This window comes from Niastella yeongjuensis (genome assembly GCF_900110245.1).
Taxonomy (GTDB): domain Bacteria; phylum Bacteroidota; class Bacteroidia; order Chitinophagales; family Chitinophagaceae; genus Niastella; species Niastella yeongjuensis.
Genome location: NZ_FOCZ01000011.1, coordinates 115344 through 173014, shown reverse-complemented (window position 1 = coordinate 173014; position 57671 = coordinate 115344). Strand labels below are relative to the sequence as shown.

Genomic DNA, 57671 nt, shown 5'->3' with positions numbered 1-57671 from the left:
CCTGGAACATTGTACAGCAATATTGGTTTAGGCGAAGCGGCTGCCAGCGCTTTGTAGTGCTGGAAGATGCCTTCCTGCGAAGGTTTGTTATAATAAGGGCTGGCGCTTAAAACAGCGGTCGCTTTATCTAAAGGGAAAGTTTCCAGTTCTTTTATTAATTCAGCGGTGTTGTTACCACCGATGCCCACTACCACGGGAACGCGGTTGTTTACTTTCTCATAAGTAAACCGAACAATTGCGATCTTTTCTTCTTTGCTGAGGGTAGGAGTTTCACCAGTGGTGCCGAGTGTTACCACATATTCAGTTCCACCATCGATAACATGGTCAATGACTTTGCTTAACGCATCGAGATCGACTTCTGTATTTGATTTGAACGGGGTGACCAGTGCCACGCCGGTGCCATATAATGATTGACGAAGAGACATAATCTTAAGGTTGGGCCCGATAATGTACCGGGAGCGATTTAAGTTTTGAATGTTGGTATAAGCTGAGTAACGATAAGAATGTACAAGTGAGTGACACAACCGGTGATGACCAGTGATGTTATAGCTGGTTCCGCCTACACCAAAGTTTCGGCGGATAAAGCAAATTCACTCAAAGACAACTAGGCCGGTAATTCGTCCCAGAAGCCCATCTTGCTAAACTTATCGATTCGCTTTCGAACACGCTCTTCAGGATCCATCGCCTTCAGCTCGTTGATGGTGTTAATGAGGTAAGGTTTCAATAAGCCCGCAGCCTCATCGTAATTCCAATGAGCGCCGCCTACAGGCTCGGGAATGATACCATCAATTAATCCAAATTCATGCATATAATCGGCAGTGAGTTTTAACTGTTCGGCTGCTTTTTCTTTCTGGTCCCAGCTGCGCCAAAGAATGGAGCTGCAGCTTTCAGGTGAAATAACTGTATACCAGGTATTTTCAAGCATGAACACTTTGTCGCCAACGCCAATTCCCATAGCACCGCCGGAGGCTCCCTCACCAATGATCACACACACCACCGGTACTTTAAGCCGCATCATTTCATAAATGTTACGGGCAATGGCTTCACCCTGTCCTCTTTCTTCCGCTTCGAGACCTGGGTAGGCACCGGGCGTATCGATGAGGGTTATAATTGGTTTGTCGAACTTCTCAGCCAGTTTCATCAGCCGCAGGGCTTTGCGATATCCTTCCGGATTAGCCATGCCAAAATTGCGCAATTGACGCGCCTTGGTATTGATACCCTTTTGCTGACCAATGATCATTACGGTTTGACCATCGAGGTTGGCGAAACCACCCACCATGGCCTTATCATCTTTAACATTACGGTCGCCAAACAGTTCCACAAAATCGGTGGAAAGTTTGGAGATATATTTCATGGTGTACGGACGGTCGGGGTGGCGGCTCAACTGCACTTTTTGCCAGGGCGTAAGGTTTTGTGTAATAGCCTTACGGGTTTCCAGCACACGCTCTTCGAGTTTCTTAATAGGGTCAGTTAGATCCAGTTTGCTCTTTTCGGCCTTTTGCTTCAAACCTTCTATATCATCAAAAAGATCTTTGATCGGTTTTTCAAAATCCAGGAACTGACGGTTTTTATCTTGCGGCATAGGCAGTGATAATAAGCTGTAAAATTAAGGGATGAAGGATTTTTTATGAAAGTTTTCTACAAACGCCCCATTTCACGTGACTGCCTGCAAAATCGCGGATTTTGACAAACAGCGGCTTACTTCGCTTACGTTTTCAGAACTCATTGTTAATGAGCACTATTTAACGTACACCCGGGGAATTTATGATATACTTTCCGGTTTTTAAAGGTTGCAAATGTAGTGGGAAAACGGGATATTTCGCCCTGTAGCGTCCTGATGGGGAGAAGTTAGGCCTTCTCCCCATAGTTTATTAACTAAATTTTCTATATCAAAAAGTCGCTAATTCTTCAACATATTCAGCAGTAATTGCTGGCCAACAATATTGGCGCTGTTCTTTTGTGAGTTATTGAAGGTGGCCAGGGAGGCATTTTCCCCATCGCCTTCGGCCTTCTTTTCCAGTTTTACATCTTTGATACAAGAGAAGATATCCAGTGCACATACAATGATCTTACCCCGGCCGTGTGGAATAATGCTTAACGCTGAAAATACCTCAGGTTTGTGGTCGCTTACGCAGGCTACTACACAGTCGCCGGTATTCAAACGCAAACCTAAGCGGCTTTTATTATACGTTGCAAAACACTGGTACTCCCAGTTGAAGACACAAGCCTGGGGCAAGCCATTGAACAAGGCATGTTGTTTGGAAAAATAATTACCGCCATACCACGATGTGCCCAGCACTTTTGATCCGCGGTAATCGAATACTTCTTTTTTTGCCAGGTGGTCGGCCCAATGTTCGCTGTTGTTTACAACAATTAAAGTATTGCCATTATTTACCCATTCCAGTATATCGGTTACCAGTGGATTACCGGTTTGCTGTGGTTCAAAGGCGCCAATCACCAGTACTTTGCCTTCGGGTTTGCCTCCGCGGTAGTTTTTGAATGGTTTGAACCCAATGCTGCTAAAATAATTACTCAGCACGCCGCTGGTATCGGCCAATTGCACTTCTTGCGGAATGCCGGTGGTATTCAGTTGAACCGCGTACAGCTCATCCTGCCCGGTGGCAAGGATGGTGCTGCCATTTACCAGTTTCGCTGTAATGGTGGTATAACCAGGAGCAGGCGCTGCGAAGGGATTGCCGGCTGATAATAACTGTCCATAAACCGCACCGCCCTTCACTTCAACCGGAATGGTTTTGTGCCAGCCGGTTTCGCCTTTGGCGTTACGTGCTGATACTTCGAGGTTGTAATTTCCGTTGATGTTCTTTTCATTTACAAGATACAGATCGATGGTAGTGGTATCGCCCACGGCCAGTACTTTGTGATTGAGTTTAACGGCCACATATAAGGGCTGGTTGTATTGGGCAATAAGTTCGGGGTCGCCTTTCAGGTTACGGTAGTTATCTACAATGCCCGAGTGGTTTTCGAGCTTCATACTTTCCCAACCATTTACGGCATACCCATCGGTAATGTTATTGATACGAACATTCTCGATCACCCGGCCCTGATAATAATAAGCCACATTACCCATTTTACGGGTGAGGCTGTCTACATTAGGGAAGTCTTTGCTGAATCCGTTGTTTTTAAGAAATGAATCATATCCATCGTACCATTTCAGGTAGCTGTCGGTTTCCCAGCCAATGTCTTTTCCTCTTTTTAAAATAGCATCACGAATCAATTGCAGGCGGGGTGGGGTACCAATGGCACCTTCTTCGCCCCAGTAGTCGATCTCGTTTTTGTGATCGGTATATTTTGCATAGGAAGTGGGGTTGGAATACAGGTTGTCGTGGTACACCCCGGGACCACCGGCATGGTGCTGATCGAACCAGCCATAGTCATAGAACGTAGTATCGAAGGGCAGCAGGTGCAGTTTGTATTTAGGATCGGGTTCGTTCAGTTTTATATTTCCGTTGCAGGAGTTATAGGTGATAATGCGGGAATCATCCAGGGTATGGCCGGCCATCATTTCAGCGCGGTCGATGGCTGTTGGCTGGGCGCCGCGCTCGTTGTGCATGTTATAAATGATCAGGGCAGGATGGCTTCTGTCGCGGCGTACCATGCGCAGGAATTTTTCGGTACGGGCCGTGAGGTAGAACAAAGTTTGTTTTTTCTCCAGGTCGTTTTTGGGGTTGAAGAGGTTATCAGGGTATGAATTACCACCGGGTTCTTCAAAGTATAACAGACCCAGTTCATCGGCATAATCGAGCACATTACGTTGCCCGATGGTACGGTGAAAATTAAGCATGTTCAAACCAAGGCGTTTGGCATCCATGACCTGTTTTTTGGCCAGCTCATCTGAAGGTGCAATACCATTCTCTGGCCAAAAGCCCCAGGAGATAGAGGTGCGTAATACAATACGTTTGTTGTTTAAATAGAATTGTTGATCGCCAGCAATGTCTTTTATTTCGAACCAGCGGAAACCGAAACGCTGTCCGGTGCTGTCGAGCGTGTTGTTGCTGCCTTCCCAGCGAACGGTGGCTATATACAGGTTCGGACTATCGACGCTCCACAATTTTGCTGCGGGCAGTTTTACGGTGATGTTTTTTGTAGAGGCACCGGGTTCCAGTTGTACACCGGTGATGACCTGTTGAAACACGGATCTTTTTTGTGCGGAGGCTTCGCGGATGTCAACGACGTACTTGCCAGTCGCTGCACTGATGCTGGTATTTTGCGCGGTTACCTGTACATCCACTTCGGTGATGGCGGGTTTGTTCTTTACAAAAATGTCATCGATGAAAACACGGTCCGTTGCTACCAGTTTTACTTTGCCGGTAATGCCGCCAAAACCATGGGTGGGTTGGGTGCGGTATGCGCCCCACATAAAATTCTGGCTGTCGCGCCAGTCGAAGTTGCCATTGGGATCGGTGATGCGGATGGCTATTTCGTTATTGGCGCCAGGTTTTGCGGCTTCGGTTATATCTACATCGAATGGAGTTCCGGGCACTACATCGTAACCGCAAAGTTTTCTGTTTACAAAAACTTCGGCACGAAAGCGGGCGCTTTCAAAATGCAGCACCAGGCGTTTGCCTTTCATGGCTGGCGGAACTGCTATATTGGTTGTGAACCACGATACGCCCAAATAATTTCCGGCCAGTCCAAAATTGTTGCCATTGCGGGCCCAGTAATATTCTTCAACAGTAGTGGGGAGATGAACCAGGCGGCCACTGGCTGTTTGTAAAGTTTGCCAGCCACCGGTAGGTTCGTGAACAGGGAGTTTACTAATGTCGACCGGTGGGGTATATAGCGAATCGTTTTCCCAGGTGGCGGCGGTGTCGAGCCATAGTTTCCAGTTGTTTTGAGACAGGTCTTTTTCCTGCCGGCCTTTTTGTTGTGCTATTCCTTTCAGGGTGGTTAATAGAAGAACACCCATTATCCATAGTGGCACCAGTCGTTTGATCAGCATGTATGTACGTTGTTTATTTCAAAACTATATTATCCTCATTATGTGAAGGTTCGTTTTTATTCCAAATAGGTATAAATTCTGGTATGGGGAAGGGTTGAGCAGTTAACAGATTGACGAGTTGACAAGGAAAGCAGCATGGGCGACGTGAAATCCTGGGATGTCATAAGATTTTCCCAGGATTTTGGTCCGTATCCCGGGGTTTTACCCTGTTTTCCCAGGAAAACAGGGTAAAACCCCGGGAAAATCTATGTTTTTCCCGGGAAAATGGTGTGAAATCCTGGGAAAACATATGATTTCTCCGGGAAAATAGGGTGAAACCCCGGGAAAATAGATCATTTTCCCGGGATAAAAAGCAAAATCCCGGTGTAGTGTAACCTGGGTAACTATTCTGACTCAAGGAGATGCTGCAGGGCGGCAATTGCTTTCTTCATATCAATGCCTTTGCCAAGCACCGGCTTAAAGATATCGCCCTGTTCTTTGAGGCGGGCAGGCATAATTTTTTTGCAGGTAGGGTATGCCTTCGTCGGTGGTAGCCCATATGCATTATTTCCCCGAATCAGCTATCCTGCGGATCACCTACACCTCCGGGGCAATATATGATTATTTAAAAGTGCCCGCAGCCATTTATGAGGCGATGAAGAAAGCTACCTCTAAGGGATCTTACCTGAATACCGTTATTAAAAGACGATTTGCCTGTAAGAAAATAACCTGATTAATTTTTCTCGGCAACCAGTTTTTCCCTGATCTTGTATTCTTCCATATCAATGAGCGACATATACTTTCTGATCAGTTCTTCATCGTATTCCTGCAGGTGATTTACCTGGTTCAGGGCAGCGCGTTGTTTTTCCAACAACTCCAGGTAAATGAGTTGAAAATTCCTGAGCCCTGTTTCAGGATTACTGGCCGATGAGTTTAATTGTTCGGTCAATAATTTCAGATCGATCTTCAGTCGCTCATGCAGGTTCTTCAGGTGTTCGCTTACATTCTTTCCTTCGTGGGCTTTTTCTTCCAGGAATTCAATAGAACATTTGGCAATCTTTTTTTGAATGTTCAATTCCTGAATATTTTCCGGTATGGTATTACGAACTGGTACGGGTTTTAATTTCCTGATGAGCCAGGGAAGTGTAAGCCCCTGAAATACCAGCGTTACCAATATTACAATAAACGTTATGAAAAGGATGAGGTTGCGATAGGGAAAGGCCTGGTTGTTGTCCATAAGCAATGGAACCGATAAGGCCGCTGCAAGCGACACCACGCCGCGCATGCCGGCCCAGCCTATGATAAGCGGGTTACGCCAACCCGGACTGTTATCAGCTACTGTAATATACCGGCTCATAAATACAGTAAACACAGATGCACCCAGGGTGCAAAGAATGCGGCAAATGATCAGGGCCAGGGAAATGGTTAATCCGTACCCAATGGCGCTGCCCAAACTGATATTACCCAACTGATTTACGATAGAAGGCAATTGTAAGCCAATCAGCATAAACACCAGTCCGTTCAATACAAATACCAGGTTGGCCCATACGTTCACGCCTTCAATACGGCTGCGATAACTTAACATGCGGTGCCGGTGAGCTGATAATAACAAACCGCCGCTTACTACAGATAGTACACCTGAAAAATGATAATGTTCTGCGGTGTAGTACATGCAATAGGGCACTACCAGGGTGAGAATGATCTCGATGCTGGGTGTAGTGGGCAGCCACTTGTGAATGGCAAAGAAAATAAAACCAATGGCCAGTCCGATGAGCGTGCCCATTATGATTACCAGGAAAAAGCTGCCAACAGCTTCCGACATATGAAACTGTCCGGTGATCACGGCCGCAATGGCAAACCGGAAAACAATAAGCGAAGAAGCGTCATTGAGCAGGCTTTCGCCTTCAACAATACTCATCAATCCTTTGGGGGCTTTAACCTGCCTCATAATAGTGCTGGCTGAAATAGCATCGGGCGGGGACACAATACCACCCAGTAAAAATCCCAATGCCAGCGTAAACCCGGGTATACAGGCCCAGGAAACAATGGCTATTACGGAGGAAGTAAGAATTACAATGGGAAAGGCAAAACTCGTTATGACCCGCCGCCATTTCCAGAATTCTTTCCACGACACCTGCCAGGCAGAATCAAACAGCAGGGGTGGCAGAAAAATAAAGAAAACCAGTTCGGGGTCTATGGTGATGTTCGAAAAAGTAGTCGTAAAACTGAATGCCAGTCCGCCCACAACCAATACGATGGGATAAGCCAGTCGCAGCCGGTTGGCAACCATAACCAGCGCCAGAATAATTAAGATGAGATAAACATATTGGATAAAAAGGTGCTGCATGAGTCGGGTGTTAGGTATAAAAATAATAAAACGCACCCACATTGTATCAATCCAGTGAGTGCGTTTTTATTTGTATGCGCTATTTCCGAACAGGAAAAAAACAGGCCACCAACAAGGGTACGGTGACTAACAGCAATAAATACCATTTTGAATTATCAACAAATCCCTGCTCGCATGCAATGGCGCTTGCCAATATCAAAATAATGGCCATAGATCTTCCTGCAGAAACAGATTGTTGCTTCCGGCACATGACAATAGTTTACAGGTTAATTACTGAAAATAATTAATTATTGATCAATGATGTTCCCAAGCCCTGAACAATCAGGCCTGGGCAAACCTGTTGAAGTCTTTATAAGTGGAGAAGTAATACAGGTGCGGACAAAAAGGAACAAACTCAGGGAATGACCAGGTCACACTATTACTGATGTCAAGTATAATGTACCTGACGATGGTAGTAATATAAGTATGTAAATAAGTTCCGGTCATTTAATCAAACATACAAAAAAAATAGTGATTGCTTCGTTAAAACATCGGCTTGTTTATTAAACACCCTTTCGCTTGTATTTGCGCATATATTAGGCTACATTTGTCGCGTGAGGTATTTATTTACGATATTGATATTATTTGTTCAACTGGTAAGGTGTTTTACTGCTGAGGCAGGTACACCGTTGCCTGAAAATAATATAGCTCACCAAAAAAGTGCTTCATTACTGGCAGATGATCTTTTACCCGATCATTTTGCTGAAGTAGCGCATGCTATTCAGTTTACCTGCGTTGCGTCTACCATCAGGGACCATCGCGACTCCGATGGCTCTATTACCTTGGTACGGCTGAGTAATTATAATGCCGGCGATCTGCACAAGCGCATCAAAGCTTTCTCAGTACCACATTCATCTTCGTTTATACGGCTACTCTTGTTTCCCAATCACTACTTCTGGTAAGCGCTGTTTTACTTTTTTGAACAGCACCCTAAAGGTTAATGGTCTGAAGGATCATTAACGGCATTGTATTACCTAAACTTATTTAACTATGTCAGACGTAGTGATTGTACTATTGCTATTAGTACCTATAATAGTTGTTGTTATTATATTGAATAACGCCAATAAAAGACGTATAAAGAAAGCGCAGAAACGAATAAATACTTACATCACAGAAGCCACCCGGCAAACCGGCATCACCAATTACTATCGTAAACAGTTGGTGCATCAAACCCTGATCATCGATGAAAAAGGCGGCAAACTTTTGATCGTTGAGCACAATGGCATTTTTTCATTTGAGGTTTTTCAGCTCGATGCAGTCAGCGGGAATATAGTTGTGAATATTAAGCAGCCATTTATAATAGAAGGGAAGGAACAGAAAAAAGAGCACATTACTACCAGGATTGGTGTAGAACTCAAATTCAGAAAAGTGGAGGGGGCCAGATTCCTTAAGTTGTACGATCACCTCGAGCACAATGTATATATGATAGCTGATTTTGAAAAGGAAGCGCATCAGATACGTGAAAAGATTGAGCACGCGAGAGTTGGAAATTAGTTTCTATGAAAAACCGGAGGCGCTGCAAAAATAATTAGTAATCCGTACGCTCATTGTTTTTCATATGTCATGGTGTGTACCGCTTTCTGACGAAAGGGATCCGGTGCAGCGGGTCCCCTTTATTTTGCCTGTGTTTGAAATATTACGTGCTTAACTATAAGATAATATTGCGCCGGTACCTTTACCAGCATGGAGTACATCATTGCATTAGGCGCATTTCAGGCTTTGATCGCCCTGTCGCTGTTTATAGGCAACAGAAAAAGAAAACCTGCAGACTCACTGCTGAACTGGTTATTGATCTGTTTGTTTTCGCATTTGACCATCAAGTTCATCATTTATGCAGTTTCTGAAAATGCAATGATCCAGAACGCGTTCAATACATTTATTGATCTGGCTTATGGCCCCTTGTTGTGGATGTATACCAATAAAGTGTTGAACGATCGCTATCGCCCACAGCGATATTTTTACCTGTTGTTGCCTACCCTGGCTGCAGCCTGTGTGTTCTTCACCATTGCGGTAAAAATAATTTACCATCCGGCAAAGGCCGAAAGTTTACTGGCTTATTATAATAACATAACCGGTTATCTCATACTGGCTTCCGGCATTATTTACCCGGTAATGACGCTGATGCTTTGCTATCGCATGCCTGCGTTTTGGCGAAGTGAGCAACAATTGATCCGCAGAATGTCAACCTGTTTCCTGGTGGGGCCCGCTCTTTGGTTAATTGTCAATATTATTCAGCCATTTCAATTACTCAATACCCACGACCTGCATATTATTATTCGCATTGTTGCCTACTCTAATTTACTGCTGATGAGTGTATTCATCATCCGGTATCGGATGGTTATGCAGGCGATCAATAACGAAACAGGTGATGATGTTGAATTACCGGTTCCACCCGATATGCCCGAACCGGTTATGCTGGTACAGGAAAAAGAGAATTTATCAGTGACGGTTCAACCGGTATCGATGACGCGAAAGGCGGTTTTGTCGGAAACCCAGCAAGCCCTGATCGCCGAACGGCTGGCACTTTTGATGGAAGAAAAGAAAGTGTATAGTGATCCTGATCTCACCCTCGAAAAACTGGCGTCGCTGATGAAAACGCCCCGGCATCATTTATCGGAAGTGTTGAATCAATACCTGCACCGGTCGTTTTATCAGTTCATCAATGATTACCGCATGCAGAAAGTATTGAACCTGCTCGATCAATGCCGCCGCCAGGAAGTGACCCCTAATATTCTGTCAATTGCCTATGAAGCCGGTTTCAACTCCAAATCGGCCTTTAACCAGTACTTCAAAAAGACCACCGGCTTTACGCCTACCGAATACCTGAAACAGTCGGGTGACAGCGTTTCGGTGAGTATAAAAGAAGCATTATCGGCGTTACAGCGGTCTGTACAAACCCATTGACGGGAAAAGATATTGGGGCTTTGATTCACCCGATGGTGTTGGCGGAGATGCGCTGTATTTTGACCTTGGGTTAAAGAATGCCACCGAAGTGATGGATGACACCAAATTGACGCATAGACGCCACTGAGAAATTGAAAATAGTTGCTGGCGTTCGTAATGAATATACCCGCATGGAGCTGAATGGCGCCAAGGCCACTACCGCCACAAAATATGGCTCCGTTGAAAGATTCATGGAACAGGAACTGGGATTGGGTAAAAAAGAACTGGAGCAATAGAGAAAGAAGTATACGATTTAAAGGTTTTGTGTAACATGAAATAGAAAGGCCATCCGCAGTTAACGGATGGCCTTTCTATTTCAAATGCATTTTAACACAAAAAGAGCCTTATCTATGATAAGTCTCTCCTGTGCGAACTAAACGGAATTTCGAGTCAAATCAGCTGCTTGTATACTTCAAAGGCGCTTCTTTCTACCCAGTTATGCGCCAGCTTATTGTCTCTGATCTCCCAGATAGCTGTCCCGGTTAGTTCTATCGGTTTTCCATTGGGTGTAATGCCGAACATACCGTTATGATAACCCGTAAATTTCCAACGCGATACTACTCTTGTTCCATCCTTGCTTTCAAATATTTCCAGGTTCTCCAGTTTGCTGTCGGTGACGGTTTTTAAAAAACCTGCCACCCAGGCTTTAAAGTTATCACGGCCAATAATGTCTTTGCCTGAATTGGTAATAATGAAATCTTCTACCATTAATTCGTCAATCAGGTCCAGGTTGTACGGTGGGCTCCATACATTGTTCCAGAAATGAAGCACTTTTTCTACGGGTGATAAATTATCCAGTTCTCTTTTATTGCTCATGGCATTATTTTTAGGTATTAATATTCAGCCTGACCTATTTCCAGTTTGTATATTTTGCTATTGGCATCGAGGTGAAATTTGAAATAGGTTTTGAAATTGCCCCAGGTGTCGCTGTGGAAGTGACCAAAGATGGAACGGCCGCTGTCCTTTACAATGTCTACACTGGTAAACCGTTCGTGCCCAATGGCTTTTGTAGAGAAGTTTTGAAAATTCCGGGGATGGCCATCATCCAGCAACTGGGCGTCGGCGGTGAAAAAAGAAAGCCACAATTTTGAATCACCTGCCTGCCAGGCTTCAAAGGCTGCTTTTACTGTTGGGTTCGACAATTTGCTGGTATCCATACTTATATTTTTTGATTGGTTATTGATTTTTTCCTTTTGTGCTTCGGCACCCATACAACCTGTGAGCAAAGCAAAGGCTATCAAAATTGTTGGGATGTACATGGTTGAAAGTTTATGGTGGGTTATTAAGCCATAGCGCCATTTACACCAATGGTTTGTCCGCTGATCCATTTGGCATCATCACTGGCCAGGAAAACGATCACCGGAGCAATATCACCTACTTCAGCCAACCGGTTAAAGGCATTCAATGCAGCCTGACGGGCGATCATCTCAGGGCTTTTACCTTCCATGTATAATTCGGTATTGGTAGGGCCAGGCAATACAGCGTTCACTGTAATCCCTCTTGAACCCATTTCTTTGGCAAATACGCGGGTCAATTGTTCAACGGCGCCTTTGGAAGCAACGTAGGTTCCGTAAGTAGGCACCATGGCGCGGGTTAAAGTGGAAGAAGTATTGATAATAGTACCACCGTCGGCCAATCGGGTAGCGGCTTCGCGCATGGTGTTGAAGGTACCGCGTACGTTTGTATTGAACTGGCGGTCGAAATCTTCATCAGTGGTATCTTTCAGCAACTTCATGATCATTACACCGGCGTTGTTGATAAGCACGTCAATTTTGCCATAGTGCGCAATAGCGGTATCGAATAAGGCAGTTACCTCAGCTGCTTTGCTAACATCGGCTTTAACGGCAATAGCATCGCCACCTTTATCTTTTATTTCCTGTACTGTTTTCTCCGCAGCAGCCTGGCTACCGGCATAATTGATGATCACTTTGGCGCCTTCGGCAGCGATCAGTTGGGCAGTGGCAGCGCCTATTCCTTTTGAAGCACCGGTAATCAATACTACTTTGTTATTTAACCTGTTCATAATTCTTTGTTTTATTGTTTGATTTGATAACACAAAGATGGTGTATGAACAGCCCCGGAAACGTACAAAGATTACAGCAAGAGTTGCAAAATTCTAAGAATGGGTGTTAAACCAGCTGTTTGCGGTAGTCGGCCGGACTTTGAGTGGTGTGTTTCTTGAAATAATTACTGAAATGGGAGGCTTCCAGAAAACCTAATCTGCCGGCGATCTCCTTAATATTCATTTGTTTGTCGTGCAGCATTACCTTGGCTTCGGCAATGGTTTTATCGGCAATCCAGGCGCTGATGGATTTGCCGGTTTTACTTGTAATTACGCTGGACAGGTAATTTACATGCAGGAATTGTTTATCGGCATAATCCTGAACCCGCAGCTGAGCGTCGGTTTTGCCGTTGGCGAGATCCCGGAAATGCTGTTCCAGGTTTTGTTTGAATGTTTTTACGATCTGGGAGCTGCGGTTACCTTCATAAATGGGGTTGTAAGCCTGAAAGAAATACTCCTTGATCTTTAATAAAAGCGTAACCACCGCACTGCCGATGATCTTGTTTTTATAAGGCGAATCGCCGTGGTGTTCGCGGTAAATGAATTTGTACAATTCTTCAATGATCGCGAATTGATCGGGTGTCAATACCCGCGGTTCTACTGTTTCGGTAAGCAGGAAGGAGAATTCCCGGTAAATGTCAGGATGTACCTGTTCTTTTAAATAAGATTCAGTAAAAACAACCAGACAGGTATCGGTAACGCTGTTCCAGATGAACTTGCGGAAGTTACCGGGGTTGGTAAAATAAACAGTGCCAGGCACCATGGGAAAACTCAGGTCGTCGATGGTATAATTTCCAAAGGCGTCTTTGATAAAAAGAAAGCTGAAGAAATTGGGCCGGAAGGGGATGGAAGAAACCGGATAATCTTTGAACAGGTCTTGCAGGTAAAGAATAGAGAATCCCGAGGTTTGGTCGACAATGTCGTGCGAAAGCCCCATGAGTTCATACAATTCGTTAAGGGTTTTAACTACAAGGTTTTTTGATGGCATGGTTCGAAAGTAGGAAATATATTGATTGTAAGTTAACCGGTTGACAAGTTAACATGTTGATAAGGATCTCTGCCTTCTGCCCGCTGCCTTCTGCCTTTTCTCTATTCCGTCCGCAAACTTTTTACCGGATTTGCCAGTGCCGCTTTAATAGCCTGAAAACTTACGGTGATCAACGTAATGACCAGCGCACCTCCGGCAGATAAAGCAAATACCCACCATGAGATATCTGTTCTGAAATCATATTTCTGTAACCAGGTATGCATGTAATAAGAGGCGATGGGAATGGCTATCAGGCACGACAGGCACACCAGCAGAATAAAGTCTTTAGAAAGCAATTGCCAGATGCTCATCATCGATGCGCCCAGCACATTGCGGATACCGATCTCCTTTACCCGTTGTTCGGCCATGAACGAGGTTAAGCCAAACAAACCCAGGCAGGATATAAACACCGCGAGGATCGCAAAGAAAGTGGATAGTTGACCAATCCGCTTCTCGTTATCGAATTTTTCAGCAAACTGTTCATCGGCAAATTGGGCTTTAAAGGGGGAAGCCGGATCGTATTTTTTGAAGATGCTTTCAATTTTGGCCAGCGCTCTGTTAACACTCCAGGTAGGGTTCATTTTCATAATGAACAAATTTTCCGGGTCTGTTGAAATATGCCAGAGCGCAGCGCGTACCGGTTTATAAGGCGATTGTACCAGCATGTCTTCTACCACGCCAATAATGTGATACGGTTTTTTGTTCCAGTGTATGATCTTACCAATCGGATCTTTTAACCCCATAAAGGCTACAGCCGATTCGTTTAAGATAAAGGCGGTAGAATCGGAAGCAAACTCGCGGGAAAAGTCGCGGCCCTGTTTTATTTTCCAGCCTATTGTTTTGCCGTACTCCCAGGTATTGGCATTATTAGGGAAGTCAACCGCAAAGTTGGGGTCTTTGCCTTCCCAATCGAAACCGCCATTGGTATTCCATACACCCGTGGTTGGGCTGCCAGATTCGGCCATCTCCACCACGGCGCCGGAGTTTTTCAGTTCTGAACGCAACGCTTCAAAGTGTTTATGCTTTACTTCAGAAATGTCATGGGAGATCAATCCATCGCGTACATATCCTATAGGCCGTTGCATGCCCAGGTTGATCTGTTTGTATACTATAATGGTCCCAATGATCAGTACTATGGAAATAGTGAACTGGGCTACTACCAATACTTTTCTTGGTAGCGAAGCAAAACGGCCGACACGGTAGGTTCCCTTCAATACTTTTACCGGTTGAAAAGAAGAAAGGAACAAAGCAGGGTATACCCCGGCCAGCAAACCGGTGAGTATGCTGAGGCAAATACCGATCAGCCAGAACAGGGGATTAAGCCAGGGGATGGCCATTTTTTTATCAGCAACGGAATTGAAGAACGGCATAATAAGGCTTACCAGTAAAATGGAAAATACAAAAGCGATCACCGCCGTTAATACAGATTCACTAAAGAATTGTACAACCAGTTGTTTTCTGTTTGAACCGATGGTTTTTCTAACGCCTACTTCTTTGGCCCTTTTTTCAGACCGGGCGGTACTCAGGTTCATAAAGTTGATGCAGGCCAGCAGTAATACAAATATGCCAATGATACCGAACAGCCAAACCGTTTCAATGCGCCCGCCGGTATTGATCCCTTCCTTCCATTGTTCATACAGGTGCCATTTTCGCATGGGGTGCAGGAAAACGATAGGCTTATACTGCTTATCCTCCGCAGCTGTTTTGTTCAGCTTCACATCGCGGATGCGTTTCGACAATGTTTCTATATCCACATTGTCGGCTACCTGGGCATAAGTTTGGGTAAAGTTGCTTCCCCAGGGAGTTTCCATTTGTTTTATCCATTGGTTCTGGCTCAAATATAGTTGCCAGGGCAGCACAAAAGTAAGTTGGCGAAAGCTGGTATTGTCCGGCAGGTCTTCATATACCGCGGTAACCTTCACGTTCGACTTATTATCGACGCGTACCATTTTCCCAATGGGATCTTCCTTGCCAAAAATAGCCGTGGCAACGGATTGCGAAAGGATGATGGAATTCATTTCCCTTAACCCGTCTTTTGAGCCGGCGAGTATTTTCAGACTCAACATATCAACCATTTCCGGCTCCATGAAACTGCCTGCTTGTAAAATTATTTTATCGCCGTAAACGAGACCATGGTCATAGTTCCAGGAAGACTGTATCACATATTTAAACCCATTGCCGTACGTTCGCCTGATCTCTTCTGCCATTACATACGGATTAGACATCTGCGTTTCATATTTACCATTGAAAAGCTGGTGTTGCATTACCTGTACAATGCGATCATAGTTTTTATGATACGTATCATAGCTTACTTCATCGTACACCCAGAGTGCAATGAGAATGGCTACAGCCATACCCACAGCCAGGCCGCTGATATTAATAATAGAAGAGACCTTGCTCTTAAAAAGATTACGCCAGGCGGTTTTTAAATAATTGGTGAACATAGCTTTGGTTTCGGTATAGTTGACGCAATTACGAAATAAATGCCAGTTTGTAACCGCGTAAAAATAAGTAGGTTACAAGGTTGCCGGTGTATTGGGCGTCCGGTTTTGATACAATGAAATGAACGGTTTCAATACAGCAGTCATCAGGGGAAGAAAATATAGGGATGCTTGATAAGTTGAGCCTTTACTTAATGTATAACCGAAACAGAATTAATGAGTGTTATATGGAGAAAACAACTACTTTGATAAATTGTTCACATTTAACCCGGTAGGGGTTTATTTATTTAATTTCGACGCGCTAATTAGACATTTGTTTAACTAAAAAATCGTGCCCTCATGAAGATTTACAAGCTACGAAAGCAGCTAGTGCTTTCTATGTCCATTCTCATGCTATTACTGTCAACAGTATTTAGCGCGACCGCTCAAACGCCCAAGTTTAAGGTAGTAGCCTTTTACAATGGCACCTGGGATGCAGCCCACATTAATTTTGTAAAAGAAGCCAACCCCTGGTTCACCAACCTGGCGGCTCAATATGGCTTTTCTTACACTGCCACCAACAACTGGGACAACCTGAATGCAAACTTCCTGAAGAACTACCAGGTAGTGCTCTTTTTGGATGATGCCCCTACAGGAGCTGCCCAACGCGCCGCATTCCAGCAATACATGGAAAACGGCGGTCGCTGGATGGGCTTTCACGTTAGTGCCTGGACAGATAATGCCGGCTCCTGGAGCTGGTATTACAACACCTTCCTGGGTTCCGGTAACTTCCGCGACAATACCTGGGAACCAACCAAGGCTACTTTGAAATGTGAAGACCGCACACATCCCAGCACGCTGCGCCTGCCAACCACTTTTACTTCATCAGTAAGTGAATGGTACAGCTGGACCAATGACCTGCGCAACAACAGCAACATTAAAGTACTTTGCTCTGTTGATCCTTCCAGCTTTCCTTTAGGCACTACTCAAAAATGGACCAGTGGTTATTACCCCATCGTTTGGACGAACAAGAATTATAAAATGGTGTATGCCAACTTCGGGCACAACGCTATGAACTATTCTACCAACGTTGGGCTGTCATCTACATTTGGCAGCGAAACCCAGAACAAGTTCATCATCGATGCCATTATGTGGTTGGGCGGACAACCTTCAGGTCCTGCTCCTGCCGTGTCAATTCCCGGTACGGTACAGGCTGAGAACTATACCAATATGAGTGGTATTCAAACCGAAACTACTACCGATGCAGGTGGTGGTTCAAATGTGGGTTATATCGATGCAGGCGACTGGATGGATTATAAAGTGAATGTACAAACTGCCGGTACGTATACCGTTCAATACCGTGTGGCCAGCGAAGCCGGAGGCGGCAGCATTCAATTGAAAAAAGATTCAACTGTAATACTGGCTACTACTGTAGTACCAGCTACAGGCGCCTGGCAAACCTGGACAACCATCACCGATAGTGTGGTGCTGGCTGCCGGTGAACAAACATTGAGAATACAGGCTCCGGTTGGTGGTTATAACCTCAACTGGTTCTCTCTTGCTACTTCAACACCAAATAACCCGGGCAACACCGCGCCAATTGGCCAGGTTATTACCCTGAGAGGAAACAATGGTTTTTATGTAAGTGGTGAAAATGGCACCAAAGCCATGACCTGTACAAGAACCGCCCCACAAACCTGGGAGCAGTTTACTGTGCTGGATGCCGGTAACGGAAAAGTGAACCTGCGCAGCATGGGTCAGTATGTGTCATCAGAAAACGGTACCAAAGCCATGACCGCCAATCGCCCTGCACCACAAGGCTGGGAAGCTTTCGACTGGATCGTGAATGCTGATGGTTCTATTTCACTGCGTGGCAACAATGGTTTCTTTGTAAGCTCAGAAAATGGTGAAGAGGCCATGACCTGCACCCGCCCAACTGCCGACGCCTGGGAGAAATTCAACTTCTCCATCGTGAGCACGGCAAGAATGGCCGCGGTACAAAACCTCGTGACCGGCATGTCACCTTCGGTGAAAGATGCCTATCCAAACCCATTCACTACACAATTGCATTACACCGTGCCTGAAAAATATGCTTCACATACAGTAACTGTATATGATTTCTCAGGTAAACAAATACTGCACTACAATGTAAATAACCGTCAGGGTAACTATACACTCGATGGAAGCACGCTTCCTACCGGCATGTATATCCTGGATATTTCAAGCGGTGATTTCCATAAAAGAGTAAAAGTGCAGAAGAAGAAATAAATGGTAATTGGTTCTAATAAGTGTGGGCTTCCCGGTTTTACCGGGAGGCCCTTTTTTATGAAATTAATGAAAACGGTTACAATTTAATTTGACTGTTGGAAGCGGGAGTAATCGGAATAATTTAAATTTAATAATGAAATCGGTTGCATTATTAATTACCATTATTCATTAACGATTAAACCACGCTTGCTATGAAAAGAATTTTAGCTGCTTCGCAGGTAAGGATCACTATTGCCTGCCTTTTCCTGCTCTTTATTGGCCTGGGCTCAGGCGCCCAGCTTCCGCTTGTTTATCCTGTAGAAAATACCGGTGCCGGTTATCCACTACCGCCGCTGCCTACCCTTGATCAGCTGTCTGCCATAGAACCCTTGCCCGATCCGTTTATGTGGTCGAACGGCAGTGGGCGCTCTACTAATTTCACCGACTGGGCGCGCCGCCGCAGTGAAATAAAGGCAGAAATTGAAAATTATGAGATCGGTCCCAAACCCAACCGGCCCGATACCATTTCCGCAACCTGGATACCCGGCGCTACACCTACCACCGGTACCCTGCAGGTTATTGTTACCGTAAACGGACAAACGCTTACACTGAGTTCAGCCATTTCACTCCCTGCAGGTACTGGCCCATTTCCCGCCGTAATAGGGATGAACAGTTTGAATGGCAGTTTACCAGCCGATATTTTTACCAGCCGCAACATTGCGCGCATCACCTTCACGCATAACCAGGTTACTACGTATCCTACACCGCAGGCAACAGATCCTTATTTCCGATTGTACCCCAATTTTAACCGGGATAATATTGGCCAGTACAGTGCCTGGGCCTGGGGTGTAAGCCGTATTATTGATGGGTTGGAACTGGTGAAGTCCAGTTTGCCGATAGACCTGAAACACCTCGGGGTAACCGGTTGCTCCTACGCTGGTAAAATGGCCTTGTTTGCCGGCGCTTTTGATGAACGCATTGCGTTGACCATTGCCCAGGAGTCGGGTGGGGGCGGTGCACCGGCCTGGCGTGTTTCAGAAACCCTCGGGGATGTAGAAAAATTAGGTTCTACCAGTCATGAATGGTTTAAAGAAAGCATGTTCCAGTTTGCAGGAACAAATGTGTCGAAGCTGCCACACGATCATCATGAACTAATGGCTATGGTAGCGCCCAGGGCTTTGCTGGTTACCGGTAATACCGATTTTACCTGGCTGGCTAACCCTTCCTGTTATGTGTCGGCCCGTGCAGCGCAGGAGGTTTGGAAAACCTTTGGCATTGGCGACCGCTTTGGGTTTTACATCGATGGCGGACATAATCATTGCGCCATCCCCGATGCGCAGAAGCCGGCGATTGAAGCATTTGTAGAAAAATTTCTGCTGGGCAATACAAACGCCAATACCGCCATTGCAGTAAACCCCTATCCCGATATGGATTATCAACGCTGATACAAATGGTGGGGAACGGGAAATCCTGTATTGCCATCAGAACCCGTTGGTGTCAGAATTTGGATGGAACCGGAATGCGCTACTATTGGTTCCGACTGGCAGGTAGTGACCGATACGGCTGCTTCGAATGGAAAATATGTAGTGGTAAATGGGTTGAACAGTACCACCACTGCGCCCGCCGGTGCAACCGGTTCCGTCGTATTGCCGTTTACGATAGACAGCGCCGCTGCGTATAATGTAATGGCGCGGCTCAACTGCCCCAGCGCGAATGATGATAGCTACTGGATACAATTCGATAGTGGCACTTTTGTAACCGTAAACAACCTGACGACCTCAGGCTGGATGTGGATGCGACTGGCAAATGCTAACTTAACAGTGGGACAGCACACGCTTACCATTGCCTACCGGGAAGATGGCGCCAGGCTGGATAAAATATTATTGACCACCTCAAACGCTACTGTTACGGGCAAAGGAACAGAGGGAAGCAATTGCGGGCTGCCGCCAGTAATTACCGCCGGTCAGGCATTGGCTGTTAGCGAAAAATCGAATCGAGATGCAGTTGTTGGTCCCGTAGGGGCCACTGATCCCGATGCAGGGACCGAGTTTCAAAACTGGAATGTAACGGGTGGAACCGGCGCTGCAGTATTTGGCATTGATGCAATTACCGGCAATGTGATCGTAAAAGATAGTACGCTGTCTGACTTCGAGTCACCCATACGGTCTTATACGCTTATTGTAAACGTAACGGATGGATATAATAAAAGTGCGAGTGAAACCATTACGATTAATCTTATCAATGCAAATGACAATGCGCCCGTAATTCCGGCGGGCATCAGCTTTGCGCTGGATGGCGGTGCCTGTAATGAACCAGGGCGTATCACAGCGACAGATGCCGACGATACCAATGATCCTGGTTTTACTACCTGGCATTGGCAGTTGGTGGGTGGAACCGGCGCCGGCATCTTTGCAGTTAATGAAGCCACTGGTAAAATAACAATTGCAGATCTCGGTCTGGCAGACCTGACGCGTAAAAGCTATACCCTGTTAACAACAGTAGGCGATGGGGTGTTCACCAGTCAGCCCCAAACAGTAACGGTCACCATCCCGGACAAGCTAAAGATCTGCCACAACGGAAATGGGATAACAACCTCGAAGCTGGCAGCCCTTGCACACATCAGACACGGGGATTGTATTGGCGCCTGTGCACCCGGGCCCGATTATCCGGCGTTGAATGTAACCGGCAATCCCAATCCTTCTTACAGCAACTTTTTGATCACCATTAAAAATGGTAATCCCAACCAGCCGGTAAGTATGAAAGTGTACAATGCCTTGGGCGGGTTTGTGGAACAGCGGCAGGACCTGCAGGTTGCACAATCATTCCGCATGGGGCAGAACTACCGGTTAGGCCTGTATTATTTTGAATTCACCCAGGGACTGGATAAGGAAGTGTTATTGCTGTTGAAATTATGATGTAGTATAAAACAGTACGTGTAAAACTAAGCCGCCTCAAAATTACTTTCGAGACGGCTTTCCTTATTTAAGCGATAGCTTTAAGATTAAAATGTTAACTGCCACATTTCATTGGGGTATACAGTCCACGCTGATGCTCCTAAACCTATATACGCGTTGTTGTTAATTGTAAATGCGCTGGCACCTTCTGCATTGCCGCCAGAATAAGTGGTGGATTTGCGCCAGGTATCTGCAGCGGGATCATACTCCCAAAATTTATTTCCCATGTTACTTAAACCTACATAGCCCTTATTGTTTACAGTAAACGCTACAGATCCCATTGTGGATTGGGGAAGGTCTGCTTTTCGGGTCCAGGTGTCTGATGTAGGATCGTATTGCCACAATTCCTTACTTGTTCCAGTGGCCCGGTTTCCACCCGCTATATAACCTTTACCATCTATGGAGAAACCCGTTGCGTCATCCATCCCGATTCCAGGAAAATCATTCTTTCGGGTCCACTTATCTGACTGAGGGTCATATTCCCAAAGCCATTTTTGTAAAACGGTACCATACATACCAGTGGCTACGTATGCTTTATCGTTAATCACAAAAGTGGCAGCATAATAAAGATCTTTTACCGGGAAGTCAGCCTTGCGCGTCCAGGATTCTTTAACAAGACTAAATTCCCAGAAATCATTACAATCGCAAATGCCATTCACAACATAGCCCTTATTCCCAATGCCGAAACCAGCAGGTGCCAGGCGTGGTGTTCCGGGAAAATCAACTTTTCGGCCCCAGGAATCATTGGCAGGATCGTATTCCCATAAGTCATTATAAGGAGAATTGCCATCTCCATTTCCTAAACCCATGTATCCTTTTTGACCAATAGTAAAAGTGACCGCATTCTGCCGACCGATACCGGGAAAATTAGCAATTGATTTCCACTCCGGGTCACTGACCTGTGGATCATTATCCTTGTCTTTATTGCAGGAAAAGAGTGCGACAATTAATAAATAAGTAAAAGTTTGAAATTTCATGACCGATCATTTATAGTTAAGCGATGCACCAAACTATCAAAAACAATGTGAAGGAAAATTAAAATTAGATATTCGTGCAGTTTAAAGGGATAACTGCGCATTTTTAGCCAATAAGTGTGTTGCAATTAACGGGCAGATAAATTAATATCAAGCGGATAAGCCGTTTCTGATTTCCCTTCCGACAACACAAAATAGGTTTGTACCGAGCCTATATTCGGAAGGGTAGAAAGTTTATTCATCAGGAAATCGTTGTATTCCCTCATATCCCGGATGGCAATTTTAAGCAGAAAGTCGAAGTTGCCGGTAAGCCGGTAACACTCCATCACTTCTTTGATCTTCACGCTTTTTTGTTCAAAGGCCTTGAGTGCAGATTGCGTATGTTCCCGTAATTGAACACTGGTAAAAGCGATCAACGCTTTTCCTACTTTATCCCTGTCCAGAATAGCCACATACCGCTTTATATAACCCGCCTCTTCCAGTTTTTTAATGCGAACCGAAACGGGCGTAATGGTGAGGCCTAATTTATCGGCCAGTTCCTTGGTAGTAACTCTTGCATCGTGCTGTAAAAGATCCAGAATCTGGGTGTCTATCTGGTCAAGTCCTTCCATAATAGTTTTTTTTACTTCTCAGGGGCGAATTAAAGGGTTGTAACTATATAAAGTCTGTCTAACTGTAGTAAAATTAGTTGTTTTTACTAAAAAGGAGGATAGTATTGTTATTTAATTCTATTATAACCACCTTTGTGTAGATTTTACTCGCATGTTAAGAGAAAGTAACAGATTGTGTGTTGCTTTTCATGGGCCCTGGCAAAGAGGTAATCAGACGAGTTTGTCAATGAATTTGAAGAATTTCTGCAATACAATCATGAGCAGTATAGCCATTCTTAAAAACAAAGGATCATCCGCCAACCGGCGGATGATTTTTTTTATATGGGTTCAGGATAAGTCAGGATGGTTGCTAGTGATGTGATCGATAGCTTTAATGATTCACAATAACGATTACAAAAGCTTGTGTATGCTTTATTTCTTAATGATTGCCTTTGCCCTACAGGTAAATAATCCCAAAGACACCCTGCCAGCTACAGTTATTATTCCAGCGTCCGACTTTCTTGACGATCAGCCAAAAGGCAATATTATAGTTAATGCCGAGGCCCAGCATGTTGACTGGTTATTCAATAATACCGGTCTCGTTTTAAATTCCGAAACCAATTTATTAAAGCGGATAACAATACCGGAAGATGGCCAGTACCATCTTTATGTTCGCAGTATCGGACAGAGAGGAAGCAGCTTCCGGGTTTCGGTAAATAATACAGTAACAAAGGAGGAGTTTGGCGATACGGTTTTGTCGTGGAAGAAGGGGGGCGATTTTAATTTGAAAAAAGGCGCTGCAGATTTCAAGATCACCCGTATAGATCCCGGGGCGGTAGTTGATGTGTTGGTGCTTTCAAGAAACGCCTCTCTGAAGGCAGAAGACCTTGTTCCGTTTCAACTGGCTAAAGAAGTACAGTTACTAAAGGAATACAAAATACCGCCCTCCAGCGACGTTAAATTTGGCGATGTGGATGGCGACGGAAAAACAGATTTCATGGTGCTGGAGCGCGATTTCTCTGCCCATGTATTCGATAACAGCGGCCGGCAATTGTGGGAGTGGAAGGCACCTGAAGAATATACCAAAGAAAGATCGGAGTTTGAAGCGCCCGGCGTATTATGGGATTTTGACCACGATGGCAAGGCCGAGGTGGTACATTGGCGGTATTTCGATAATAAGGAGTGGCTGGTAATAGCAGATGGCGCGAGCGGTAAAATAAAAAAACAGATTCCCTGGCCAACACGGCCGTTGCCACATGTATACAATAATTTCCGGCTGGCCATTGCCAAATTAACACCAGGAGCGCCGAATGAACTGGTTGTTTTTACTGATATGGGTGGAACAATAAATATCAATGCCTATAACAACAACCTCGAAGAACTGTGGATGCATACGGAGAACAGGAAGAAAGATCATTTCGGACATTACATTTACCCCATTGACCTGAACAAAGATGGCATCGATGAAGTGCTGGTGGGGCATCTGTTGCTGGATGCAAAAGGAAAAGAGATCTGGAATCACTTCGATCAGTTGTTCGATAACCACGATCATGCCGATAGTTATAAATTCAGTGATCTGAATGGTGATGGCAAAACTGATATAGTAACGGCGAATAGCGAAACCGGCGTTTACACCTACGAGGCTATGACTGGTAAATTGATGTGGCAGCAGGTGGCTGAGCATAGTCAGCAGATCCAGGTAGGTAATTTTTTAAAAAATACCAGTGGCCCACAGGTGGTGGTAGGCGGCAGAACGTATGGTAACCGCAAGATCAACGAGCCTTATTTATTCAGCCAGTTATTCTGGTTCGATAACAAAGGGAATATGCTGTTCAAATGGCCCGGAGCCCCTCTTAATGGCAACCCTGATTTTGTAAAAGGAAATTGGAGTGGAACGAATAAGGAACAATTGTTCTGGTACAAGTTTAAGATCAACGACCAGGGTAAGGGCGAGTTGTATTTTCCTGACCCGGTATTTCATATGTTCGATTTTATGGGAAAGGGCGCCGAAGAGGTAATTACACTCAGTCAGGGGTATCTGCGGGTATACGGAGCTAAACAGGCGCATTACACCAATAAGGATTCAAAGAAGGACCTCATGTATTTAAAGAACAATGTAGTTAATCATACGCACTATTAAAGCCAAATGCAAAAAGGACCGTCATCAACGATGGTCCTTTTGTCATCAGAACGGATTATTTAAGTGCGTTCTTCAATTCAGCCGCAGCTTGTAACATGGAAGATCTGGTTGCAGGTAATTTGGCGAGTGGGTTCAATAAGCCCCAGTCGTGAATGACGCCATTGTAACGGGTAAGGGTTACTGCAACACCGGCTTCATCCAGTTTGTGTGCATAGGCTTCCCCTTCATCACGTAATACATCATGCTCAGCTGTTTGAACCAATGCTGGTGGAAGACCTTTCAATTGTTCAAGAGACGCACGCAGCGGCGAAGCATAGATCTGGTTACGGGCAGCTGCATCAGTAGTATAGTTATCCCAAAACCAGATCATCATATTTTTTGTTAAAAACCGGCCATTGGCTTTTTCATTGTAAGAACTGGTTTCAAAACTGGCGTCAGTTACAGGCCACAGCAGGATCTGTTGTTTAATTTCAGGGCCTTTTTTGTCTTTGGCCATCAAAGCAACCACCGCGGCCATATTACCACCTACACTGTTACCGGCAACTGCCAGTTTTTTTCCATTCACTCCTATTTCATCCCCATGCAGCGAAACCCATTTGGTAGCCGCATAAGCCTGGTTGATAGCTACCGGGAAATGCGCTTCGGGTGAAGGCGTATAGTCGGGGAATACGGCTACAAGGCCACTTTCTACAACCAGGTCGCGTACCAGGCGACGGTGAGTGGGATAGTCGCCTAAAACCCAGCCACCACCATGGAAGAACATGAATACCGGAAGGTCTTTCTTAGCGCCAACGGGTTTAACGATATGGATCTTTATAGAAATGCCATCCTGGGTAATTGTTTTTTCAGATTCTTCGATGCCCGAGTAATCAACGGTTACTGATTTTTGAGCGCCAATTAAAACCTGTCTGGCGTCGGCAGGGGATAGTTGTTCAAGCGGCTTGCCGTTGCCGGAATTTAAAGCCTGCAGGAATAAGCGAACGTCTTTTAAGATTAACGGATCGTTTTCTGGTTTGGTTGAATTGGTTGTTTGAGACATAATATTAAATGCGTTTACTGTTATAAAAAGCAATGCAATAGAAAGTGATTTGATAAGCGTCGTATTTTTCATGTTTGTTGTTTTGATGAATTTGATAACACAAAGCTATACCGCAGCGGCGCGCGGGTCAATGTGTAAAAGGGCCAAAAAATTGTACTTTTTTCCCTTACCATTTTTTTAACAGATGAGCAATAAAAAACCATCCGCCAGCTGACGGATGGTTCAATGATCTATAAAAAGAGTGCGGTTACAATTCCTGTTGATATTGTTTTCGAAAACTTGCCGGTGTTGCTTTCGCCTTATTTGTAAACAGCCTGTTGAAATAAGCCGGGTCATCATACCCGAGGTGATATGCGATTTCTTTTATGCTCATGGTGGAGAAGGAGAGCAGGCGTTTTGCTTCCAGGATTATCCTGTTTTTAATAATATCATTGGGGTTTTTTACATGCAGCTTCGATAGTTTTTTATTCAGTGTTTTGGGCGTTACCATTAAAAGGTCTGCATAGTCTGCCAGTCCATGTTTTTCCTTAAAATGAACTTCCACCAGCCGGCTGAAGTTTCTGAAAAAGTCGGCGTCATAGGAAGTTGACAGGTTATTTTGATCTGCATGCTGTTGTTTCCAAAGCCTGGTTGCTTTAATAATGATCTGTTTTAAATAGGTGCGGATCATTTCTTCCCGGGAGGATTGGTCACCATTGAACTCTTCTTTTATATTGTCGATGGTGGCTGAAATAAACGGCTGCAGGTTATCCGGAATTTCAACAACAGGGATTTCAAAAATATTATTGAACAGGAGGCCATCACAGGAAACCTCATTGTCGTGGATCTGCACGCAATAGAAATCGCGGTTATAAAAAAGCATTACTCCTGAGTCTTCGGTTATGCTATGGATTTGAAAATGCTGGTTACTGTTTATAAAGAATAAGCTGTTGGTTGAAGTAGTAAACTTTTTATAATCTATGGTGAGGGACGCATTTTTAGTCAGGTACAGGATTTTAATGAAGCTTTTATATTTATCACTATTCAACTGCGTAAGCGATTTGTCGGTGATAAATTCTAGTCCGATCTTCTTATGGTTCGATTCTAAAACGTAGGGTGTCATAAGAGCGCATAGTTATAATAAATATTTGAGATTCAGTAACGGTTATCTTTTGGCAGGTGTTTTTATAATGTTTGGGATAGTCTTGCGGAGGCTTATGCAAAGGCCGGTAAAAAAGACCTGGCTATTCAGTACTATGAAAAATCGGTTCAAATAAATCCGCTTGGTGAAAGTGGTAAAAAGGCGTTGGGAGAGTTGCGGAAACAATAATAGATCGTTTCAGTTTTCGGAGGTCAAAAACCGGTAGGTCAGGGTTCATTTGAATATTTTTAGGTTGGGGCTATAAACAATCAAAATGAATTGTCAGAGAATTTGAATTTTTCAAACTCAATTCCTTAATTTCGCGGCAGCAAACCGGTTGTAGGTAGTATAACTTGCAAACGGTGAGCAACTAGGTTCTTTGTAAATGCGCGAGGTAGAAATTTAATTTTCTTTAAAAAACATGAAAATATTTTTTGGAGATATCTTAAAACTCCTATCTTTGCACTCCCAAAAACGATGAGCCATCCGGCGAAAACGTTGAAAAGGAAAAGGATCGGTAGTTCAGTTGGTTAGAATGCCGCCCTGTCACGGCGGAGGTCGCGGGTTCGAGTCCCGTCCGGTCCGCAAAAAAGGTTCTCCGAAAATCGGAGGACCTTTTTGCTTTTTATTCCGCTTTCCTTTTAGCCGGTTGATTTTTCGGATTTCAAAGTGGGATTTTGCCTGCATATTTCTTGAGCCATTGCGCAAAGTTCATGAGGTCGGGGTTTAGTTGTTTTGATCTGTCCACATCCCTGGTATTATTCAATTCTTTTTCGAACTCATCATAAAACTGGTACATATTGCCAAGGTCATCGGCGCCGGGAAAACCAAAGCCTCTGTAAACATCAGCAGGAATTTTATTGTAAACGACCTGCTCACCCAATGCCTTGCTCAATTCATCGGCCATCTGGTTCCCGGTTAATTGTTCGCCTGCAATGCCAATTCTTTTTCCCACCATTTCTGTTCCCCTTTTGAAAATGCCATAGGCGCATTTGCCAATGTCTTCGGCTGCAATACCTGCCATTTTTGAATTGCCAATCGGAAGTGTAAGCGCTAACTTACCGTCTTCGCCTCGTTTAGGCCCGGCGCCAAAGTAGATGAAATTGTCCCAGTAAAAAGACGCGAGCATAAATGTGGTGGGTATTCCGGCGGCTGTAAATAATTTGTCAGATTCTCCTTTGCCATCGAAATGTGGCACCTTATACCGGGCATGAAGGGTAGGCATTCGTTGATCAGTAAGCGGAACGTAGTCGCGTGTATCTTCCAGCGTAGACCAGATAACATGTTTCAGCTCTGCCCGCCTGGCGGCCTCGACAAAGATGGCCGCTTCTGCCTTTTCTTTCTCTGCTGAAAAATGTGCCCAGAAAAAGGTAACGAAAAAAGCGCCATAAGCGCCGCGAAGCGCATTCTCTACAGACTGAGGTACATCGATATCGGCGGCGACAACCTCTGCACCGAGCTGGCCTAATGCCTTTGCTTTATCGGAATTGATGTCGCGTGTAACCGCTCTGACCGCAAAGGAACTGTTTTTATCCTGGAGAATTGCGTGGGCAAGTCCACCGCCCTGGGCGCCCGTAGCGCCGAAAATGGTGATTATCTTTTTGGGGTCCATATAATATATTTTCTATCTGAATTTAGCGTAAAAACACTAATTGTGAAAAAATATTATATGAATGCCGGTGTCGTGAGGTCAAAAGGTAAGAGACGGGGCGCCAATCCTTATTGATCTGCGCTTTTATTTTTTGTGAGGGAACGGTTGTTTACAACTCCCGAATTGGTCAGATAGCTTATTAATTTTTCTGTACGTTGGGTCCGTGTATCACAGGTTAGATGATAACCTTCATCAAAGAAAACAGAATCGGGGTACACATTGTCAACTACGTTATCTACCAAAATGGATCTTTGATTTACCAGGGCCTTTTCAATTTGTGCAAAGTAATTCTTATGTTCCTGGTAAACACGCGTTTGAGTAGGTGGAAAAAAGTAAACCGTTTTATTTGTTGATAAAAATGGAAAGTAGTTCGCGAATGAATTAAGCTGCATAGGGTCTTCATACACGCTATAATACTTGGGCCCTTTAGGTTTTAACCCGCAATGCGAAATAATATCGCCATTTGCATTATAACAATGGTAGCGGTATATGATCTCATTTCCATCATGCACATACTGCGAAAAGCGAATGCTGGCGAAATACGATTCAACTATATAATTAGGATTTCCGATCAGCCTTCCATATTCCGGATTATGCCGAATAAGGTTATCGATGGAGGCGGCATCAACAAAATCGGGATGCGCATAAATATGCCACTCCGGTGAAAATACAATGATATCGTCTTTTGTGAGATTCTTTTCAATGAACGATTGAAAATCTACCAGGCCAAGGGTTGCATTGTGACCGAGGTTGATTGTGGTAATGCCCAGTTTTTGTTCCATCAGTTCTGCCGATAACCCAAAGCCAACCGACGATCCGCCTATTAAAACGATCTTTTTTTTATTCTTGTTTGCCTGTAGAATTTTCAGTTTATCGACAAACGCGCTGTTAAACGACTTGGGTTCGCGATTGATGAAAATGTATTTCAATACAAAAAATAGCGTGAAGCTGAGCAGCAAAAAAAACGATACTTTTTTAAGTAAATTTTTCATTAGAATTCGAAATAAATAAAACTGCTGGGTTGTTTGTCCAGGTACGTAAAGAAGGTGTTGATAATGAAAATGGCCATCACTATGGCTATAGCCCAATTCAATATTCTGTATGGGGTTGGCCTTATTACTCTTTCATTTCTTCTGATCCACCAGTCGGCCAAAATAAGTGGGATTATATAATACAGCACCATTAAACCACCGGGCTTATGCACGAATTGAAGCGGATCGTGAAAAGCATTTACGATGATCCGTTTGCAGAAATCTATAGCCACTTTTATGTCGTGTATTCGAAAAAAGATCCAGGCAAACGTTACGAATGCAAAAGTGCCCAACATTTGCATAAGCTCTTTCATATTGGGCAGTTTTCTGTCAAAAGCAACTATTTCTTTGGTGTGCTGTCTGTTTCTGTTTAACAATAACAAGGGCAAAAAACCGGCGGCATGAATTGCACCCCATGTAATGAAGTTCCAACTGGCGCCATGCCAAAAGCCACTTACCAGGAAAATGATAAACGTGTTACGTACCGCTTTTGCCTTTCCTAATTTAGAACCACCTAATGGTATGTATAAGTAGTCTTTAAACCACGAAGACAGTGATACATGCCATCTTCTCCAGAATTCAGCGATATCGCGCGAAAAATAGGGAAACTTAAAATTGCTGAGTAGTTCAAATCCAAACAGTTTGGCAGTGCCCAGGGCAATTTCAGAATATCCGCTGAAGTCGCAATAGATCTGAAAGCTGAAACCAATAGCCCCCATGATTAATGTACCCGCACTTAATGTAGAGTAATTATTGAATATATCGTTTACCGTAATGGCCAATCCATCTGCAATGATCACTTTCTTGAACATGCCCCATAACATCAGCCTAAGTCCTTCGGATGCCTGGCTATAACTAAAAACCCTTTTATTCTGTATCTGCGGTAATAAGTGATTTGCCCTTTCAATTGGGCCGGCAACCAGTAACGGAAAAAAGCAAACAAAAACGGCGTATTCAACAAAATTTGTAATAGGCCGTCGCTCTCCTCTGAAGATGTCGAACACATACGACATTCCATGAAACGTGTAGAATGAAATACCAACCGGCAGAGCTATCTGAAGTATGATTGGATGCGTGTGTATACCAATAGCCTCAAATGCCGTTTGAAATTGCTCCGCAAAAAAGTTGTAGTATTTGAATACTCCTAAAATGCCCAGGTTGTTGGCAATGCTTAGCCAAAGAAAAAACCTGGCTTTTTTTCTGCTTTTTGAGCCTACTCCAAAGCCATACAAATAATCCAGTAAAGTGGAGAGTGCCAGCAAAATGAGGAATTTCCAGCTCCACCAGCCATAAAAGACGTAACTGGCTATTAAAAGCAATAAGTTTTGATACTTGAGCTTTTTATTGGAAAGATACCAATATAGAATAAATACAACTGGTAGGAATACGAGAAATGGGATTGAATTAAATAACATTTGGACTTAGGGTTGACGCTACAATACGGGTGAAAGGTAAAACTTTTATAGATAACGTTTGTTGCGAATGTATTATTTCGGTCAATGTGGTCATTAACAGAATCTGACCAGACACGACTTAAGTAGCTGAATTTCCATAAGATATAACGATCCGACATGTCCCGTCCAGTCCGCAAAAAAGGATCCTCAGCAACGGTGGTCCTTTTTTTTGTTCTTTTCCCCCTTTTTTTTATATAATTTTAGTAAAGTTGATTTGCTGAGTTGTTTTTATATAAAACAAGCTCCGGCTTAGTATAAAAAAAGATACCGGGGAACCCGTCTCCGAAACCTGGCTTATAGCGATACATTTCGTCTTTGTTGTTGATTATTTCCATGACTATTTTTATAAACCGGGCATTTGCTCGCAAGGCCCGTAGGTTACCCTAAAAGCTGAAAACCCGGATTTTGTTATTATTCTACCCTAAAGTATACACACCTTAATTTCTAACCTTAAAGTATAATAAATGAGTGTAGATAAACTTAGTAAAATACTGGCCGTTATTGGAGAAAATGAATCTCTGCGAGCTCAATTTGTTGAGTGGTGTAAAAAAGTAGAAAATGAGCTGGGCTATAATGGAAGCACAAGAGATGATTTAACCAGGTATTTAGTAGATGCTGTTTATGCAAATGTACCATTGGAAAAAAAGAGCCTGGCTAATGGACTGACCTTTGAATTTATCCCAAATATTCATTCAAAAGTGGCCAGGGAATTTATAATGTCCACCCCCGGGATCCCCGATTTTGTTTGGGAACCTCAAACAACTAAGCTTTTGCTATACTTATCTAAAAATGCAAAAAATGTTGTTATTGGTGGTGCTTATTTTGGTGATCAGGCTGTTTTGGTAGCTGATCTTATTAAGAAAAATAATGGGTTGCTACATGCTTTTGATTTGAATGAAAGACAGTTGCAGGTTTTAACCAGAAATGCGGCGCTTAACAAACTAAGCAATATTAAAGTGATCTATAAAGGATTATGGAACGATAGTAATACCTACCTGAATTTATCTGATGATGATGATTTAGCTTTTGCTTCCGTAGCTAATGTAGAAGGAAGGGCCGCTAATACGATAACTGTAGATGAATATGTGAAAGCGAATAAGGTACCCGGCGTTGATCTGATTATGTTGGATATTGAAGGTTCGGAATTTAACGTTTTGAAGGGTGCCGTTGAACAACTTAGGCAACCAGCCGGTACCGCACCAAACATTGTATTTGAAATTCACAGATCATATGTAGATTGGTCTGATGGGTTGCATAATACAGAGATTGCTCAATTTCTTAAATCATTCGGGTATACTTTATTTTCTTTACGCGATTTTCAGGCTAATTATGACTTAAAAGATAAAGTCATTGAGTTGATACAGCCTGAAGACACTTATTTGGAAGGTCCACCACATGGATTTAATATGTTAGCAATTAAGGATATCTCGTTAATTCAAAACGAACATTTCCGCATTGTTAAAAATGTGAGCCCTAAGTATCTTGTACATAAGGACCCTGCTTTACATCATCCTGTTGACGGATTAAAGTAACACACATAATAACTGTTTTAGGCGCCACTAAGTTTGTTTGGTCTCAACCCATCCCGAAAACGTATGCGCAACAATTCTTCAATATACATCTGAAGAATGCGTAATTTTTTATTTCCTATTAATGAATGCGTATGTACACACCATTAGTAAGTGTTTGTGTTCCTACCTATAACCGGCCAAAGACGCTTGAAAGAACCATAAACTGCTTGCTGAATCAAACGTATAAGAATCTTGAAATTATAATTTCTGATAATTGTTCAACGAATGAAGAAGTAGAAAGGGTAATAAATAAATATTTAACTGACACACGCATTACTTATATCCGGCAGTCGGTTAATAAAGGTGCAATCTTTAATTTCAATTATGTTATAGAACAGGCGAAAGGTGATTATTTCATGCGACTGGCAGATGATGATTGGTTAGATGAAAACTACATTGAGAGTTGTTTGAATTTTTTATTGAATAATACAGAATATTCTGCTGCTTATGGCCGTGCTAAAATTTATTCTCCTGAGGAAAAGTTTATTCGTTTTGACGCTGAGATAGATATTACAGATGACTTGCCTGGTGATAGAACAGCTCATTTTTTCCGGAAGATTGAAAATAATGGACTGTTTTATGGATTGTTTAAAAGGGAGTACATTTCTGAAATGTTATTTCAAAACGAATTGGCAATTGATTGGCTTGTTGTAGGAAGAATAGCATTTTTGGGTAAATATAAAATGGTAGAAGGTACGCATTGCTACATTTCCGCGGGAGGAGCATCGCAATCTACGGATCATCTTACTCAAAGTTTCAATATGCCTCCCTTCACCAGAGCTTTTCCTTTTTTAAAAGTGGGGCTGAATATTATTTCAGATATAATGTGGAACTCCAGGGTATATAAAACCATGAATATCCTGAAGAGGGGTAAGCTGGGGTTGAAATGTGCTTTAATTATTTACAGGCGCTTCAATTTGAAATCTGAATTAAGAGCTGGGGTAAAAAAATACATAAAATTAAAGCTTCAAAAAAAGCAAGGGCCGGGTAGTGGAACAGTGAACAATTATGTTACGAACTATGATCCAAAAAATTAAAAGATTGCTTAATGAGCGCATATAGATCATCTTTGTTGGTCAGGTTCTGTTGAATGATCCATTGGATGTTAGTATATGGTGTACCCTCCATGCTATATGAACTTTCTTTTAATTTTTTAAATAGTGTTTTTTATTACTATATTCTTTCCTTGCTTTGTCCACAAAGAAAAAACATTGTGAATTACGTTGTTGTTGTAAAGATCATAGGTTGGATAGGATCTATTGCTTACGTGATCGCTTACCTACTTTTAAGCCTGAATAAGATCAGTTCAGGTAAAAAACTATATCATATCCTGAATATTATCGGGGCGATAGGCCTGATCTTCAATGCCTGCTATTTAAATGATTATCCCAATCTGGCCATCAATATTATTTGGGGCATCATTGCTTTTATTGCCATGTATGGCATCAGAAAAACTAGATCTTCTTAGGGTTAATATGCAGCAGTTCAATTGCTTTGTTTTTATATTCCAGCAACTTGTTATTGTATTCCTCTTTATTGTCGGTAAGGCTTAAATAATAATAAGCGCCATCTACCAGCACAAATGTAATATCAGCTACAGGTACCGGGTCCTTTATATTGATACTGCCATCTTCAATGCAGGGTGCTATCAGCCCTGCCAGGTGTTCGCGCAGGGTATCCAGTAATAATTTATATTTCTGTCTGATGATCCTATCCTGGAAGGTAAGCGAGTAACAACTATACGAAACCCCGTCATCGAAAAGGGTGTTCCATTTCTTCGAAAATATATTGTCAATCACTTTTAGCAATACCTGCAAAGGCGTATCGGTTACATTTACCGGTACATTAAATATGAGCAGGTATTTATCGAGTATATACTCCACAAGACTGTACACCATGTGTTCTTTGGTGCGAAAATAATGGATGACCAGGCTTGGATTTATGTTTATTGATTCTGCAGTTTTGGCGATTGAAGCATTCTCCAGTCCTTCTTTTTTTGCCAGTTTATAAAACGCTTTTATAATTTCTTTTTGCCTGGGCTCTTTTAAACTCTTTCGGCCCACTTTACCTAAAGAAGGGGTGCTCATGTTTATAAAAGATAATACGTATTAATGATGAGGTGTCGGTTTCCGTTGCAAAATAAATATTAAGTGCGAAATAAATTCACGATCGCAAACATATTCATTAATGAGCTTTTAATTAATTGATTGAATGTTCATTCAATTTATTTAATAATTCCTTAATCGGTCGGTAAACTCAATAAAACACGTTTCCCCGACTTTTGTTTCCGCTAAATAACCCTGAAGACGCTACTCGCTTTTACTTTAAAAAGCTCCTTTAAACTTTAGTTTATGATATCAAAACTGACTCTCTTTATTTTACTACTCTTTGGTTGCACGGTTGTATTCAGCCAGGATGCAACCGGAGGAAAATCAGGAACCGTAACTGATGCTTCAGGGAAGCCATTACCCGATGTGCTCGTCAGAGACATAAAAACAGGCAATTACGTAAACTCTGACAGCCTTGGAAATTTTACCTTGTCTTCCTATAAAAGCGGTGCAATAGAATTGAGTTATGTAGGTTTCCAAACCCTCAGATTACCTGCCTTTCAGGATGGAATAGTAATCAAATTAACGCCCGTGAGTTCATTGAACGACGTGGTAGTAGTTGGTTACGGAAAAACAAAGAAAATTGATGCTACCGGTGCCATAGACCAGGTTTCCGGTGCACAAATTGCCAAACGCCCCGTAGCGAATGTGTTTCAGGGGTTGCAGGGAGCCAGTCCCGGACTGAACATCACTTACGCAGGTGGACAACCGGGTGCAACGCCCAAGATCAACGTACGTGGCTTTGCTTCCGTTAACGATAATGATGGATCGCCCCTGATCGTTATCGATGGTATTGCTTCCGCTACCGACGATCTGATGCGGATCAATCCGGCAGACATTGCATCGGTAACCGTATTGCGTGATGCCTCTTCTGCAGCTATTTATGGTGCACGTGCAGCTTTTGGTGTAATACTGATCACCACCAAACAAGGCGCCGGCGGTCGGCAGGTGATCAGTTACAACAACTACTTTGCTATCTCAAAAAGAACCGTGCTGCCCCAACCGGTTACTGACCCGTATATATACATGAAGGTGTTGGAAACCTCTACCAACAATACACCCTGGGATTATGTGAACTATACTTCCTGGCAGTATGACTGGGCAAAGCAGCGTTCCGACGATCCCAATTCGGCTCCCGATACCAAGGTGAATCCCGATGACCCTTCTTTATGGGCCTACATGGGAAACAACAACTGGAATGATTACTTTTTCAGTAAAACGAATTCATCACAATACCATACGATCAGTTTAAGCGGCTCTGCACAAACGCCCAACAAAAAAACGATCAACTATTTATTTTCCGGCGATTTTACAGACGAAAACGGATTGAACAAACTGAGTAAAGACGACTGGAAAAGATATGGTTTAAGAGGCAAGATCAACTTCAATCCTTTGCCCTGGCTGAATATCGATAACAATTTCAACGCCTACCAGTTGGAGCGCAACCAGCCATCGTATAACATTACGGATGTTTATACCACGCATCCTACCGATGTGGTAAAAAATCCTGATGGAACATGGGCGAATACGTCGGCAGGCACGCTGGCGGCCCAGCTGGTGGACGGCGGAAGGGATGTTCAAACGAGGTTTGGTTTTCAGGATATCGTCCGCGGCGTTGCCACCCTCTTACATGGCGACCTCCAAATAACAGGTGATGCCAGTTTTAAACGGGAATTATGGAAATATGATACCACATTTTTGCCCTATAATATTGGTTACGGACCCAATGATGTGCGTCAGTTGGGAACGCCAAGTTCCATCACTGAAACCAATGCCACCCTCAAACAATATGTATTCGACCTGTATGCTAACTACAATAAGACATTCGGAAAACATGCCATTAAGCTTACGGCAGGTTATAACCAGGAAGAATACGAATGGAGCCCGGTTTCAGTAAGTAAATCGAATCTCATCTCTTCATCCGTTCCTTATTTAGGACTTGCTACAGGAGATGTTACTTTAAAAACAACTGACCAGAACGGGTATTACTCGTATGCGATCAGAAGTTTCTTTGGAAGAATTAATTATACTTTCAACGACCGGTATATCCTGGAGGGTAATGGCCGCTTAGATGGTTCTTCGCGTTTCCCCAGTAATAACAGGTGGGGTTTTTTCCCTTCCATTTCAGGCGCCTGGGTAGTGAGCAAGGAACCATTCTGGGATCGCATCTCCAATGTTCTTTCCACATTTAAACTGCGCACCTCTTATGGCTGGCTGGGTAACCAGTCTGTATCATATTATGGGTACATACAAAGCCTTAAAATATCACAGTCCAATTATCTGGTCAATGGCTCCCTGCCAACCGTATTAGGGCAGGCGCCCTCCTTATCCGTTGACCCGAATAATTATACCTGGGAAAAAGCAGCTACAAGCAATTTCGGGTTCGACTTCGGCGCATTGAATAACAAGATCACGGGTAGCTTTGATTATTATATCCGCAATACAACCGGTATGCTGGCTCCCAGTCAGGAGTTGCCAGGTGTGCTGGGAACAACGGCACCTTATCAAAATTCAGCCGACCTGCAAACCAAAGGATGGGAAGTTTCATTGGGCTACAGAAATACATTCCGGGTTGCCGGCAAACCTTTTGACTTTGGCGTAAGAGGAATGCTTTCCGATAACCAAAGCCATATCACTAACTATAACAATGCTGCCAAAACCTTCTCTGCAAAATATTATCCTGGTGAAACAATTGGCGAAATATGGGGCCTCACGAACGATGGCATATTTAAAAACGCGGGTGAAGTGGCCAAACTGGATGAATCATCGATCATTCCCTGGGGCGCTTTGCAAATTGTAGACGGATGGCCTAAGTATAAAGATATGGACGGCAACGGGAAAATAGAATCGGGTACATCAGCAACAGACCCTAAAGATTTGAAGGTTATTGGGAACAGCACGCCCCGTTACCGGGTAGGGTTTAACCTGGATATGAGCTGGAACAATATAGATTTCTCACTGTTTTTGCAGGGTGTATTGAAGCAGGATTACTACCCGCACAGTTATCTGTACTGGGGACCTTACCAACAACCTTACGCGAACATCTATCCCTGGAACCTTGATTTCTACCGCGCCAATGCCGAGACCGATGCAGAAAAAGCAACTAATTCAAAATCATATAACGCTGCCGGTCTGGCCGACGCCAATCTCAATGCCCGCTTCCCGGTATTGCAATCATGGCTGGCAGACCATAACTATGGTTCCGGGCTCGATATTCCGCAAACAAATTATTTGCTGAATGCGGCCTACCTGCGGGTGAAAAACCTTACCATTGGTTATACACTTCCTGGTTCTATAATAAATAGGCTGAACATTAGCCGCCTGCGGGTATTTTTCACCGGCGAGAACCTGTATGAGTTTTCCGCTATCAAAAAATATGTAGACCCCGAAGCGGTTTCTGATGACAGGTCATGGGAATATCCCTACCAGCGTAAATTCTCATTCGGCATTAACCTCGACTTCTAATGTTTGGTTTATTTCCATTGCACATTAAAAAAACAGTAATGAAAAAATATCTTATAGCTGTTTCATTTGCTTCTACTATACTGCTGAGCCAGGCTTGCAAAAAAAGCTTCCTGGACAAATATCCGCAAACGACCATTTCACCTGAGCTTTTCTTTAATACTGAAGCTGACTTAAGTCAATATATAAACGGCCTGCTCAATATGCCAGGAACAGGGCAGTACACGGCTGACCAAAACAGCGATAACCTGGCTACCACTTCCGGAAGTATCGATATAAAAAATATAATGATCGGAAGCAATCCCTCTTCCAAAACGGTGTCTGCCGACTTATGGGATTTTACAAGGATCCGAAACATTAATTATTTTCTCGAAAATTATAACAAGGCCAAGGTTAGCCAGGATGTGAAAGACCATTATGCAGGGCTGGCAAGGTATTACCGCGCAGATTTTTATCTGGAAATGGTTAAACTTTTCTCTGATGTTCCCTGGTATTCAACAACCATCAATCCGAACGATTCTGCTGCCTTATATATGGCCCGTACGCCAAGAGCGCAGGTGATAGACAGCCTCATGGCTGATCTGTTATTTGCAAGCACCCACGTTAAAGAACAGGTGCCGGCTGGTACCCCCGGTAAATGGGCTGTAGCAGCAAAATATGCAGGCGCCGCCTTGTTTGAGGGAACATTTAGAAGATATCATCCCGAACTGAATCTTCAGCAAACAGCCGGTGCTTTTCTGGATACTGCAAAAACCGTAGCCGCAAGAATTATGGCTTCAGGTAAATACCGGTTGTACAGCACTGGTAATCCACAGGGTGATTATGCCTCTTTATTTAAAAGCGCCGATCTCTCGGCCAATCCTGAAATTATATTGAACAGGCCATACGACCTGTCAGTAAAGGGAGCGCCAAGCGGTAACAACAATACCGGTATCTGGGGCGACTATGAACAATCCCCTTCAAGAGATCTTGTTCAAACCTATTTAATGAAAGATGGCTCCCGTTTTATCGATGTGAGCGGTTACCAGCAATTCACTTTTGTGCAGGAGTTTCAAAACAGGGACCCGCGGCTGGCGCAAACTTTGGCATTTCCTGGTTTTACCAGAGCGCAGGATGCAGCTCCTTATATACAACGGCTCAATAAAAACTTTTCAGGTTACCATCAACTGAAAGGATATATCAACTCAACCGATAATAATGTGATCGGAAGCGCCGACTTCCCCGTTACCCGGTATGCAGAAATATTACTCACCTATGCTGAAGCGGTGGCTGAACAGGGAACCATTACCCAGGCCGATCTGGATAATACCGTTAATCTTATAAGAACAAGAGTCGGCATGCCTGCTTTATCATTAGCAGTTGCCAATGGGAACCCTGATGCTGTATTGGCAACAAAATACCCTGCCGTAACAGGAGGCAATAAAGGTGTTGTTCTTGAGATCAGAAGAGAGCGCAGGGTTGAGCTGGCTTTGGAAGGCTACCGGTATGATGATCTGTTGAGATGGCATGGCGGTAATTTGCTGTCCAAAATACCAGAGGGTATGTATTTTCCCGGTCTGGGCCAGTTCGATATGTCGGGCGATGGCGTGGCTGATATCATGCTGATCGGTAAAGATGATGCCATCCCGGATGATGCACATAAAGTAAGGAACACATTGGGTGTAACACTGGTTTATTATAAGGCCGGAAGCTTTGGAGAAGATGTAACGGTGTATTTAAAGAATGGGGCACAAGGCGGCAACCTGGTAACGGAAACCACACCCAGACAATTTATAGAGCCTCAATATTACTACCGGCCGGTTCCATACCTGCAAACACAATTGAACCACAACCTGACACAAATTTTCGGTTGGCAATAATCGCACGAATATGAAGAACATTCCATTTCTTTTTGTTTGCCTTTTACTTGCATCGGCCGTACAAAACCTTCAAGCCCAGGAAGTATCCCCAAGCGTGGATACTGTTTCCTGGAACAAACTGTTGGCTGGAGACAAACTGCTTGTAAATAGTCAGTTGTTCAACCCCGCAGGACAAAGCCTTAATTTAACCAAAGGAACCAGGGTAATGAACCTGGACCTGGCGCAGCAGCGGAATTTCCTTATTGCAAAAAACAATAAAGACCTTTCCATCATCGATGCCAATGGCTTTAAAGTGATCAGTCGTTTCGAATACGAAAAAAAAGAAGCGGGTTCAATGAATGGCCTTGCTGTAGATGCCAATGATTCCACCATATATTTTACAGGGGCACAGAAAAACCTATACGTAGGGAATGTTAGTAAGTCGGGCCAGTTTACGCTCACAAAAAAGATCGACTTATCAGTTGGGGCTAAAAATACAACGCCACTTGGAATAGGATTATACAATAACACGGCGTTTGTGGCCCTTGCCGTAACAAATGAACTAGGTGTTGTTGATATTGCCAATGGCAAATTGGTAAGCAGGATTCCGGTAGGTGTTTGTCCGTATGCGGTAGTTATCAGCAAAGACAAAAAACTGGCTTTTGTAAGCAACTTCGGTGGACCGCATGCGCAAAAAGGAGACAGAACGGAAAAGTCAGCGGGAACTGAAGTAGCGGTGGATGACCGTTCGGTAGCCCTGCGCGGCTCCGTTTCAGTAATTGATATCAATACAAAAAAGCCAGTTGCTGAAATTAAAACCCGCATCCACCCGGAATCGATGGTTTTGTCGCCTGATGGCAAGTTGCTGTATATAAGCGATGACAGCGGTGATGGTATCAGTGTGGTTGATGTTCATACTTTCAAGGTTGTACAAACGATCAATACCAAACCTGATCCTTCGCTGCCTTATGGAAGTCTTACTACTGCACTGACATGCAGTGCCGATGGAAAAATATTGTTTGCAGCCAATGCCGGCAATAATTCCATTGCCCTCATTGACCCAAAACAACCACAGCATGGGCCGTATGGTTTTATTGCCGCAGGTGGTTTTCCCGGAACGGTGGCTGTTAGCGGGAATAATTTATTTATCGGGAATGTGACACCGTTAAAAGGTGCTATTCAAAAAGTGTCCCTGCCTCATAATAAAACTGAGTTGAATGAATATACCGCCACTGCAAAGAAGGGGTTTCATTTTATTGAAATGCTGCGGGCACAGGCGGCGGCCAATGCGAAAGCTGCTCCTAAACCCATACCTGATAATCCCGGCGAACCATCTTCTATAAAACATGTGGTGTACATCATCCGGGAAAATAAAAAGTTCGATCAGGAACTGGGTGATATCGGGAAGGGCAACTGTGATCCCAAACTGGTTGAATTCTCTAATGAGGTAACGCCTAACACGCACCAGCTTGCCAAACAATTTGTGTTGTTGGATAATTACTATTGTAACGGCGTAAACTCAAGCGATGGTCATCAATGGGCCATACAGGGGATCACGTCACCGTATCATGAAAAAGATTTCTCTGCCGGCCGCTGCGCGTATGATTTTGGCACCGACCCCTTGTCTTATGCAGGCTGTGGTTTTATTTGGGACCACTTATTGCGTAAGGGAATTTCCTTTAGGAATTATGGGGAAACAGATCTGGCCGAAATAACAAAAGGAAAAACCTGGACCGACGTGTATAGTTCCTGGAAAAATAAAAATGATTCTGCCCAATATAAATGTTCTTATCAAATGGGCACTTTGGAAAAATACAGTGACCTGCGTTTTCCCGGTTGGAACCTGAATATTCCCGACCAGATCAGGGCCGATGTATTTATCAAAGCTTTGCAGGAGTATGAAGCTGCAGGCAGTTTACCAGAGTTCATTGTTATATACCTGCCTAATGACCATACAAGTGGTTACAGTGAAACCGTTCCCACGCCCCGCGCTTATGTAACGGATAATGACTGGGCAACCGGCAGGGTAGTGGAAGCGTTGTCAAAAAGTTCGTTCTGGAAAGATATGGCTGTGTTTATTAATGAAGATGATCCGCAAAGTGGCACGGACCATGTTGACGGACATCGGTCTTTATGTTTGGTGGCTGGGCCTTATGTAAAACGCGATACGTTGATCAGTAATTTTTATAACCAGTCATCGGTACTGCATACCATTTGCCAGATCTTTGGTGTACAGCCAATGAACCAGCTGGTAGCCATGGCGCCACTGATGACAGCCTGTTTCCATGAAACGACTGATTATACGGCTTACAATTGTCTTACCCCATCAATACCCATCAATGAGATGAACCCGCCGAAGGAAAAGATGTCCAGTAAAACTACTGCAAAGCTGGCGCCTTTAACCCAGAAGATGGATTTTTCATTGCCCGACCTTATTGATAAAGACGCTTTATTGTTCAGTAAGTATGTCTGGTCTACCATTCATGGCGACCTGCCCTTTCCAAAAGAATACTTTGGCGCGCATGGCAAAGGTTTGAAAGCATTAGGGTTGAAAATAGATGCTGCGTTCGAAGACGACGATGATTAATATGATAAAAGTGTAGCGTATAAATAAAAATGCCGGACTGAAACAGTCTGGCATTTTTTATAATGGACTTTTATTACCAGCAGGTTTAATATAAAACTTAATCTTTATGATGTTATTTTCCGTAATACCCGTAAAAATACGGTCCTAAAAACCGTAATATTATTGGCCCGGCTCTATTACAAAGGAGTTAAATTGAGACGTAGAAATTTGACCTATGAGCACTATTCATAACAGTATTGAAGAACAACGCTGGGCCTTATTAGAGATGCGTATCTTACTCAACCAGGTACAAAGTACATATGGCCCCAATCCTCCTGCAGACATTCTACTCGCAATAGCTCAAATAGCCCAGGCTAATCGAACAAGATCAACTCCGCATGTTCGTAAACTGAACCATACCATAGGGCTGGATGAGTTTTGCGAAAAAAATAATCTGGACTAATGCTTCTATAAATAATTCCCGGTTTAATTTTTACCTCCTCTTTCTCTTGCTTATCTGCGTTTCTATTCTGGCAGATGACCAGCATCATTTTTGCTTTACGCCCGCCCAAAAACAGGTGTTTGAGTTGTCAGGATTTATAAATCATGGCCATCCTGCAGGCCATTTATTTGGCTATGGAAGGAAAAAGGTAAAACTTCATGTAAAGGAGTATCAATCATGAAAAATAAATCTTTAATGCTACTGGCAGCTATGTTCTCCATAGCAGGAGAGACATTTGCCCAGGGACAGGCAGAAGTAAAAGAAACTGTTGCCATCATAAAAAACAAACTGGTTGAAAGCAAAGAGAAATTAAAGAAATACGAATGGTTGGAAACTACCACCACTTATGTTAAGGGAGATCAGAAGTCCAAAAAACAGAATCACTGCTATTATAGTGTTGATGGGAAACTGACTAAGGTGGAAACAGGGGGATCAACAAAGGACAAATCCAAAGGCGGGCTTAGGGGAAAAATAGGCGCAAACAAAAAGGAAGATATGGCAGACTATATAAAGAAATCAATTGAAAAAGTTCAAACCTATCTTCCCCCGGATGCAGAAAAAGTACAAAAGATATATGCTGCCGGTAAAACAACCCTTCATATTCTTGAGCCAAACAAAAAGATCAAGATCGATTTTATGGATTATAATCAGGCAGGTGATGCGCTCAGTGTAACAGTTGATAAAGTGCGGCAAATAATACTTGCAATAGATGTCAACACCTATATAGATGATCCTGAGGATAAGGTAATATTCAACATAAAATACAATACCCTGCCCGATAAAACGCAGTACGCAGAAATGACAACGCTTCAGGCGGATGCTAAAAAGGTGAAGATCGATATAGAAAATTCGGGTTATAAAAAAGCTGCACCCCAAATGTAAGGGGCAGGCTTCCATAAATTAAAAAGGCCCACCGTAAATGGATGGACCTTTTTTATTTATGGAAGTCAGTGATTACTCGGTTCCTGTCCTATAGGGCTCTCCAGGCAATCCGGCTTTATTGAACAAATTCGGTTGAGAATCTTCTTTCCAGGCAAAACGCAGCGTCACCGGGTCTGCAACGGCTGGTGAGCTAACTACCACATATTTCTTCTTCTTTACGATTCCTGTAGCTGGATAAAATTTTCCATCAGCCCCGGCCAGTTCAAAACCGGCAATTTGAGCGCTGTCATGCGCTACCAATCCAGACTTGGGATTCACGAAATTTACCCGAGCCTGATGGTTGTTAAAGTTTACTGCAGCAACGCGTGGTCCTTCAGAAACCTGCTTTACCTGGTAAGTGTGGTCAAGTGCCAGCCACGCCAGTCGCTTTCCAATTTCCCATTTATAGGTGGGATGGATATCTTCCAGATTGTCTGCCAGATCGGTGGTAATAATGCGGGCGGTATTCCGGGTAATACCCAACACTTTATCCTGGGCCTCGTGGAAGAAGGCCAGGCTGCGGTCGTTCAGTTGTACCTTGGTTTTGGATCCACTGTATTTGAAGGGCGCAATCTGTACATAATAAAACGGAAGACTGTCATTATTCCAAAGACCGCGCCAGCTCGAAATGAGCAATTTCATATTCTTTGTATACTCTTCGCGCTGGTCAAGCATGCAATTGGTTTCACCCTGGTACCAGAGAAAACCTTTTATTGTATAAGGCGCCAGCGGCTGAATAAGTCCGCTGAAAAATTTACCGGCAGGTTCTAAGGTGTCTGTAACCTTGCGGGCCGGCAGCCAGGGCTCAATGGCCGATCCCGGAACAGACGACGCTATCATGCCTACAGGTACCTTCAACCGCGCTTGTAATTCCCGGGCATAATAATAACCGGCTGCAGAAAACTGGCCTATCCAGGGATACTCCGCTTTTTGCCAGCCTTTATTCCGGTCGGATGGTTTGTTCAGATCGCGATGCACCAAAAAGAGCCGGATGGCCGGATTGTTTTCCTGGCTCACCTGTACCGAATCCAGTCCCTGAGAGCGTTTGGCTTTATACCAGTGCGCGCTTCTGTTCATGGTGTATTCCATATTGCTTTGGCCGGAACAAAGCCATACCTCGCCAACCAACACATCTTTGAATTCAACCGTATCGCCACTGATCACGTAGAGTGATTGCCCATTGCTGTTCGCGGGCATGGCATCGAGCCAGAACTGGAAGGTACCATCTGCGCCGGCAACGCCTTCTTTCACTTGTTTACCAAAGATCACTTTCACCGGAGCGCTTGCGGTTGCTTTACCATAAACAGGTACCGGTTTATCGCGTTGCAGCACCATATGATCGCCAAAGACCAGGGGTAACTCGGGTTTGGCAGCTGCGTTCAATGCCACCAGGCATGACAGACAGAAAAATAAGTATTTCAGAATTGTACTATTTTAATTGTAAGTGAGACGCTAATTTACATTGAAAAGTTGCGATGGGCCGGATCTTTCTTACACGTGGTCCAGCACTTTGTACCGTAACCACACAACCTCGTGCTCTATCTGCTTTACTTCCAGCAATTGCAGCAGGGTGGCATCAAATTTTCTGTCTTTCTCTTCAATCTCAAAAACGGAAGTGGTTTCAAGGCGGCCATCGGCAAGGGGTAATATCAATTGGTTATATTCATCTATCAATCCTTCGTTCAGGAAACTGCCGTTCAGGTGACCGCCACCTTCTATCATCAGCGTTTCAATACCGAATAAGGCGGTTAATTTTTCTAATATCACCTTCAAATCAACGGAGTTTTTACCGGCAAAAATATACGATAAGCCAATCTCCTGCAGGTGTGCCAGGTAGCTGTCTTTTACCGATTCTGTTAATACAGCGATCACATGCTGGCCCAGCATATCGCTGCTGTTCCAACCCAGTTTAGCCTGTCCGTCTATAACTACGGCAAAAGAGTCTGCGTTCCGGTTCGCTACAAAATCTTCGCGGCTAATGGTATGGTCTACCTCTTTGTATACCGGTTTTGCGTAATGGGTAAAGTCTTTTTCCATGGTAGTCCTTCCTACGATCCAGTTCTTGTTGCCAATGATTTCATGTACTTTCTCAAAACTTTCTGCGAGGGTTTTCACCTGTTTGTTATTACCCCATTTCTCACTCAGTATTTTACCATCAACAGAAGTCATCATTAAACAGATAACATGCGGCCGTTTGATCATGCGTTGTGTATTTATAATTGAAGAAGTTGAAACAATCTGCGCCCGAAGTTAGTTCATTCCGCAAATACGAGCGGGTTATCCGTTTGTCAAAAAAACAAAAAGGCCTCCCGGTAAAACGGGAAAGCCTCCTTGTATTTCATGGCTATTTCTTTACTATACGTTTTCCAGCGCACCAAAAGCATGGTCAATAACAATTTTCCAGGTGCCATCTGCTTGTTGCTGCATAACTTCGATACCTTTCGATTGGATCTTTACTTCATCACCATCGGTAATGCTCCATTCCGATCTGCCAACCGCCAGGTTACCGGTTTGCAAACAATACACTGTTTTGATCTCCATCTTTCCTTTGATCGATAAGATGGCTTTTATGGCTTCTTCAAATTTTGCTTTACCTGAAACCGGTTTGCCGGGTTCCGGCACAATGATGCCGTTATAATCATACATACTTAAAACGGTGGCTACATCGCCGGTGTTGAAGGCGGCGGCTAAGGTGGCATGGGCATCCTGTGCCCTGGTTGGTAAATTCATGTTGTTGGTTTTTTTATGATAAATGATTATGCAAACAAGGGGGAAAAATTATTGATAGCAGTAATGGCCTGCGTGAGGGGCGTTAAGCTGTCATATAACTTGTTAAATAAAAACGGCCCCATACTTACCCGCTTTACACCCAGCGTTTGTAAGGTCTCGAAATCCGGCAAGCCGGGTATACACATCACATTGATGGGCAGGGTAGTGTGGCTGACTGCCTCGCCAATGTCTGCTTCGGCACTGATGCATGGTAAAAAGACACCATCGGCGCCGGCTGCTTCATACAATTGAATGCGCGCAATGGTTTCGGTTTGTTTGTTGGCTACATTCAACAGGTAGGTATCACAGCGAACGTTGATAAACAGATCCACTTTATTTTTTACATAGGCAATTGTTTCGGCGAATGTGTTGGCGTCCTTCAACTTTCTATTGCCTGATTGCAGGGTTGAATCCTCGATGTTGATGCCGGCAACACCCAGGGTGGCAAGTTGTTGAACGTTGGCGTAAATGGCTTCATTCGTTTTGCCATATCCCATTTCTATATCTACTGTAACGGGAATTTGTACCGTGGCCATTATTCTGCGAACGATCAACAGGTACTCTTCAAAAGGCATGGCTTCGCCATCTTCATACCCTAAACTGTTAGCCACCGCCGCACTGGACGTGGCTACTGCCGGAAAGTTTGCCTGCTGAAATTGCAGGGCGCTTTTGGGGTTCCAGGCATTGGGTAAAATAAACAGGGATTGATGTAATTGTTTAAAGCGGGCTATCATAGCTGATCTTTTTTCTGTTTTTAATTTCGTTTACAGAACAAAGTTATCAGCTGTTGAAAAGAAGAAATTGTATAAAACGGAAGAAACTAAATTAAACCAGGGCGGGTGAAACGTCGGTTTGTGGTTGTGCAGTAACCAGTGTAACCGGTGAATTATTGATGGAGTAACCCGAAGGGGTAGTGCCGGTAAATGCTTTGAATTCTTTTATAAAATGTGACTGGTCGGCATAACCGCATTCATAGGCAATATCTGTTAAGGAGGTGTTCCGGGTAGTAACCAGGCGCAGACTGTGTTGAAACCGGTTGATCTGGCTGTATAATTTGGGCGTAAGGCCGGTGTATTGTAAAAACAACTGTTGCATATACCGGGCTGAAATGCCATAGCGCGCCGCAATGGTTTCCATGGTCTCGTACACATCCTGGTGGCGCAATTCATACATCAGATCTTTCACCATAGCTAACTTACCTAATCTTTTACCGGCTTGTTCTAATTGTTGTATTAACCAGGTTTCCAGTAAAGCGACCCGCTTGTTCCAGGTTCTGGTTTCCAGTAATTGAGCCTGTAGCGTATGTATTGATTTATCGGCGATGTCGGTATAATCCATAACCTGGTTGTTAAACAGGCTGGCTTTATCGGGTAGCATGCTTGCCGCTGCATGCGGGTAAAAACGAACGCCCAGCATGGTATTACGGCCTATAGACCGTACGGGCAGGGGGCGGTTGAGTTGTCCCCATAATTCGATAGGGGAGTGGGTTACAAATTGTTCTCCGGGTTGGGTTTGCCAGTTACCGGTGCCCAGGTTGAAGATGATCTCCATACAACCACTGGGAAATACCGTGTCCTCAAATGTTACTGAGCTCGATGATTCGTACACATAGTAACATTTTACATACTGTTGTAACAGTTGGCCGGGCTTTATTTCAAAATAGGTCATGGTAATGCGTTCTAAAGATACACGAAAATACCAACTGCCTCCTGGGTGAAATTGTAAAAATCGGAACTACCGGGTCACCAGTCCAACCAGGTTCCCCTCGGGATCGGTAAACCACGCAAACTGTTTATTGTTAGGCAGTATCACCGGGCCAACCTGTTTTCTGCCACCGGCTTCTATGATCTTAGACAGTGCATCGTGGATGTCGTCGACCTGGATATAAAACAGCACATAATTGTGGGGATTGTGACCCAGTGAAGTGATCTGTCCCTGAATGCCTTCTTCCGTATTGGTATTGATGAGAGAGGCCATGGGAATGCCGGTGGGCGTCCAGCCAAAAAGATCCGAGTAAAATGTAGCCGTTTTGGATAGGTCTTTACAACCGATCTCAAAAAAGACAACCGGATTGCTAGTTAGAGCTGTCATATTATGTAAGTTTTTTTTATAGTTGGGCTTGTAGCGGAAGGCAACCGATGTTTGTGCGCAGGATAATGGAAAAATTGTCTACTATAATTTACTGAATTTTACGCTATTGGCCAATAGCTTTATAGCTATGGACTCGTTAACATTTCCGCACTGGTTAACTTGAGCAAAAAAGACCAATTTAACCTACTGCGAATGAGGGTATTATTTATAGGTGTAAACATTATGAATGACCCTTATGTAAGGATTTCTTTACTTTGCGGTATGTTAGTACGGTTTCCCACCTCATCCCCCGACAAAGAAGACCTCGACGTACTCCAGCTGGGGAATACGCCGCTGGCCAGATACAGAAAGGCAACTGCCGCCGGTAAAAGAACCAGTTTTATCACCGAGCATACGCTCATTTTTGTGCTGCATGGCCATAAGTTCCTGCACCTGGAAGAGCAAACCCATACGGCTACAGCCGGTCACCTGGTTTTGTTAAAACGCGGTATTTATGCCCTGTCCGAGTTTGTGCCGGATGGCCTGAACTATGAAGCCCTGCTGTTATTCTTTACTGATGACTTTGTAAAGAAATTCCTGCATACGCATCAGTTAACCACCACGCAATCGCCTGCTACTGCGGCGCACCTGGTTATTCCCGCCAATGAATTGCTGAATGGTTTTAAAACGCAGTTCATGGGTTATTTCGGGAAACAACTGCCGGCACTGGAAAGTATCTTACAATTGAAGTTGCAGGAATTGATGTTGTTGTTGCTGGCCGGTCCGCAGGGCCAACAGGTAAAAGCATTCTTTCAAAGCATTGCCTTCGGATTACCTCTAGATATTGACTATATCGTTCGTAAACATTTATTTCAACCGCTGTCGCTGGAAGAACTGGCGAAGCTCTCCGGCCGCAGCCTGGCTTCTTTTAAGCGCGATTTTCAGCACCAATATAATAGTGCACCCAAAAAATGGATCAACGAACAACGATTGGAACATGCCCGCCTGTTACTGCTGCACTCCGGTAAAAATGTATCGGAAGTAGCCCTGGAATGCGGTTTCGAAAACAGCCCACACTTTATTAAGATCTTCAAACAGAAGTTTGGGGTTACGCCTAATAGTCTTCGCGGTAAAGAACCTGCTGCGTTGGCTTAAATGAAGGGCAGAGGGCAGAAGGCAAAGGGCAGAAATTTAATACACGTTTGCTTCGTTTTAAGAGATCCTCCCGCTTTGCGGGAGGCAGGGGGGTGGGTTTATACTGTTAATATTATTCCTTGTGTTGTATCCCAGGCTAATCAAATGACATTGATTGCTTCGCCTGCCGAAGCCTTGGCGGTGGAGGGCCTTCGGCTGTTCCCCATTGCCTACTGCCCACTGCCCACTGCCCACTGCCTTTCACCTCTGCCCTCTGCCCTTTGCCTTCTGCCCTCTGCCCTTTGCCTTCTGCCCTAAATAGGCAATAAAATGAGCTTTTCCCGTTATTATAGGCAGGTCCGTATAAAATATCTTAGCGGTCTTAAATAAAATCAGATGAAATCATTAATCACATTATTGACAGGCATGGTGTTGGTTATTAACACCATGGCGCAGGATAGCCTGGCTTTGTCGCACCCCGAAAGCGTAATCTCCGATGGTAAATTTCTATATGTAACCAATATTGGTAAAGCCATGGATCCGGGAGCAAAGGATGGGGATGGTTATATCAGTAAATTATCGCTCGATGGTAAAGTGATCGAACACAAATTAAATATCTCTAAACTGAATGCCCCTAAAGGAACGGCTATTATCATGGGTATGTTGTATGTAGCCGATATCGATCGCATCATTGGTATAGAAATGGCTACGGGTAAACAACTGGCGGAGATCAACCTGTCGCCTGTTACCGGCTCTAATTTTGTGAACGACCTCACTACAAGAGATGATTTCACTTTGTATGCTTCGTGTACCGATGTAGGCAAGATCGCAGAAGTAAATATAAGAACCGGCAATGTGCGCGTTGTTGCTGATTTAAAAGGCGCCAATGGCATCACTTATGATCAGGCAACCAAACGCCTGTATACCTGCAGTTTTGATTTTCAGAATATGAAAGGCGGTGAGCTCGGCGTGATCTCCTGGAAAACCAAAGTGCCTGTGTATGAAAAATTATGCGACGTGCAAGGCGCTTTTGACGGACTGGCCCTGCTCGATGATCATACCCTTGTTGTATCCGACTGGGGCGCTATGGACCATCCCGCAGGTTTTGTAGAAAAGGTTGATCTTAAAACCAAACAAGCTACCAAACTCGACTGGCCCGTAATCAATGGCCCCGCCGATTTTTACCTGAACGCCAGTGAGAAGAAGATCTATATTCCTGTGTTGGTAGAAGGGAAGTTGGTGATTCAACAACTCTAAGGGCAGAAGGCAGAGGGCAGAGGGCAGAGATGAACAGCCGAATACAGCTTAAAGCTATAAGCCATAAGCTGTAAGCAAATACATAGCTGAGCGGCAACGCCACTAACGCTATAACATATTATAAAGGAAAAGCCTTGAGGTTAGTGACCTTAAGGCTTTTCCTTTATATAGTAAGAAGCTCTAAACTTATCCCTCTATCAACTCTGTCAACATCATCAACCATCTCTATCCTCTGCCTTTCCCATTGCCCATTGCCTACTGCCTACTGCCTTTCTTCTCTGCCCTCTGCCCTCTGCCCTTTGCCCTTTGCCCTCTGCCCTTTGCCCTCTGCCCTTTCCTTAAAACAACGTTAAACCCACTCACCCAAAAAGTTAAATATTTCTGGCAAGCTTTTTTCCATAACAAAGACAATACCAAACATTATATTTTCTTTACAAAGTGCACACGCTCAAATCCATTACTTTTAGTTCGCATAATAACCGTGTAAAAACAGGGAATCCCATGAAGAAAAAATCAGGAGATTTTTTTGCGGCCCTCAAATCAATAATACTACCGGAAAGCAATGACCATCGTCCCGCCAATGGTCCGGTTACCAACAACGTTATCTTAAAGGAATTGCTGGATTGTTTTGATAATTCGTGTAAACGCGAATCGGTTGGCAAAAGCTTGTTGTTTAACATGCACTACCTCATCATCCTGCACCCTGAAGTGTACGAAGAACGGTTACCCTCCCTCCCCATCATAGTCAAAGAAGCACTGAAAGCATTCTATAATAATCTGAAACGCTATAGAAAGAATTACGATGAACTGTCGCCGGTGTCGTTTCACTGGCATTTCCGGTTTGCACCCGGTACCGATTTCAACCAGGAAAAGATCTCGATAGAAGATGTGCGCGTGATCGGTATGCTCACGGGGTTAAAACCAGCTGGCAGCGGTAGCAACGATCGCCACAATACGGCGAAAGTGACCATGAAATCAAAAGCTACCAATGTGTTCGACAAAATGGACATCAACCTCGATGTGTTGCGTCATTTACATTTTGCCGAGAATGGCACCTTCACCGTGAAGTTTAATCCCGAACTGAATGTAAGCAATGTAGCGGTTACGAATAATACGGTGCAGAAAACAGCCCGCAATGCCGATGCCGGACTGGCACGCATTGAATGTTACATGGCCGATACAAGTAAAGAAGTAGTGTACATTATGAAGGATACGGAGATTGTAATTGCCCGCAAGGAGCCTGAGAACCTGGGCTACAGCAATTACATGCTTATTGAATCGGCGTTTGTGTCGAACCCGCATGCCCGCATCCGATGGAATGAAGCGCAGCAGTCGTTCCAGATCGCTTCTTTCAGCAACAATGAAACGCGGGTAAATGAAACGGTGATCGCAAAAAGTGAAGCCGGTGAGCCACGCTGGTTCGATTTGAACGACAAAAACCAGGTGCTGTTAAACGGCATGGTAACGCTTACGCTTAAACAGCTTTAAACCATCTATGATCAACACCATCTCATCCATAGCATTATTTGTGTTTGTGCTTATTTTATTGTTACGGCATTTTAAAAACCTGCCACGATAATATGAAAACTATTACGCTTAGTGGCAATACGCATCCCGGCATGCGGCGAACGGACAACGAAGATACCTTCACCTGCCGCCAGTTATGGTCGCCCGATAAGGCCTTGCTGGTAGTGGTGGATGGAGTAGGAGGGTATGCAGGTGGAAAACGCGCGGCGGCTATTGCCAGGGATTCTATTGATCAATACATGACTACGCCCAAGGGCGATACGCTCACCATGTTGCGCGAGGCCGTGATCTTCGCCAACAACCGCATTACCGAAGAGCGGATGCTAAACCTCAAATACGGGGAAATGTGTTGTGTACTAACGGCGGCCGTGGCCGATGCTGCTGCCGGGGTGGTATACTTTGTGCATGTGGGCGATACCCGCCTGTACCGCTATCGCAAGGACGAACTGCAGAAGCTTACAAAAGATCATTCTTTTGTAGGCCTGCGCGAAGACGCGGGTGAGATCACCGAGCGCGAAGCGATGAGCCACCCGCAACGCAATCAGATCCTGCGCGAAGTGGGGTCTGCCATTCACCGCATCGATGATGAGGACTTTATGCAGTACGGCAAAGAAGAACTGTTGCCGGGCGATGGCCTGCTGTTATGCAGCGACGGACTGACCGATATGGTAACCGCCAAACAAATAGCCGAAGTGCTGGCAACTTCGGCCGCCTTAAATACCAAGGTCAATAATATCATTGCGCTGGCCAATGAAATGGGCGGCCACGATAACATCACCGTAGTACTGTTAAAGAACAATAAAGCCAAACAAACAACACAACCAGTCAATGGAGCAAAAGCAAAAAAGATTGTTAAAACAAAGGCTGATACAAAAGAGACTACACCGCCTGTTCCTTCAGCCAAACTGGAAGATAAACCAGCACCTGTTAAAAAACCGGGTAGCAGTAACAAATGGTTGAAGTGGAACGTACCGGTCATGGTGCTGCTGGCAGTAAGCAGCTGGTTCTTTTTTTCGCGGAACAATGAAACAACGGCCACCACACCCGATCAGCCTGCCAATGTGCAACAGATAAACTCGGTAGAGGATAGTATGAAGAAAATGCCAGCTACTATCTTCAGTGGGCAGCATGCCGCGCCCTCCGGCCCGGGTGCTGTGCAAATACCGGATACCCTCCGGTTGTCGGCCACTGCCAATCTTGTAGCGGTTCAGCGTTATGCCGATAGTGTTGGCAATACCATCCTGTTGTTACCGGCTAAAGAAAAAGTTAATCATTTCGCAGCAGTGGAAATTAACAAAGCTACAGCTAAACCAGGTGATACCTTAGTAATAAGAAACCTGCGCATGAAAGGGTTTGAAGTTGGCATCAAAGTAAGTATTCCCGTGCATGTAAAGCTCGAGAATACATTTTTTGAAAACGTTAAGTATCCTGTGAGTAACCAGGTTAAACCTGATACTACAAATAAAAGTCTCTCTGTACAGGTAGTCAGCACAGAGATGCAATAAACTATGGCAACTTCAATTTTTAAAGAATACTTCAAAGGATACGAGATCCTGGGTGAGATCGGCAGGGGCAATGCCCGCGTGCTGAAAGCAAGGCACCTGGGTTCGGGTGCCCTGGTTGCCATCAAGCACTTTGCCTTTAATACCGATGCCGATACACTGCGCCGTTTTCAACGCGAATCGGAGATCATGAAGTCCATTCAGCATGACCACATCGTAAAAATAGTAGACGTTCACCTCGATGCCGAATTGCCCTATATCGTTATGCAATTGATAGAGGGCGGCGATGTGCGCCGGTTATTAAAAGACCGCGGCACGCTGGAGGTAGATACGGTAATACAACTGGCGCAACACATGACCGATGCCCTCGACGCCATTCACGCCAAAGGCGTCGTACACCGCGACATCAAACCCGAGAACATCATGTACCGCCGCCTGCCCAATGGCGAGCTGCATTTTCTATTAACCGATTTTGGCATCGCCAAACTCAGGGAACAAACCAATACCGTTACCGGTTCTTCCATGCTTACCTATGAGTATGCATCGCCTGAGCAGTTCAGTCATGCCCGCACGGTTTCCACACCTACCGATTATTATTCCCTGGGCGTGGTGTTGTATGAATGTTTAACAGGTGCTGTACCGTTCGATTATAATGATGAAGATCTTTTGTGGCACATCAACCGGGTAATTGAATGCCCCATTCCCGAAGTGGTGTTGCCCGATAACCGGTTTCCGCCTCCAAGCCTGTTGCAATTGTTACATGGCCTGCTGGCCAAACAGGCCGTTCATCGCCTCAGCAATACCGAACATGTACGGCAGTTGTTACAGAAAGCTGCGTTGGAAAATGCACAGTCGCGGTACGTAAAACCAGTCAGCGTTGGCAAAACAAAAAAGGTAACGCAGGTATTGGCCAATACCAAAGTGCCTGCGGCCGTTGCCGGTAATAAGAAAGAGATCGTGTTCACCATCCTGGGTGTATTGTTGTTCAGCGCGTTTATGATGGGTATGTGGGCCGTATTTCCGCATAAAGAAGACCCTCAGCCGGGCGATGACAACGCCGCCGCAGTGCTGCCTGTTGATTCCGTGGCAGTAGCCAGTGTGAACCGCAAATCGCTTCCTGCCCATAATAATAAATCCCTGATCACACCGGCCGTTCATGAAACACCAGCGGAGATCAGTTCCGTGGCCAATGCCGGCACGCCGCAAACCGATGCAGGCGTGTCATTACAGAACGGTATGTACTACGACGACTTCAGCGATGATGTGGACAGCATTTGGGAGATCGGGAAAGATGAGAACAGTGTTTTTAAATTCTCGCATGGTAAATACATCATCAAGGGGCTCACGGATAGTTTAACCTATCACGCCACCGTAAAATTCGATCTGAATATAGAACGCAACTTCAGTGTGTCGGCCAGCGCTACCCAATGGGGCAATGAACCAGATGAAGCCTATGGTATTAACTTTTGCGGCAATACCGACACCGACGCCTATTATGTATATTACATCACTTCCAATGGTTACTATTCTGTTGGGTCAATGACCAATGGCGACTGGCAGCCGATCATTAACTGGACACACACTGCCAACATTCATCCCAACAGTGAAATGAATACCCTCAGTATTGAAAAAAGAAATAACTCGATCTTCTTTTATATAAATGATAAAGTAGAAAATGTGTTGCCCTTTACCGGCGGCTATGGCAATTGTTTCGGCATGCGGGTGGATGGTGCACAAACGGTAGCTTTTGATCAGTTGATTGTAAAGGGATCGAGGCAATAGTCAATGGGCAATAGGCAATGGCCGTTTTTATCCCCCTCCTGGGAGGCTAGGGGTGGGTTCATAATGTTAATATTGCGAGGCAACATAACCTAACAAACTAAATGGACATTCCAAAAGATTCATATAGTAAGCGTAAAACAGAGGGTTGGGTCCTGCTGGCCAGTTCGGCTGTTTTGATGCTCGTGCTGTTTGTAAAACTGTTCTTTACATTATCACCCGCATTGACCCGTGCCGATGAAGCATTGCGATCTGGCCGGGCCATTAAACTCGAAGCGGGTTTAAATAAAGACACCTTACGAAAGATCCTTACCAACGGAAACTTCTTTGCCGATGACCGCGATGTTGATTTACTCGTTGATTCATTATCCATGCGTTTGATCACCGTAGGCCCGGTTGATAACCTGGGTAGCATTAATAAAGGGGCCTTTAGTTTAGTGGCGCCCGTTGAATGGAAAGCCCCCGATGGCGGGGTAGATTTTCAGGGCCGGTTGGAAGCTTCGCGCCAACGCCTCGGTTTTGACTCGGTGTTATACCGGCAGGAATTAAAAAATCCGACGGCGTATCCCCCGGCAGTCAATGTATCAACAGGAACACATGAAATAAAGGGAAAAATCCTGTACCAGGATCAACCCATGCCCGGCACGCTGGTGCAATTGCGCGAACACATTGCCACACTCGATGAAGATTCTCTTTACGATCATGTAATTTATGCCCGTACCGATAACAATGGTGAATTTCATTTTACTGGTCTGGTTACAGATTCTGGTTATAGTGTGCTGCCGCTGAAACCCGGTTTTGAATTTGGCGCCCGCCAGGGAAGCGCCCGCTTATCGAAGGACAGGTCCTTTATCTTCACCGGTAAACCTCATAAGGTAAGGTTGATAGGCCCCATTGCTTATGCACAAATGAAAGAAGACGGCGTGCTGCTGGTAAGAACGCCGGAGGAATTCATTACCTCTTATTGGTTAATTGTCGGAGGCTGTATCCTGGCTTTCTTCCTGGCACATATTATTTTATGGCTCCGCAAAAAAGAGCCCGACGTTTTTATCTTGCCCTTGCTGCTGTTGTTGTGCAGCATCTCTATCCTGCTATTATTTAGTATCCAAAACCCGCTGACTGATACGTTACACGCTGCACAGGCGTTGCAGGGAGTTATTATCGGGTTGGCGGGTTTTGTTGTTTTTGCGTTGATCGACATCCGTAAATTATATACCCGCTGGTGGTTCGATGCCCTGTTCAATTTCAAACAAAAGAATGTATATGGCCTCCGGGGCTGGACCTGGCTCGTACTCGCCATCGGCATGGCATTGCTGACCTTGTTGATAGGAACGGGACCCGAAGGGAGTGGGGTGAAAGTAAATATCCAGCTCGGCGGTTTTACTTTTCAGCCCAGTGAGATCACCAAGTATTTGTTACTCTTGTTCCTGGCCGGCTTCTTTGCCGCCAATGAAGAGAACATTAGAAACCTGTCAGATATCCGCTGGCGCTTCCTGGTTAGTATTGGCGTGCTGCTGGGCGTGGGTGTTGTGCTGGCGCTGTATCTGCTGATGGGTGATATGGGCCCTGCCATGGTAGTTTGTTTTACCTTTTTGTTCTTCTATAGCATTGCACGCGGCAATCTGTTGTTGACGGTTTTGGCGGGTGTGGTGTATTGCCTGTTGTTGAACTATGTACCGGGCTGGCTG

Annotated in this window: 47 protein-coding genes, 1 tRNA gene and 1 pseudogene (2 of these 49 cut by a window edge); 25 read left to right on the top strand and 24 right to left on the bottom strand. The window is 44.3% G+C overall.

What is annotated here, in order from left to right:
• The 3 genes from dapA to BMX95_RS25710 all read right to left on the bottom strand — a co-directional run.
• Positions 1–425, bottom strand: partial view of a 4-hydroxy-tetrahydrodipicolinate synthase gene (gene dapA / locus BMX95_RS25720; protein WP_081197566.1) — the 5' end (the start) only. It extends 460 nt beyond the left edge of the window; the window shows 425 of its 885 coding nt (coding positions 1–425); its start codon is at positions 423–425; the stop codon falls past the left edge of the window.
• Positions 426–604: 179 nt separating this feature from the next.
• Positions 605–1582, bottom strand: a complete 978-nt coding sequence (locus BMX95_RS25715; RefSeq protein WP_081197567.1) for an acetyl-CoA carboxylase carboxyltransferase subunit alpha — start codon at positions 1580–1582, stop codon at positions 605–607.
• A 318-nt stretch (positions 1583–1900) separates the two neighbouring features.
• Entirely contained in the window at positions 1901–4960 is a 3060-nt protein-coding gene (locus tag BMX95_RS25710; protein WP_081197568.1) for a glycoside hydrolase family 2 protein, read from the bottom strand.
• 514 nt (positions 4961–5474) lie between these two features.
• Between BMX95_RS25710 and BMX95_RS25705 the strand changes: the two genes are divergently transcribed.
• Entirely contained in the window at positions 5475–5672 is a 198-nt protein-coding gene (locus tag BMX95_RS25705; protein WP_081197569.1) for a KTSC domain-containing protein, read from the top strand.
• Here BMX95_RS25705 and BMX95_RS25700 read toward each other — a convergent pair whose 3' ends face one another.
• On the bottom strand, positions 5673–7286 hold the full coding sequence (locus BMX95_RS25700; RefSeq protein WP_081197672.1) for a Na+/H+ antiporter: 1614 nt from the start codon (positions 7284–7286) through the stop codon (positions 5673–5675).
• 321 nt (positions 7287–7607) lie between these two features.
• The gene (locus BMX95_RS35095; protein WP_165758806.1) at positions 7608–7772 is read right to left on the bottom strand and encodes a hypothetical protein; all 165 of its coding nucleotides are present in this window, start codon (positions 7770–7772) and stop codon (positions 7608–7610) included.
• A gap of 107 nt (positions 7773–7879) precedes the next feature.
• Here BMX95_RS35095 and BMX95_RS25695 point away from each other — a divergent pair, with 107 nt between their 5' ends.
• The 4 genes from BMX95_RS25695 to BMX95_RS34655 all read left to right on the top strand — a co-directional run bounded on the left by BMX95_RS25695 (position 7880) and on the right by BMX95_RS34655 (position 10504).
• Positions 7880–8227: a hypothetical protein gene (locus BMX95_RS25695; protein ID WP_133053838.1), complete on the top strand. Its 348-nt coding sequence runs from the start codon at positions 7880–7882 to the stop codon at positions 8225–8227.
• Between the two features lie 88 nt (positions 8228–8315).
• Positions 8316–8819, top strand: a complete 504-nt coding sequence (locus tag BMX95_RS25690) for a hypothetical protein (RefSeq protein ID WP_081197571.1) — start codon at positions 8316–8318, stop codon at positions 8817–8819.
• 189 nt (positions 8820–9008) lie between these two features.
• Positions 9009–10229 (top strand): helix-turn-helix domain-containing protein, encoded by a 1221-nt coding sequence (locus BMX95_RS25685; RefSeq protein ID WP_081197572.1) that lies wholly within the window; start codon positions 9009–9011, stop codon positions 10227–10229.
• Between the two features lie 131 nt (positions 10230–10360).
• Complete coding sequence (locus BMX95_RS34655) at positions 10361–10504, top strand: tyrosine-protein phosphatase (protein ID WP_143067619.1); 144 nt, start codon at positions 10361–10363, stop codon at positions 10502–10504.
• Positions 10505–10658: 154 nt separating this feature from the next.
• Here the strand turns inward: BMX95_RS34655 and BMX95_RS25680 are convergent, their stop codons facing one another.
• From BMX95_RS25680 to BMX95_RS25660, 5 genes are all read right to left on the bottom strand, one after another.
• Positions 10659–11084, bottom strand: coding sequence for an ester cyclase (locus tag BMX95_RS25680; RefSeq protein WP_081197573.1), 426 nt, complete (start codon positions 11082–11084; stop codon positions 10659–10661).
• Between the two features lie 17 nt (positions 11085–11101).
• Positions 11102–11527 (bottom strand): nuclear transport factor 2-like protein, encoded by a 426-nt coding sequence (locus tag BMX95_RS25675; RefSeq protein ID WP_081197574.1) that lies wholly within the window; start codon positions 11525–11527, stop codon positions 11102–11104.
• Positions 11528–11550: 23 nt separating this feature from the next.
• A complete protein-coding gene (locus tag BMX95_RS25670) occupies positions 11551–12291 on the bottom strand; it encodes an SDR family oxidoreductase (protein ID WP_081197575.1) in 741 nt (246 codons plus the stop codon).
• 106 nt (positions 12292–12397) lie between these two features.
• Positions 12398–13318 (bottom strand): AraC family transcriptional regulator, encoded by a 921-nt coding sequence (locus tag BMX95_RS25665; protein ID WP_081197576.1) that lies wholly within the window; start codon positions 13316–13318, stop codon positions 12398–12400.
• Between the two features lie 101 nt (positions 13319–13419).
• A complete protein-coding gene (locus BMX95_RS25660; protein WP_081197577.1) occupies positions 13420–15801 on the bottom strand; it encodes an ABC transporter permease in 2382 nt (793 codons plus the stop codon).
• Positions 15802–16137: 336 nt separating this feature from the next.
• Between BMX95_RS25660 and BMX95_RS25655 the strand changes: the two genes are divergently transcribed.
• The 3 genes from BMX95_RS25655 to BMX95_RS25645 all read left to right on the top strand — a co-directional run bounded on the left by BMX95_RS25655 (position 16138) and on the right by BMX95_RS25645 (position 20939).
• Positions 16138–18045: a carbohydrate-binding protein gene (locus BMX95_RS25655; protein ID WP_081197578.1), complete on the top strand. Its 1908-nt coding sequence runs from the start codon at positions 16138–16140 to the stop codon at positions 18043–18045.
• Between the two features lie 191 nt (positions 18046–18236).
• Complete coding sequence (locus BMX95_RS25650) at positions 18237–19469, top strand: glucuronyl esterase domain-containing protein (RefSeq protein ID WP_081197579.1); 1233 nt, start codon at positions 18237–18239, stop codon at positions 19467–19469.
• A gap of 63 nt (positions 19470–19532) precedes the next feature.
• Positions 19533–20939: a cadherin repeat domain-containing protein gene (locus BMX95_RS25645; protein ID WP_081197580.1), complete on the top strand. Its 1407-nt coding sequence runs from the start codon at positions 19533–19535 to the stop codon at positions 20937–20939.
• An 86-nt stretch (positions 20940–21025) separates the two neighbouring features.
• On the opposite strand, the gene BMX95_RS25640 is transcribed toward BMX95_RS25645, so the two are convergent.
• Together BMX95_RS25640 and BMX95_RS25635 are read right to left on the bottom strand one after the other, a co-directional pair.
• Positions 21026–21955, bottom strand: a complete 930-nt coding sequence (locus BMX95_RS25640) for a Kelch repeat-containing protein (protein WP_081197581.1) — start codon at positions 21953–21955, stop codon at positions 21026–21028.
• A 125-nt stretch (positions 21956–22080) separates the two neighbouring features.
• Entirely contained in the window at positions 22081–22563 is a 483-nt protein-coding gene (locus BMX95_RS25635; RefSeq protein WP_081197582.1) for an Lrp/AsnC family transcriptional regulator, read from the bottom strand.
• A 406-nt stretch (positions 22564–22969) separates the two neighbouring features.
• On the opposite strand from BMX95_RS25635, the gene BMX95_RS25630 reads away from it, so the two are divergent.
• A complete protein-coding gene (locus tag BMX95_RS25630; RefSeq protein ID WP_133053839.1) occupies positions 22970–24682 on the top strand; it encodes a hypothetical protein in 1713 nt (570 codons plus the stop codon).
• Positions 24683–24737: 55 nt separating this feature from the next.
• Here the strand turns inward: BMX95_RS25630 and BMX95_RS25625 are convergent, their stop codons facing one another.
• Together BMX95_RS25625 and BMX95_RS25620 are read right to left on the bottom strand one after the other, a co-directional pair.
• The gene (locus tag BMX95_RS25625) at positions 24738–25793 is read right to left on the bottom strand and encodes an alpha/beta hydrolase (protein WP_081197584.1); all 1056 of its coding nucleotides are present in this window, start codon (positions 25791–25793) and stop codon (positions 24738–24740) included.
• A gap of 175 nt (positions 25794–25968) precedes the next feature.
• Positions 25969–26823 carry a helix-turn-helix domain-containing protein gene (locus tag BMX95_RS25620; RefSeq protein ID WP_081197585.1) on the bottom strand — a complete coding sequence of 285 codons (855 nt, stop codon included), beginning with the start codon at positions 26821–26823 and terminating at the stop codon, positions 25969–25971.
• Positions 26824–26901: 78 nt separating this feature from the next.
• Between BMX95_RS25620 and BMX95_RS35885 the strand changes: the two are divergent.
• Together BMX95_RS35885 and BMX95_RS25615 are read left to right on the top strand one after the other, a co-directional pair.
• Positions 26902–27030: pseudogene (locus BMX95_RS35885) on the top strand (tetratricopeptide repeat protein); the annotation flags it as partial.
• A 322-nt stretch (positions 27031–27352) separates the two neighbouring features.
• A tRNA-Asp gene (locus BMX95_RS25615) sits at positions 27353–27426 on the top strand.
• Between the two features lie 79 nt (positions 27427–27505).
• Here the strand turns inward: BMX95_RS25615 and BMX95_RS25610 are convergent.
• The 3 genes from BMX95_RS25610 to BMX95_RS25600 all read right to left on the bottom strand — a co-directional run bounded on the left by BMX95_RS25610 (position 27506) and on the right by BMX95_RS25600 (position 30842).
• Positions 27506–28453 carry an NmrA/HSCARG family protein gene (locus tag BMX95_RS25610; RefSeq protein WP_081197586.1) on the bottom strand — a complete coding sequence of 316 codons (948 nt, stop codon included), beginning with the start codon at positions 28451–28453 and terminating at the stop codon, positions 27506–27508.
• Between the two features lie 107 nt (positions 28454–28560).
• A complete protein-coding gene (locus BMX95_RS25605) occupies positions 28561–29484 on the bottom strand; it encodes a hypothetical protein (protein ID WP_081197587.1) in 924 nt (307 codons plus the stop codon).
• Positions 29484–30842 (bottom strand): MBOAT family O-acyltransferase, encoded by a 1359-nt coding sequence (locus BMX95_RS25600; RefSeq protein ID WP_242672990.1) that lies wholly within the window; start codon positions 30840–30842, stop codon positions 29484–29486. Before BMX95_RS25600 ends, BMX95_RS25605 begins: the two co-directional genes overlap by 1 nt.
• Before the next feature lie 599 nt (positions 30843–31441).
• On the opposite strand from BMX95_RS25600, the gene BMX95_RS25595 reads away from it, so the two are divergent.
• The 3 genes from BMX95_RS25595 (at position 31442) to BMX95_RS25585 (ending at position 34016) form a co-directional block, all read left to right on the top strand.
• Positions 31442–32509: an FkbM family methyltransferase gene (locus BMX95_RS25595; RefSeq protein ID WP_081197589.1), complete on the top strand. Its 1068-nt coding sequence runs from the start codon at positions 31442–31444 to the stop codon at positions 32507–32509.
• Between the two features lie 131 nt (positions 32510–32640).
• Complete coding sequence (locus BMX95_RS25590; RefSeq protein ID WP_165758807.1) at positions 32641–33585, top strand: glycosyltransferase family 2 protein; 945 nt, start codon at positions 32641–32643, stop codon at positions 33583–33585.
• Positions 33586–33761: 176 nt separating this feature from the next.
• A complete protein-coding gene (locus BMX95_RS25585) occupies positions 33762–34016 on the top strand; it encodes a CBU_0592 family membrane protein (protein ID WP_081197673.1) in 255 nt (84 codons plus the stop codon).
• Here the strand turns inward: BMX95_RS25585 and BMX95_RS25580 are convergent.
• Positions 34003–34635: a TetR family transcriptional regulator gene (locus BMX95_RS25580; protein WP_242672992.1), complete on the bottom strand. Its 633-nt coding sequence runs from the start codon at positions 34633–34635 to the stop codon at positions 34003–34005. The two genes, BMX95_RS25585 and BMX95_RS25580, sit on opposite strands and share 14 nt — an antisense overlap.
• A gap of 264 nt (positions 34636–34899) precedes the next feature.
• Between BMX95_RS25580 and BMX95_RS25575 the strand changes: the two genes are divergently transcribed.
• From BMX95_RS25575 to BMX95_RS25555, 5 genes are all read left to right on the top strand, one after another.
• The gene (locus BMX95_RS25575) at positions 34900–38121 is read left to right on the top strand and encodes a SusC/RagA family TonB-linked outer membrane protein (RefSeq protein WP_081197591.1); all 3222 of its coding nucleotides are present in this window, start codon (positions 34900–34902) and stop codon (positions 38119–38121) included.
• Positions 38122–38159: 38 nt separating this feature from the next.
• Positions 38160–39977, top strand: coding sequence for a RagB/SusD family nutrient uptake outer membrane protein (locus BMX95_RS25570; protein WP_081197675.1), 1818 nt, complete (start codon positions 38160–38162; stop codon positions 39975–39977).
• A 10-nt stretch (positions 39978–39987) separates the two neighbouring features.
• Positions 39988–42543, top strand: coding sequence for a bifunctional YncE family protein/alkaline phosphatase family protein (locus tag BMX95_RS25565; protein WP_081197592.1), 2556 nt, complete (start codon positions 39988–39990; stop codon positions 42541–42543).
• 214 nt (positions 42544–42757) lie between these two features.
• Complete coding sequence (locus BMX95_RS34645) at positions 42758–42985, top strand: hypothetical protein (RefSeq protein WP_133053840.1); 228 nt, start codon at positions 42758–42760, stop codon at positions 42983–42985.
• A gap of 216 nt (positions 42986–43201) precedes the next feature.
• Complete coding sequence (locus tag BMX95_RS25555) at positions 43202–43906, top strand: hypothetical protein (RefSeq protein ID WP_081197594.1); 705 nt, start codon at positions 43202–43204, stop codon at positions 43904–43906.
• Positions 43907–43978: 72 nt separating this feature from the next.
• On the opposite strand, the gene BMX95_RS25550 is transcribed toward BMX95_RS25555, so the two are convergent.
• The 6 genes from BMX95_RS25550 to BMX95_RS25525 all read right to left on the bottom strand — a co-directional run bounded on the left by BMX95_RS25550 (position 43979) and on the right by BMX95_RS25525 (position 48805).
• Positions 43979–45334, bottom strand: a complete 1356-nt coding sequence (locus BMX95_RS25550) for a sialate O-acetylesterase (protein ID WP_081197595.1) — start codon at positions 45332–45334, stop codon at positions 43979–43981.
• A gap of 102 nt (positions 45335–45436) precedes the next feature.
• Entirely contained in the window at positions 45437–46147 is a 711-nt protein-coding gene (locus BMX95_RS25545; RefSeq protein ID WP_081197596.1) for a dihydrofolate reductase family protein, read from the bottom strand.
• A gap of 153 nt (positions 46148–46300) precedes the next feature.
• Positions 46301–46675, bottom strand: a complete 375-nt coding sequence (locus tag BMX95_RS25540) for a YybH family protein (RefSeq protein WP_081197597.1) — start codon at positions 46673–46675, stop codon at positions 46301–46303.
• Positions 46676–46701: 26 nt separating this feature from the next.
• Positions 46702–47448 (bottom strand): isocitrate lyase/PEP mutase family protein, encoded by a 747-nt coding sequence (locus BMX95_RS25535; protein WP_081197598.1) that lies wholly within the window; start codon positions 47446–47448, stop codon positions 46702–46704.
• Between the two features lie 91 nt (positions 47449–47539).
• Positions 47540–48382, bottom strand: coding sequence for a helix-turn-helix transcriptional regulator (locus BMX95_RS25530; protein ID WP_081197599.1), 843 nt, complete (start codon positions 48380–48382; stop codon positions 47540–47542).
• A gap of 66 nt (positions 48383–48448) precedes the next feature.
• On the bottom strand, positions 48449–48805 hold the full coding sequence (locus BMX95_RS25525) for a VOC family protein (protein WP_081197600.1): 357 nt from the start codon (positions 48803–48805) through the stop codon (positions 48449–48451).
• A 261-nt stretch (positions 48806–49066) separates the two neighbouring features.
• Between BMX95_RS25525 and BMX95_RS25520 the strand changes: the two genes are divergently transcribed.
• The 6 genes from BMX95_RS25520 to BMX95_RS25495 form a co-directional block, all read left to right on the top strand.
• A complete protein-coding gene (locus tag BMX95_RS25520) occupies positions 49067–49939 on the top strand; it encodes a helix-turn-helix transcriptional regulator (RefSeq protein WP_165758808.1) in 873 nt (290 codons plus the stop codon).
• Positions 49940–50314: 375 nt separating this feature from the next.
• On the top strand, positions 50315–51175 hold the full coding sequence (locus tag BMX95_RS25515; protein ID WP_081197602.1) for a YncE family protein: 861 nt from the start codon (positions 50315–50317) through the stop codon (positions 51173–51175).
• A gap of 501 nt (positions 51176–51676) precedes the next feature.
• Entirely contained in the window at positions 51677–52663 is a 987-nt protein-coding gene (locus BMX95_RS25510) for an FHA domain-containing protein (protein ID WP_081197603.1), read from the top strand.
• Between the two features lie 92 nt (positions 52664–52755).
• The gene (locus BMX95_RS25505) at positions 52756–54207 is read left to right on the top strand and encodes a PP2C family protein-serine/threonine phosphatase (RefSeq protein WP_081197604.1); all 1452 of its coding nucleotides are present in this window, start codon (positions 52756–52758) and stop codon (positions 54205–54207) included.
• 3 nt (positions 54208–54210) lie between these two features.
• The gene (locus BMX95_RS25500) at positions 54211–55986 is read left to right on the top strand and encodes a serine/threonine-protein kinase (RefSeq protein WP_081197605.1); all 1776 of its coding nucleotides are present in this window, start codon (positions 54211–54213) and stop codon (positions 55984–55986) included.
• Between the two features lie 101 nt (positions 55987–56087).
• Positions 56088–57671, top strand: the 5' portion of a protein-coding gene (locus BMX95_RS25495; RefSeq protein ID WP_081197606.1) for an FtsW/RodA/SpoVE family cell cycle protein. Its footprint extends 2436 nt past the window's final position; the window shows 1584 of its 4020 coding nt (coding positions 1–1584); the start codon lies at positions 56088–56090; its stop codon lies off the right edge, out of view.

What these genes read in the sequence shown, in the direction of transcription:
- BMX95_RS25715 (WP_081197567.1), bottom strand. Translation starts at nt 1,582, where the DNA reads ATGCCGCAAGATAAAAACCGTCAGTTCCTGGATTTTGAAAAACCGATC.
- BMX95_RS25710 (WP_081197568.1), bottom strand. Translation starts at nt 4,960, where the DNA reads ATGCTGATCAAACGACTGGTGCCACTATGGATAATGGGTGTTCTTCTA.
- BMX95_RS25705 (WP_081197569.1), top strand. Translation starts at nt 5,475, where the DNA reads ATGCCTTCGTCGGTGGTAGCCCATATGCATTATTTCCCCGAATCAGCT.
- BMX95_RS25700 (WP_081197672.1), bottom strand. Translation starts at nt 7,286, where the DNA reads ATGCAGCACCTTTTTATCCAATATGTTTATCTCATCTTAATTATTCTG.
- BMX95_RS35095 (WP_165758806.1), bottom strand. Translation starts at nt 7,772, where the DNA reads ATGACCGGAACTTATTTACATACTTATATTACTACCATCGTCAGGTAC.
- BMX95_RS25690 (WP_081197571.1), top strand. Translation starts at nt 8,316, where the DNA reads ATGTCAGACGTAGTGATTGTACTATTGCTATTAGTACCTATAATAGTT.
- BMX95_RS25685 (WP_081197572.1), top strand. Translation starts at nt 9,009, where the DNA reads ATGGAGTACATCATTGCATTAGGCGCATTTCAGGCTTTGATCGCCCTG.
- BMX95_RS25680 (WP_081197573.1), bottom strand. Translation starts at nt 11,084, where the DNA reads ATGAGCAATAAAAGAGAACTGGATAATTTATCACCCGTAGAAAAAGTG.
- BMX95_RS25675 (WP_081197574.1), bottom strand. Translation starts at nt 11,527, where the DNA reads ATGTACATCCCAACAATTTTGATAGCCTTTGCTTTGCTCACAGGTTGT.
- BMX95_RS25670 (WP_081197575.1), bottom strand. Translation starts at nt 12,291, where the DNA reads ATGAACAGGTTAAATAACAAAGTAGTATTGATTACCGGTGCTTCAAAA.
- BMX95_RS25665 (WP_081197576.1), bottom strand. Translation starts at nt 13,318, where the DNA reads ATGCCATCAAAAAACCTTGTAGTTAAAACCCTTAACGAATTGTATGAA.
- BMX95_RS25660 (WP_081197577.1), bottom strand. Translation starts at nt 15,801, where the DNA reads ATGTTCACCAATTATTTAAAAACCGCCTGGCGTAATCTTTTTAAGAGC.
- BMX95_RS25655 (WP_081197578.1), top strand. Translation starts at nt 16,138, where the DNA reads ATGAAGATTTACAAGCTACGAAAGCAGCTAGTGCTTTCTATGTCCATT.
- BMX95_RS25650 (WP_081197579.1), top strand. Translation starts at nt 18,237, where the DNA reads ATGAAAAGAATTTTAGCTGCTTCGCAGGTAAGGATCACTATTGCCTGC.
- BMX95_RS25645 (WP_081197580.1), top strand. Translation starts at nt 19,533, where the DNA reads ATGGAACCGGAATGCGCTACTATTGGTTCCGACTGGCAGGTAGTGACC.
- BMX95_RS25640 (WP_081197581.1), bottom strand. Translation starts at nt 21,955, where the DNA reads ATGAAATTTCAAACTTTTACTTATTTATTAATTGTCGCACTCTTTTCC.
- BMX95_RS25635 (WP_081197582.1), bottom strand. Translation starts at nt 22,563, where the DNA reads ATGGAAGGACTTGACCAGATAGACACCCAGATTCTGGATCTTTTACAG.
- BMX95_RS25630 (WP_133053839.1), top strand. Translation starts at nt 22,970, where the DNA reads ATGCTTTATTTCTTAATGATTGCCTTTGCCCTACAGGTAAATAATCCC.
- BMX95_RS25625 (WP_081197584.1), bottom strand. Translation starts at nt 25,793, where the DNA reads ATGAAAAATACGACGCTTATCAAATCACTTTCTATTGCATTGCTTTTT.
- BMX95_RS25620 (WP_081197585.1), bottom strand. Translation starts at nt 26,823, where the DNA reads ATGACACCCTACGTTTTAGAATCGAACCATAAGAAGATCGGACTAGAA.
- BMX95_RS25610 (WP_081197586.1), bottom strand. Translation starts at nt 28,453, where the DNA reads ATGGACCCCAAAAAGATAATCACCATTTTCGGCGCTACGGGCGCCCAG.
- BMX95_RS25605 (WP_081197587.1), bottom strand. Translation starts at nt 29,484, where the DNA reads ATGAAAAATTTACTTAAAAAAGTATCGTTTTTTTTGCTGCTCAGCTTC.
- BMX95_RS25595 (WP_081197589.1), top strand. Translation starts at nt 31,442, where the DNA reads ATGAGTGTAGATAAACTTAGTAAAATACTGGCCGTTATTGGAGAAAAT.
- BMX95_RS25590 (WP_165758807.1), top strand. Translation starts at nt 32,641, where the DNA reads ATGTACACACCATTAGTAAGTGTTTGTGTTCCTACCTATAACCGGCCA.
- BMX95_RS25580 (WP_242672992.1), bottom strand. Translation starts at nt 34,635, where the DNA reads ATGAGCACCCCTTCTTTAGGTAAAGTGGGCCGAAAGAGTTTAAAAGAG.
- BMX95_RS25575 (WP_081197591.1), top strand. Translation starts at nt 34,900, where the DNA reads ATGATATCAAAACTGACTCTCTTTATTTTACTACTCTTTGGTTGCACG.
- BMX95_RS25570 (WP_081197675.1), top strand. Translation starts at nt 38,160, where the DNA reads ATGAAAAAATATCTTATAGCTGTTTCATTTGCTTCTACTATACTGCTG.
- BMX95_RS25565 (WP_081197592.1), top strand. Translation starts at nt 39,988, where the DNA reads ATGAAGAACATTCCATTTCTTTTTGTTTGCCTTTTACTTGCATCGGCC.
- BMX95_RS34645 (WP_133053840.1), top strand. Translation starts at nt 42,758, where the DNA reads ATGAGCACTATTCATAACAGTATTGAAGAACAACGCTGGGCCTTATTA.
- BMX95_RS25555 (WP_081197594.1), top strand. Translation starts at nt 43,202, where the DNA reads ATGAAAAATAAATCTTTAATGCTACTGGCAGCTATGTTCTCCATAGCA.
- BMX95_RS25545 (WP_081197596.1), bottom strand. Translation starts at nt 46,147, where the DNA reads ATGATCAAACGGCCGCATGTTATCTGTTTAATGATGACTTCTGTTGAT.
- BMX95_RS25540 (WP_081197597.1), bottom strand. Translation starts at nt 46,675, where the DNA reads ATGAATTTACCAACCAGGGCACAGGATGCCCATGCCACCTTAGCCGCC.
- BMX95_RS25535 (WP_081197598.1), bottom strand. Translation starts at nt 47,448, where the DNA reads ATGATAGCCCGCTTTAAACAATTACATCAATCCCTGTTTATTTTACCC.
- BMX95_RS25530 (WP_081197599.1), bottom strand. Translation starts at nt 48,382, where the DNA reads ATGACCTATTTTGAAATAAAGCCCGGCCAACTGTTACAACAGTATGTA.
- BMX95_RS25525 (WP_081197600.1), bottom strand. Translation starts at nt 48,805, where the DNA reads ATGACAGCTCTAACTAGCAATCCGGTTGTCTTTTTTGAGATCGGTTGT.
- BMX95_RS25520 (WP_165758808.1), top strand. Translation starts at nt 49,067, where the DNA reads ATGTTAGTACGGTTTCCCACCTCATCCCCCGACAAAGAAGACCTCGAC.
- BMX95_RS25515 (WP_081197602.1), top strand. Translation starts at nt 50,315, where the DNA reads ATGAAATCATTAATCACATTATTGACAGGCATGGTGTTGGTTATTAAC.
- BMX95_RS25510 (WP_081197603.1), top strand. Translation starts at nt 51,677, where the DNA reads ATGAAGAAAAAATCAGGAGATTTTTTTGCGGCCCTCAAATCAATAATA.
- BMX95_RS25505 (WP_081197604.1), top strand. Translation starts at nt 52,756, where the DNA reads ATGAAAACTATTACGCTTAGTGGCAATACGCATCCCGGCATGCGGCGA.
- BMX95_RS25500 (WP_081197605.1), top strand. Translation starts at nt 54,211, where the DNA reads ATGGCAACTTCAATTTTTAAAGAATACTTCAAAGGATACGAGATCCTG.